General features: G+C 71.9%; 52 protein-coding genes. 27 read left to right on the top strand and 25 right to left on the bottom strand.

Annotated elements, in window-relative coordinates; all coding sequences use genetic code 11:
- Positions 1–178 precede the first annotated feature (178 nt).
- From rpsF to rplI, 4 genes are all read left to right on the top strand, one after another.
- Complete coding sequence (rpsF, locus tag J0911_RS12265) at positions 179–469, top strand: 30S ribosomal protein S6 (RefSeq protein ID WP_207275716.1); 291 nt, start codon at positions 179–181, stop codon at positions 467–469.
- Between the two features lie 110 nt (positions 470–579).
- Complete coding sequence (locus J0911_RS12260) at positions 580–1,128, top strand: single-stranded DNA-binding protein (RefSeq protein WP_207275715.1); 549 nt, start codon at positions 580–582, stop codon at positions 1,126–1,128.
- Positions 1,129–1,235: 107 nt separating this feature from the next.
- Positions 1,236–1,472: a 30S ribosomal protein S18 gene (rpsR, locus tag J0911_RS12255; RefSeq protein WP_123816122.1), complete on the top strand. Its 237-nt coding sequence runs from the start codon at positions 1,236–1,238 to the stop codon at positions 1,470–1,472.
- Between the two features lie 17 nt (positions 1,473–1,489).
- Entirely contained in the window at positions 1,490–1,939 is a 450-nt protein-coding gene (rplI, locus tag J0911_RS12250) for a 50S ribosomal protein L9 (RefSeq protein WP_207275714.1), read from the top strand.
- A gap of 102 nt (positions 1,940–2,041) precedes the next feature.
- On the opposite strand, the gene J0911_RS12245 is transcribed toward rplI, so the two are convergent.
- The 5 genes from J0911_RS12245 to J0911_RS12225 form a co-directional block, all read right to left on the bottom strand.
- A complete protein-coding gene (locus J0911_RS12245; RefSeq protein ID WP_207275713.1) occupies positions 2,042–2,848 on the bottom strand; it encodes a response regulator transcription factor in 807 nt (268 codons plus the stop codon).
- The gene (locus tag J0911_RS21130) at positions 2,845–4,254 is read right to left on the bottom strand and encodes a sensor histidine kinase (RefSeq protein WP_307865058.1); all 1,410 of its coding nucleotides are present in this window, start codon (positions 4,252–4,254) and stop codon (positions 2,845–2,847) included. The genes J0911_RS12245 and J0911_RS21130 overlap by 4 nt, the downstream gene beginning before the upstream one ends.
- 75 nt (positions 4,255–4,329) lie before the next feature.
- On the bottom strand, positions 4,330–5,442 hold the full coding sequence (locus J0911_RS12235) for an ArsA family ATPase (protein ID WP_207275711.1): 1,113 nt from the start codon (positions 5,440–5,442) through the stop codon (positions 4,330–4,332).
- A 13-nt stretch (positions 5,443–5,455) separates the two neighbouring features.
- Positions 5,456–5,722: a cory-CC-star protein gene (locus J0911_RS12230; RefSeq protein WP_207275710.1), complete on the bottom strand. Its 267-nt coding sequence runs from the start codon at positions 5,720–5,722 to the stop codon at positions 5,456–5,458.
- Between the two features lie 4 nt (positions 5,723–5,726).
- Positions 5,727–7,430, bottom strand: a complete 1,704-nt coding sequence (locus tag J0911_RS12225) for a carbon starvation CstA family protein (protein ID WP_207275709.1) — start codon at positions 7,428–7,430, stop codon at positions 5,727–5,729.
- 215 nt (positions 7,431–7,645) lie between these two features.
- Here J0911_RS12225 and J0911_RS12220 point away from each other — a divergent pair, with 215 nt between their 5' ends.
- Positions 7,646–8,443, top strand: coding sequence for a CPBP family glutamic-type intramembrane protease (locus J0911_RS12220; protein ID WP_207275784.1), 798 nt, complete (start codon positions 7,646–7,648; stop codon positions 8,441–8,443).
- Between the two features lie 92 nt (positions 8,444–8,535).
- Here J0911_RS12220 and J0911_RS21125 read toward each other — a convergent pair whose 3' ends face one another.
- Positions 8,536–9,315 carry a DUF305 domain-containing protein gene (locus J0911_RS21125; protein ID WP_207275708.1) on the bottom strand — a complete coding sequence of 260 codons (780 nt, stop codon included), beginning with the start codon at positions 9,313–9,315 and terminating at the stop codon, positions 8,536–8,538.
- A gap of 117 nt (positions 9,316–9,432) precedes the next feature.
- Between J0911_RS21125 and J0911_RS12210 the strand changes: the two genes are divergently transcribed.
- On the top strand, positions 9,433–10,911 hold the full coding sequence (locus J0911_RS12210; protein ID WP_307865057.1) for an LVIVD repeat-containing protein: 1,479 nt from the start codon (positions 9,433–9,435) through the stop codon (positions 10,909–10,911).
- Positions 10,912–10,982: 71 nt separating this feature from the next.
- Positions 10,983–11,783 (top strand): DUF305 domain-containing protein, encoded by an 801-nt coding sequence (locus tag J0911_RS12205; protein ID WP_207275707.1) that lies wholly within the window; start codon positions 10,983–10,985, stop codon positions 11,781–11,783.
- Positions 11,784–11,815: 32 nt separating this feature from the next.
- Here the strand turns inward: J0911_RS12205 and J0911_RS12200 are convergent, their stop codons facing one another.
- Positions 11,816–12,631, bottom strand: coding sequence for an MBL fold metallo-hydrolase (locus tag J0911_RS12200; protein ID WP_207275706.1), 816 nt, complete (start codon positions 12,629–12,631; stop codon positions 11,816–11,818).
- A 135-nt stretch (positions 12,632–12,766) separates the two neighbouring features.
- On the opposite strand from J0911_RS12200, the gene J0911_RS12195 reads away from it, so the two are divergent.
- From J0911_RS12195 to J0911_RS12170, 6 genes are all read left to right on the top strand, one after another.
- Positions 12,767–13,684, top strand: coding sequence for an ABC transporter ATP-binding protein (locus tag J0911_RS12195; protein ID WP_207275705.1), 918 nt, complete (start codon positions 12,767–12,769; stop codon positions 13,682–13,684).
- Complete coding sequence (locus J0911_RS12190) at positions 13,684–14,859, top strand: ABC transporter permease (RefSeq protein ID WP_207275704.1); 1,176 nt, start codon at positions 13,684–13,686, stop codon at positions 14,857–14,859. Before J0911_RS12195 ends, J0911_RS12190 begins: the two co-directional genes overlap by 1 nt.
- Positions 14,860–14,982: 123 nt before the next feature.
- Positions 14,983–15,189, top strand: coding sequence for a hypothetical protein (locus J0911_RS12185; protein ID WP_207275703.1), 207 nt, complete (start codon positions 14,983–14,985; stop codon positions 15,187–15,189).
- Between the two features lie 147 nt (positions 15,190–15,336).
- A complete protein-coding gene (locus J0911_RS12180; RefSeq protein ID WP_207275702.1) occupies positions 15,337–16,932 on the top strand; it encodes an outer membrane protein assembly factor BamB family protein in 1,596 nt (531 codons plus the stop codon).
- A gap of 105 nt (positions 16,933–17,037) precedes the next feature.
- Positions 17,038–17,640, top strand: a complete 603-nt coding sequence (locus J0911_RS12175) for a sigma-70 family RNA polymerase sigma factor (protein ID WP_207275701.1) — start codon at positions 17,038–17,040, stop codon at positions 17,638–17,640.
- Positions 17,637–18,917 (top strand): hypothetical protein, encoded by a 1,281-nt coding sequence (locus J0911_RS12170; protein ID WP_207275700.1) that lies wholly within the window; start codon positions 17,637–17,639, stop codon positions 18,915–18,917. Before J0911_RS12175 ends, J0911_RS12170 begins: the two co-directional genes overlap by 4 nt.
- Before the next feature lie 75 nt (positions 18,918–18,992).
- Here J0911_RS12170 and J0911_RS12165 read toward each other — a convergent pair whose 3' ends face one another.
- The 3 genes from J0911_RS12165 to J0911_RS12155 all read right to left on the bottom strand — a co-directional run bounded on the left by J0911_RS12165 (position 18,993) and on the right by J0911_RS12155 (position 23,155).
- Entirely contained in the window at positions 18,993–20,726 is a 1,734-nt protein-coding gene (locus J0911_RS12165; RefSeq protein ID WP_207275699.1) for a PQQ-binding-like beta-propeller repeat protein, read from the bottom strand.
- An 88-nt stretch (positions 20,727–20,814) separates the two neighbouring features.
- Positions 20,815–22,260: a hypothetical protein gene (locus tag J0911_RS12160; protein WP_207275698.1), complete on the bottom strand. Its 1,446-nt coding sequence runs from the start codon at positions 22,258–22,260 to the stop codon at positions 20,815–20,817.
- Positions 22,261–22,363: 103 nt separating this feature from the next.
- Positions 22,364–23,155, bottom strand: a complete 792-nt coding sequence (locus J0911_RS12155; protein WP_207275697.1) for a deoxyribonuclease IV — start codon at positions 23,153–23,155, stop codon at positions 22,364–22,366.
- A gap of 209 nt (positions 23,156–23,364) precedes the next feature.
- On the opposite strand from J0911_RS12155, the gene J0911_RS12150 reads away from it, so the two are divergent.
- The 3 genes from J0911_RS12150 to J0911_RS12140 all read left to right on the top strand — a co-directional run bounded on the left by J0911_RS12150 (position 23,365) and on the right by J0911_RS12140 (position 27,913).
- The gene (locus J0911_RS12150; protein ID WP_372434873.1) at positions 23,365–24,258 is read left to right on the top strand and encodes a DNA/RNA non-specific endonuclease; all 894 of its coding nucleotides are present in this window, start codon (positions 23,365–23,367) and stop codon (positions 24,256–24,258) included.
- Between the two features lie 59 nt (positions 24,259–24,317).
- A complete protein-coding gene (locus J0911_RS12145; protein WP_207275695.1) occupies positions 24,318–27,014 on the top strand; it encodes a phosphoenolpyruvate carboxylase in 2,697 nt (898 codons plus the stop codon).
- Positions 27,015–27,166: 152 nt separating this feature from the next.
- The gene (locus tag J0911_RS12140; protein WP_207275694.1) at positions 27,167–27,913 is read left to right on the top strand and encodes a sirohydrochlorin chelatase; all 747 of its coding nucleotides are present in this window, start codon (positions 27,167–27,169) and stop codon (positions 27,911–27,913) included.
- 150 nt (positions 27,914–28,063) lie between these two features.
- On the opposite strand, the gene J0911_RS12135 is transcribed toward J0911_RS12140, so the two are convergent.
- The gene (locus J0911_RS12135) at positions 28,064–29,023 is read right to left on the bottom strand and encodes a 5'-3' exonuclease (RefSeq protein ID WP_207275693.1); all 960 of its coding nucleotides are present in this window, start codon (positions 29,021–29,023) and stop codon (positions 28,064–28,066) included.
- 225 nt (positions 29,024–29,248) lie between these two features.
- Here J0911_RS12135 and J0911_RS20810 point away from each other — a divergent pair, with 225 nt between their 5' ends.
- On the top strand, positions 29,249–30,379 hold the full coding sequence (locus J0911_RS20810; RefSeq protein WP_207275692.1) for a glycoside hydrolase family 11 protein: 1,131 nt from the start codon (positions 29,249–29,251) through the stop codon (positions 30,377–30,379).
- An 86-nt stretch (positions 30,380–30,465) separates the two neighbouring features.
- Here J0911_RS20810 and crcB (J0911_RS12125) read toward each other — a convergent pair whose 3' ends face one another.
- From crcB (J0911_RS12125) to J0911_RS12105, 5 genes are all read right to left on the bottom strand, one after another.
- A complete protein-coding gene (gene crcB, locus J0911_RS12125) occupies positions 30,466–30,849 on the bottom strand; it encodes a fluoride efflux transporter CrcB (RefSeq protein WP_207275691.1) in 384 nt (127 codons plus the stop codon).
- Positions 30,849–31,415, bottom strand: a complete 567-nt coding sequence (crcB, locus tag J0911_RS12120) for a fluoride efflux transporter CrcB (protein ID WP_307865056.1) — start codon at positions 31,413–31,415, stop codon at positions 30,849–30,851. The genes crcB (J0911_RS12125) and crcB (J0911_RS12120) overlap by 1 nt, the downstream gene beginning before the upstream one ends.
- Positions 31,412–31,879 carry a universal stress protein gene (locus tag J0911_RS12115; RefSeq protein WP_242636667.1) on the bottom strand — a complete coding sequence of 156 codons (468 nt, stop codon included), beginning with the start codon at positions 31,877–31,879 and terminating at the stop codon, positions 31,412–31,414. The genes crcB (J0911_RS12120) and J0911_RS12115 overlap by 4 nt, the downstream gene beginning before the upstream one ends.
- A 94-nt stretch (positions 31,880–31,973) precedes the next feature.
- Complete coding sequence (locus J0911_RS12110) at positions 31,974–32,990, bottom strand: sigma-70 family RNA polymerase sigma factor (RefSeq protein ID WP_207275689.1); 1,017 nt, start codon at positions 32,988–32,990, stop codon at positions 31,974–31,976.
- A 51-nt stretch (positions 32,991–33,041) separates the two neighbouring features.
- On the bottom strand, positions 33,042–35,297 hold the full coding sequence (locus J0911_RS12105) for a SpoIIE family protein phosphatase (protein WP_207275688.1): 2,256 nt from the start codon (positions 35,295–35,297) through the stop codon (positions 33,042–33,044).
- 207 nt (positions 35,298–35,504) lie between these two features.
- Between J0911_RS12105 and J0911_RS12100 the strand changes: the two genes are divergently transcribed.
- Complete coding sequence (locus J0911_RS12100) at positions 35,505–36,173, top strand: hypothetical protein (RefSeq protein WP_242636623.1); 669 nt, start codon at positions 35,505–35,507, stop codon at positions 36,171–36,173.
- 84 nt (positions 36,174–36,257) lie between these two features.
- Positions 36,258–38,294, top strand: coding sequence for a penicillin-binding transpeptidase domain-containing protein (locus tag J0911_RS12095; RefSeq protein WP_307865055.1), 2,037 nt, complete (start codon positions 36,258–36,260; stop codon positions 38,292–38,294).
- Between the two features lie 52 nt (positions 38,295–38,346).
- Here J0911_RS12095 and J0911_RS12090 read toward each other — a convergent pair whose 3' ends face one another.
- The 5 genes from J0911_RS12090 to J0911_RS12070 form a co-directional block, all read right to left on the bottom strand.
- The gene (locus J0911_RS12090) at positions 38,347–38,832 is read right to left on the bottom strand and encodes a hypothetical protein (RefSeq protein ID WP_207275687.1); all 486 of its coding nucleotides are present in this window, start codon (positions 38,830–38,832) and stop codon (positions 38,347–38,349) included.
- A gap of 93 nt (positions 38,833–38,925) precedes the next feature.
- Positions 38,926–39,225: an SHOCT domain-containing protein gene (locus tag J0911_RS12085; protein WP_242636622.1), complete on the bottom strand. Its 300-nt coding sequence runs from the start codon at positions 39,223–39,225 to the stop codon at positions 38,926–38,928.
- A 153-nt stretch (positions 39,226–39,378) separates the two neighbouring features.
- Positions 39,379–40,050, bottom strand: coding sequence for a response regulator (locus tag J0911_RS12080; RefSeq protein WP_207275686.1), 672 nt, complete (start codon positions 40,048–40,050; stop codon positions 39,379–39,381).
- A gap of 27 nt (positions 40,051–40,077) precedes the next feature.
- Positions 40,078–41,448, bottom strand: a complete 1,371-nt coding sequence (locus J0911_RS12075) for a sensor histidine kinase (RefSeq protein WP_207275685.1) — start codon at positions 41,446–41,448, stop codon at positions 40,078–40,080.
- A gap of 114 nt (positions 41,449–41,562) precedes the next feature.
- Positions 41,563–42,798 carry an amidohydrolase gene (locus J0911_RS12070; RefSeq protein WP_207275684.1) on the bottom strand — a complete coding sequence of 412 codons (1,236 nt, stop codon included), beginning with the start codon at positions 42,796–42,798 and terminating at the stop codon, positions 41,563–41,565.
- A 143-nt stretch (positions 42,799–42,941) separates the two neighbouring features.
- Between J0911_RS12070 and J0911_RS12065 the strand changes: the two genes are divergently transcribed.
- Positions 42,942–43,508 carry a hypothetical protein gene (locus J0911_RS12065; RefSeq protein ID WP_207275683.1) on the top strand — a complete coding sequence of 189 codons (567 nt, stop codon included), beginning with the start codon at positions 42,942–42,944 and terminating at the stop codon, positions 43,506–43,508.
- A gap of 54 nt (positions 43,509–43,562) precedes the next feature.
- Positions 43,563–45,704, top strand: coding sequence for an NAD(+) synthase (locus J0911_RS12060; protein ID WP_207275682.1), 2,142 nt, complete (start codon positions 43,563–43,565; stop codon positions 45,702–45,704).
- 56 nt (positions 45,705–45,760) lie between these two features.
- Here J0911_RS12060 and J0911_RS12055 read toward each other — a convergent pair whose 3' ends face one another.
- Positions 45,761–47,203: an MFS transporter gene (locus J0911_RS12055; RefSeq protein ID WP_207275681.1), complete on the bottom strand. Its 1,443-nt coding sequence runs from the start codon at positions 47,201–47,203 to the stop codon at positions 45,761–45,763.
- Between the two features lie 242 nt (positions 47,204–47,445).
- On the opposite strand from J0911_RS12055, the gene J0911_RS20805 reads away from it, so the two are divergent.
- Positions 47,446–48,237: a copper resistance CopC family protein gene (locus tag J0911_RS20805; RefSeq protein WP_207275680.1), complete on the top strand. Its 792-nt coding sequence runs from the start codon at positions 47,446–47,448 to the stop codon at positions 48,235–48,237.
- 194 nt (positions 48,238–48,431) lie between these two features.
- Complete coding sequence (locus J0911_RS12045) at positions 48,432–48,713, top strand: HU family DNA-binding protein (RefSeq protein WP_123816084.1); 282 nt, start codon at positions 48,432–48,434, stop codon at positions 48,711–48,713.
- Between the two features lie 111 nt (positions 48,714–48,824).
- Here J0911_RS12045 and J0911_RS12040 read toward each other — a convergent pair whose 3' ends face one another.
- From J0911_RS12040 to J0911_RS12030, 3 genes are read right to left on the bottom strand one after another with little or no spacing between them, the layout of a single operon-like run.
- A complete protein-coding gene (locus J0911_RS12040; protein ID WP_207275679.1) occupies positions 48,825–51,407 on the bottom strand; it encodes a lysylphosphatidylglycerol synthase transmembrane domain-containing protein in 2,583 nt (860 codons plus the stop codon).
- A gap of 46 nt (positions 51,408–51,453) precedes the next feature.
- On the bottom strand, positions 51,454–52,242 hold the full coding sequence (locus J0911_RS12035) for a CPBP family intramembrane glutamic endopeptidase (RefSeq protein ID WP_207275678.1): 789 nt from the start codon (positions 52,240–52,242) through the stop codon (positions 51,454–51,456).
- A 48-nt stretch (positions 52,243–52,290) separates the two neighbouring features.
- Entirely contained in the window at positions 52,291–53,814 is a 1,524-nt protein-coding gene (locus J0911_RS12030) for a S10 family peptidase (RefSeq protein WP_207275677.1), read from the bottom strand.
- 171 nt (positions 53,815–53,985) lie between these two features.
- Here J0911_RS12030 and J0911_RS12025 point away from each other — a divergent pair, with 171 nt between their 5' ends.
- From J0911_RS12025 to J0911_RS12010, 4 genes are read left to right on the top strand one after another with little or no spacing between them, the layout of a single operon-like run.
- Entirely contained in the window at positions 53,986–54,654 is a 669-nt protein-coding gene (locus tag J0911_RS12025) for a hypothetical protein (RefSeq protein ID WP_207275676.1), read from the top strand.
- Complete coding sequence (locus J0911_RS12020) at positions 54,647–54,952, top strand: transcriptional regulator (RefSeq protein WP_207275675.1); 306 nt, start codon at positions 54,647–54,649, stop codon at positions 54,950–54,952. Before J0911_RS12025 ends, J0911_RS12020 begins: the two co-directional genes overlap by 8 nt.
- Positions 54,949–55,887, top strand: coding sequence for an ABC transporter ATP-binding protein (locus tag J0911_RS12015; RefSeq protein WP_207275674.1), 939 nt, complete (start codon positions 54,949–54,951; stop codon positions 55,885–55,887). The genes J0911_RS12020 and J0911_RS12015 overlap by 4 nt, the downstream gene beginning before the upstream one ends.
- Positions 55,884–56,678 carry an ABC transporter permease gene (locus J0911_RS12010; protein ID WP_207275673.1) on the top strand — a complete coding sequence of 265 codons (795 nt, stop codon included), beginning with the start codon at positions 55,884–55,886 and terminating at the stop codon, positions 56,676–56,678. The genes J0911_RS12015 and J0911_RS12010 overlap by 4 nt, the downstream gene beginning before the upstream one ends.
- The last annotated feature ends 49 nt before the right edge of the window (positions 56,679–56,727 follow it).

Genomic DNA, 56,727 nt, shown 5'->3' with positions numbered 1-56,727 from the left:
GCCCGTCGTCACCGATCCTGCCTGGTGACTCGTGCCACCCCGTTCGGCTTCGGCCGGAGCGGGGTGGCACGGTAGACTCGGCCCCTGCTGTGCTCGGTGCTGCCGGGCACGGCGACGTGAGAACCCTCCTGTCACGGAACGACCGTGACCGCTGAGACCAGAGGAGGTGGGTATCGACATGCGTCAGTACGAACTGATGGTGATCCTGGACCCGGAGGTCGAGGAGCGCACCGTTCAGCCGTCGCTCGAGAAGCTGCTCACGGTCGTGAAGACCGACGGCGGCACCGTCGACAAGATGGACATCTGGGGTCGTCGCCGCCTGGCGTTCGACATCTTGAAGAAGTCCGAGGGCATCTACGCCGTCGTCGACTTCACGTCGACGCCGGACACCGCGAAGGAGCTGGACCGCCAGCTCGGCCTGAACGAGGCCGTGCTGCGGACCAAGATCCTGCGCACGGACGCCCGCTGAAGTATCTGCTGAGCTGAGGTCCCCTGGGACACTGCCGCCGAACGGCGCGTGTCAGTGTCTCGTGATGGGATGCGACGAAACGGCGTCGAGACGAATCGAGGAACTTGGTAATGGCTGGCGAGACCGTCATCACAGTGGTGGGAAACCTGACCGGTGACCCGGAGCTGCGCTTCACCCCGTCGGGTGCGGCAGTAGCCAACTTCACGATCGCTTCCACGCCGCGCATCTTCGACCGCCAGAGCAACGAGTGGAAGGACGGGGAGACCCTGTTCATGCGCTGCTCGCTGTGGCGGGAGGCCGCGGAGAACGTCGCCGAGTCGCTGACCAAGGGCGTGCGCGTGATCGCGCAGGGCCGCCTGGTGCAGCGCTCGTACGAGACCCGCGAGGGGGAGAAGCGCACCGTCGTCGAGCTGCAGGTGGACGAGATCGGTCCGTCCCTGCGGCGCGCCACGGCCAAGGTCACCCGGGCCCAGCGGTCCGGTGGCGGAGGCTTCGGAGGCGGTGGGGACTTCGGGGGAGGCGGCCAGAACTCTGGCGGCTTCAACGGAGGTTCCGGCGGAGGCTTCAGCTCGTCCGGTGGCGGTCAGCAGGCCGACCCGTGGGCCACGGCAGGCCCCGCGTCGTCCGGTGGCGGGTTCTCGGAGGACCCGCCGTTCTGATCGGCACCCAACCCAGACACCATCTTGTCGTGCCCGATGGCACGGCCCGTGCGCGGTGCGCACCGGTCGGCCGGGGCGCGGCCCGCACCTGAAGAAGGAGCAACACCATGGCGAAGCCTGTGGTGCGCAAGCCCAAGAAGAAGGCCAACCCGCTCAAGTCCGCGAAGATCGACAACATCGACTACAAGGACACCGCCCTGCTGCGTAAGTTCATCTCGGACCGCGGCAAGATCCGTGCCCGTCGCGTCACCGGCGTGACCGTGCAGGAGCAGCGTCAGATCGCGAAGGCCGTGAAGAACGCCCGCGAGATGGCTCTGCTGCCGTACACGTCGACGGCTCGCTGAGGAAGGGATCGAGAATCATGGCAAAGCTGATCCTGACCCACGAGGTGACCGGCCTGGGTGAGCCCGGCGACGTGGTCGAGGTGAAGGACGGGTACGCCCGGAACTTCCTCATCCCCCGTTCGCTGGCCACGCCGTGGACCAAGGGTGCCGAGAAGGACGTGACCGCGATCCGCCGTGCCCGCAAGGCGCGCGAGATCGCCACGCGCGACGAGGCGAAGGCCCTGGCCGACTCGATCGCCGCCAAGCCGGTGACGGTCACGGCGAAGGCCGGCCCGGGTGGCCGCCTGTTCGGCGCGATCACGACCGCGGAGATCGCCTCCGCCGTGGCCGCCGAGGGTGGCAAGTCCGTGGACAAGCGCAAGATCGAGATCGGTCAGCCGATCAAGTCCACCGGGGACCACACCGTGTCGATCCGCCTGCACCCCGAGGTGTCGGCCAAGATCGCCGTCAAGGTCGTCGCGGGCTGACAAGCCGGACACCGAACGGGCCCTGGATCCCAGCGGGATCCGGGGACCGTTGGCTTGCACGGGTCTCCCGTCACAGAGGGCGGCCCCGGTGCGCGGTACGGGTCACACCAGCCCGTGCCGATGCGCCAGCACCACGGCCTGGACGCGGTCGCGCAGGTGGAGCTTGGACAACAGGTTGGACACGTGCGTCTTCACCGTCGCCTCGCCCAGCCAGAGGCGCTCGGCGATCTCGCCGTTCGACAGACCGGTGCCCACCAGTTCCAGGACCTCCCGCTCCCGCGGGGTGAGGGTGGCGAGCGCCCCGTCGTCGACGGCGTTCGGCGCGGGCGCCCTGTCGGATGCCGCTCCGTTCGAGGCCGCGGTCCCGGACGCCGGCGTCCAGCCGGACGTCGCAGTCCCGCCGGCGACGGACGTCCTGCCCGGCCCCCGCGTTCCGCTCCGCGTCGCCGCCCCGTTCGCCGCCGGCAGCTCGCCGGGACCCGCACCGGCCCCGCCGTCGACCATCTGCCGGATCACCCGCCGGGTGATCTCCGGCGCGAGCAGCGCGTGGCCCGCCGCGACGGTGCGGACCGCCTCGACCATCCGCTCGGCGTCGGAGTTCTTCAGCAGGAAGCCGCTCGCCCCGGCCGACAGCGCCTGGAACACGTACTCGTCGTTGTCGAAGGTCGTCAGGACGAGCACCTTCGCGAGGTCGTCCGCGACGACGCGCCGGGTCGCCTCGATCCCGTCCATGACGGGCATCTGGACGTCCATGAGCACGACGTCCGGCCGTAGTTCGCGAGCGAGGCCCACGGCTTCGGCCCCGTCGGCGGCCTCCCCGACCACCTCGATGTCGTCCTCCACCGAGAGGATGAGGGAGAAGCCGGAACGCACCAGCTGCTGGTCGTCCACGAGCAGGACCTTGATCATGACCGGCCTCCCTCGGCCTCGACGAGTTCGGCGGAGCGGTCCGCCAGTCCTCCGTCGGGCAGCGGGAACCGGACCCGGACACGGAATCCCACGGTGGCACGGGGGCCGGCCTCGACCACGCCGTCGTGGGCGGCGGCGCGCTCGCGGATACCCACCAGCCCGAGCCTGCTTCCCGACGTGCCCGGCCGTGGGTGTCCGTCGTCGAGCACCTCGACCTCCGCCCAGCCGTGCGGCATCGCCGAGTCACCACGGCCGTCGACGCGCAGCGTGACCGAAGCGCCGCGCGCCGTGGAGTGCTTCCGCACGTTGTTCAGCGCCTCCTGGGTGGTGCGGTACAGCGCCGCGCCGATCGGCCCCGGGACGGCCCCGCTCGCCCCGCTCGGCTCCTCGACCAGCTGATACGTACAGGTCAGCCCATCCGTGGCATCGCCGGCAAGCATGGCGATCCCCGCGAGGTTGGCCGTGCTGGCCGAGTTCGCCGGCGCGGTGTCGCCCTCCCGCGTCCCGTCCACCTGCCGCAGCGTTCCGACGAGACCGCGCATCTGTTCGACGCCCTCCCGGGACGACTTCTCGATGACGCTCAGCGCCTCGGCCGCTCTCTCCGGGTCCTTGGTGAGCACGCGCCGTGCCGCGGCAGCCTGCACGCCGATCACGGAGACATGATGCGCGACGACGTCGTGCAGCTCGCGTGCGATCCGCAGACGCTCCTCCAGCACCGCGTGGTCGCGGAGCTCGCGTCCCTGCCGCTCGATCGTCGCCGTCTGTTCCGCCACCTGCTTGCGGCGTCGGGCGCCGTGCCAGGCGAGCTGGCCCAGGATGATCGCACCGCCGAAGTACGCGACGTTCACGAGAAGCTGGTAGAGCGTCATGGACACCCAGGGCGAGATCAGCCCCGGATCCACACCGCCGAGATGCTCGAGGAACTCGTCACGCACGGCGGCGTCGGTGAGCTGGACCGCGATCCAGCCGAACATCGTCAGGAGCACGACACCGACGGCGATCAGCATCGCGCGCCGGTCCCGCGCCCAGGCGACACCCGAGTACAGCGCCATGAAGTAGGTCACCTGCAGCGTCGCGACCTGGGTCACCGCGCCGTTGAACAGTCCCGTCCCGAGGAACAGCGCGTACACGGTGAGCATCGCGACGATCGGGAAGCGGCGGCGCCATGCCAGCGGGAGCGCCGTCACCCCGGCGAGAAGGTGGGGCAGCCACTCGGGGCTCTCCGGCGCGCCGCCCATCCGGAACATTCCCGCGCTGCGTCCCAGTTCGGTCGCGGCGATGGTGAGCACGACGATGCAGGCCCCGACGACGAGGTCGTTGTGGAAGGCGCGCCGCGGGTCATCGGGAACGTGTTCCCAGTCGGCGTCGACGCCGAACCATCGTGCGAGTCGGGCAAGGGTGTTCACGACCCTCACCCTAGATGTCCGACGGCGACGGCGGCTTCCCCCTGCGGTCGGAGCCGCGTCGCACGGGCGGCGGCGTCAGAGTCCGGCGAAGCGTGCCAGCGCCTCCTCGCCGACGACGTCGTGCGGAAGCAGGTCGGCCTCCGCGCGGGGGACGGCCGCGAGCGCGTCGTCCAGGGTGCGCAGGTGGTCCTCCTCCCGAGCGCGCCGCGCCCGCAGCAGGGAACCCGCGGCTTCCGGGGAGCGCTTGTTGACGACCAGAGCGCCGACGTCGACCCCCAGTGTCACCAGTTGCTCGTGCAGTGCGATCGTCTCCAGCACGGGGAGCCGCTCGGCGGCCAGGACCAGCACGAACGACGTCGTCGCCGGGTCGGTCAGTACCTCGCGCAGGCGTTCGAACCGGGTCCGGCGACGCAGCAGGACCCGCCGGATCTCCCCGTCCCGCTCGGCGCGTGGATCGCGCCGGCCGACGAGCCCGCCGGCGCCGTCGTCGTCGGTGTCGTCCTGCGCCAGGCCGCGTAGTGCGGCCCCGAACCTGGCGGACCGCTCCTGCCTGCGCAGGAGGCCCTCGGTCCAGGCGGACATGGTCTCGGGCAGCGCCATGAGGCGGGCCGTGTGGCCGGAGGGCGCGGTGTCGAAGACGACGAGGTCGTACTCGGCGAGGCCGGTCTCGACGGCGTCGGCGATCCGCTCCAGGACGGCGGCCTCGTGGGTGCCGGGCGCGTCACGAGCCAGTTCCAGGTGGCGCGTGACCTCGCCCGAAAGGCGCTCGGGCATCAGTCGTCGCAATGTCCGCCCGACCTCGTCGAGGTGTCGTTCGACGGTTCGTCCCGGATCGATCTCGACCCCGTCGACGTGCCCGGCCCCACCGGGCGTGGTGAGGCGGGTGGGGGTGTCGCCGACGGCGCGGTCCCAGAGGTGGCCCAGGTTGTGGGCCGGGTCGGTCGAGACCAGGAGCACGCGGCGGCCCGTTCGGGCCTGGGCGAGTGCCAGGGTCGAGGCCACCGTCGTCTTCCCGACGCCACCCTTGCCGCCCGCGAACAGCACCCGTGCCCGCGAGGCGACGTCGTGCAGGGCATCGCCGCCGGGCCCGCGCAGCAGCCCGCCGGCGCCGCCGCCGTCGGGCACCGGGCTCGACGTCGGAGCCGAGCCGGCCGGGCCGCCGGTGCCGCCGTCGGACGGTCGGATCATGCTCCGGCTCCCCTCAGCAGCATGCGACGTTCTCCAGCGGCGAGCGGTCCATCCCCATGCGGGTGTGCCACTCGTGCACCCTCTCGTGGATGAGCGGCAGGAGCTCGATCGTGTAGTACGACGCCGGGTTGGGCACCCCGAGCGCCTCGGACAGCACGATGAGGGTGAACAGGTCGTCCTCCTCGCGCTGCGCACGCGCGAAGGTGCGGCGGTAGGGCGCGACATAGAACTCCCGGAGGCCGTCCGAGAGGTCGCGCCACCACCGCCGCACCGTGCTCATCCCGTCAGCCGTCCGTCCCGCCCGCGGACGACGGCGCCGCCGCGGTCTCGGCGTCCTCCACGACCTCGGGTCCACGCCACGCCCGGACCATGGCGACGGCGGCCTCGAACGCGACCCACAGGGACGCGACGAGGATGATCACGTCGAGCACGAGCTGCAGCCACTGACCGTTCGTGGCGAACGTGCCCAGCTGCACGATGAGCGCGTACACGGACATGATCAGTACGAACACCAACGGCACCAGTGCGGGCAGGGGGTTGCGCTTGCGCTGCAGCAGGATCACGGCGATCACCGCGAGGGTGAGGGACGCGAGCAGCTGGTTCGTGGTGCCGAACAGCGGCCAGATGACCTGCAGGCCACCTTCACCGCCGGCGCCCATGCTGAAGGTGATGCCCATCGCGACGCCCACGGCGATGACTGTGCCGACGATCTTGTTGACGCGCAGGCCCATCAGATCGCCCGCCTCCTGCACCACGAAGCGGGACAGGCGCACGCCGGTGTCCATCGTGGTCGCGGCGAACAGGATCGCGGTCGTGGCGAGGATCGTCGCGGACAGCCCGTCCGGAATGCCCAGGCCTGCGTTGACGATCGAGGCGCCGCCGGAGACGAACGCGCCGACGCCGCCGTTGCCGAACTCGGCGTAGGTCTCCTCCCAGTTGGCGAGCGTCGCGAAGCCGGCGGTCGCGGCGATGATCGCGCCGAGCGCGAGCAGGCCCTCACCGACGGCGCCGAAGTAGCCGACGAAGCGGGCGTCGGTCTCCTTGTCGAGCTGCTTGGACGACGTGCCCGACGAGACCATGCCGTGGAAGCCGGAGATCGCACCGCAGGCGATGGTGACGAACAGCAGTGGGACGAGGCTCGGGGTGCCCTCCGGCACGTTCTGGTTCACCGCCGGTGCGACGACGGCAGGGCTGGCGATCAGTACCGCGCCGTAGAGGATGCCGAGTGCGATGAAGAGCTGGACGCCGTTGATGTAGTCGCGCGGCTGCAGCAGCACGTGCACCGGCAGCAGCGAGGCCACTCCCGCGTACAGGAACAGCATCGTCAGCCAGAACGGTGCCGCCGAGTTCTCCGGCAGTTCGATCGGGACGGCGTCGCCCAGCAGGATCAGCGCGTACAACGCGACGACGCCGAGCACGGTGGTCAGGACGAGGTTCATGCGCCAGCGGTAGATCATCTGGCCCACGACGATCGCGACGACGATCGCGCCCCAGGTCGGGATGACGGCCGTGGGGGTGGCGATGAGCAGGTTCTTGATGACCGTCGCGAACGCGGCATTCACCATGAGCAGCAGCAGGAAGATGACCACCAGGAACAGCGAGCGGCCACGGGCGCCGATGTAGCGGCCCGACAGCATGCCCATCGACTGGCCGCGGTTGCGTGCCGACGCCCACAGGGCGCCCATGTCGTGCATGCCCGCGAAGAAGACGGTTCCGATGGTGACCCACAGGAACGCGGGCAGCCAGCCCCAGATCACGGCCACGGCGGGGCCCACGATCGGTGCCGCGCCCGCGACGGAGGTGAAGTGGTGGCCCCACAGCACGAACTTGTTGGTCGGGACGTAGTCCACCCCGTCGTTCATGGTGTGCGCGGGGGTCGCGTATTCCGGGTCCAGCCGGTACACGCGGCTCGCGAGGTACTTCGAGTACAGGAAGTACCCCCCGAGCACCATGGCGATGCCGATCACCGCCAGGAGGAGGGAGTTCACTGGTGCTCCGATCTGTCGTCGTTGACATCCTCGGCCTGGCCGCGACGCTGCGCCCAGGCTTGGATCAAACGTTACCGATCACGAACTCTACGACGACACGACGTGTTCCCGGTTCACGGCTTCCCACCGGGCGGACGGCCTTCGGTCTGTCGGGCACCGGGGACTCTCGCGGTAGTTTGCTGACCGTGACGACCGACGCCGCTCCCACCCGGACCATGACCTCCACCGTGCTGCGCTATGCCTCGGCGTTGCTGGTGTGTTCCTCCGCGATCCTGCTGTTCGCCGTACACATCCGGCCCCTCGCGTACGTGCCGCTCGTGCTCGGCGTCGCGCTGGGCCTGTGGATCGACCGGGAGCTCGGGAAGGACCTGGGACTGATCGCCGTCGGGCTCGGCATCATCTCGACGATCTCCCTGGCCGCGGAGCTGTCGAACGCCAGGATGCTGCAGTTCACGCTCGCACTGGGCGGTGCGGTGCTCGTGCCGTGGCTGCTCGCCCGGTACGTCGTGGGGCACGACGCCGTGAAGTTCCCCGTCGCGACCGGGCAACGCTGGGGCCGAGGACAGTGGGCGTATCTGGCGATCGTCGTCGTGGTCGGGTACCTGGTCCTCCCGGTCTACTTCCTGGGTTCCGGGGCCTACCTGAACTGGCCCGACCTCGAGGGAGACCAGGACATCTGGCGTCTGTTCATCGGGGTGAACGCCGTCGGGATCTGGGACGAACTGTTCTTCATCTGCGTCTGCTTCGCCCTGCTGTGCCGGCACTTCCCTGTCGCGCACGCGAACGTGCTCCAGTCGATGATCTTCGTGTCGTTCCTGTGGGAGCTGGGCTACCGGGAGTGGGGGCCGCTGCTGACCATCCCGTTCGCCCTGGTCCAGGGATGGATCTTCGCGCGGTTCAAGTCCCTGCCGTACGTCGTGACGGTGCACCTGCTGTTCGACGCCGTCGTCTTCGCCGTGCTGGTCCACGGGCACCACCCGCACCTCTTCGACATCTTCGTGACGGCGCCGTAGGGGCCGGGCTCGCGCACTCCGCGACCGGCTTCCTGTCGGCGACAGCCGCAGGACCTGCACGCGCCATGCGGCGCGAGCGGTGGCAGAGGCCCTCACAGCTCCGTCAGCATGTCCTCCATCCGGTCGATCTCCGCCGCCTGGTCGACGCCGATGTCGGCGGCCAGCTTCTGGATCGACTGGTCGATACCCGCGCCGGCCACGTCCGAGCACATGGAGATCGCGCCCTGGTGGTGCTTGATCATGCCTTCGAGGAACAGGCGGTCGAAATCCTCGCCGGATGCGGCCTCCAGCTCGGCCATCTCGGCGTCGGTCAGCATCCCGGGCTGGAGGACCGCTTCGTGGTCGTGCGCGCCCTCGGGGGCTCGCGGCCCGGTGCCGTCGTCGCTCTGCGCCAGAACGGGCACGGGCTGGTCGCGTTCCGCCAACCACTCCGACATCAGCGCGATCTCGGCACGCTGGGTGTTGAACATCCGATCGGCGAACGTCTTCAACTGCTCCGACGCCGCCCGCTCCGGGACCCAGGACGTCATCGCCACCGCCTGGTCGTGGTGGTAGATCATCCCGGTCATGAACTCGGCGTCCGCGTCGTTCCACTGGTCCTCGGCCGGGACGCCGTCGAAGTCCTCGGGTGCCACCGTCTCGGCCGGTTCGCCCGGCTTCCCCGGCTTGAGCACCACCGACGACGGAGTCGACACCGTCCCCGGGTCGTCCGTCGTGGGGGTGCAGGCCGCCGGCAGCACTCCCAGCGCGACCACGAGCACACCGGCCCGGACCGCCCGGAGCGGCCACGGCCGTCGTCGTCCGGGAACGGCGTGGGCCGGCTCGGTCGCCGGGGCCGGAGCCGGGGAACTCTTCACGCTGCCTCGTGTCACGGGTAGATCATCTCGCTAACTCTGTCACCGGCGTGTAAAAAATGTCCCAGAATGCTGGACGAAACCTCGATAGAACGCAAGACTCGCAAACGACCCTAGCAAGGAGGTGTGACGCGCGTGCGTCGATCAACCCTGAAGAGATCCCACCTGAGGGGCGCCGCCGGAGCTGCTTTGTCGCTCACCCTGGCGGCCGCAGCGGTGGCGACGGTGGCACCGCTGGCGTCGGCCGAACCCGGTGATGGAGCCGGTGCGGCGGACATGTCCACGACGGCCGAGGCGACTGCCGACCCCGACGTGGCGCCGGGCGAGGTCGCCGGCTTCAACATGGAGCACACGAGCAACGTCCCGAAGAACGGTTCGCTGCAGAGCACGGGCTCCGACATCGCGTTCCAGGGCGAGTACGCCTACGCCGGCAACTACGACGGCTTCACGGTCTACGACCTGTCGAACCCGGCGGAGCCGGTCCAGGCGCTCCAGGTGTACTGCCCGGGCGGCCAGAACGACATCTCGGTCTACAAGGACATCCTGGTGCTGTCCACGGACTCGCGCCGGACGGACGACTCGTGCAACAGCCAGGCCACGTCCGACCCGGAGAACTACTGGGAGGGCATCAAGATCTGGGACATCTCGGATCCGCTGAACCCCGAGTACGTGAAGTCGGTGGCGACGGACTGCGGCTCGCACACCCACTCCCTCGCGCCGACCAAGCGCGGCAAGGACCTGTACGTCTACGTCTCGTCGTACTTCCCGAGCGACCAGCTCGCCCACTGCCAGCCGCCGCACGACCTGATCTCGGTCGTCAAGATCCCGACCCGCGACCTGGAGGCGGCCGAGGTCGTCGCGGAGCCGGTGCTGTTCCCGGACGGTGGCTACGAGTCCCCGTCGGGCCCGGACAGCTACTACTCGACGTCGGGCTGCCACGACATCACCACGTACGTGCAGCTCGATCTCGCGGCCGGCGCCTGCATGGGTGACGGCATCCTCCTGGACATCTCCGACCGGGAGGAGCCCAAGGTCATCAGCAGCGTGCGCGACACGGAGAACTTCGCGTTCTGGCACTCCGCCACGTTCAACAACGACGGCACCAAGGTCGTCTTCACGGACGAGCTCGGCGGTGGCGGCCTCGCGACGTGCACCGACGAGTTCCGGCCCGAGCAGGGTGCGAACGGTATCTACGACATCGAGCGCACCTGGCACCACGGCAAGAAGGGCAAGGGCAAGTGGGGCGGCAAGGAGCTCGTCTTCAAGTCGTACTACAAGATCCCGCGCGTCAACACCGAGGACGAGAACTGTGTGGCGCACAACGGGTCGCTGATCCCGGTCAAGGGCAAGGACCTCATGGTCCAGTCCTGGTACCAGGGCGGCACCTCGGTGTTCGACTTCACCGACTCCGAGAACCCGACGGAGATCGCCTGGTTCGACCGGGGCGCCGGTCTCAGCGGCGGCGGCACGTGGTCGTCGTACTACTACAACGGCTACGTGTACTCCAACGACCTGTCGGTCGGCTTCGACACGTTCAAGCTGGACAGGTCGATCGACTGGAGGGCGAAGAAGCATCTGAAGTCGCTCAACCCGCAGGCGCAGCAGCGGTTCTGACCCCTGCGCGCGGGGCCGTCATCACCTCCGGGTGATGGCGGCCCCGCCGTGTTGTGTGGGATTCTCCCGGTATGAGTACCGTGCCGCCTTCCGAAGCTCGGCCCGACGACGTGCCCGACGGCGACGTACCCGACGACGGTGTCCACGACGACGACGTACCGGGCGGCGAGGCTCCTGCCGCGCCCCCATCGGGCGGCTACGGTCTGGGCAGGCGGCTGCGCGTCATGGGTGCGGTCCTGGCCGGCGGCATCGCGGCCGCCCTCGCCCTCGTGTACTGGCTGGGTGTCGCGGTCCCGGCGCAGCAGGCCGCGGAGGGCTACAACGACGCCGACCGCGTGTACGCGCAGGTCATGGCCGAGCACAACGCGCAGGCCGTGGAACTCGCGTCGCTGGCACCCAACCGCAGCGAGAACAGGCTGGTGCTGGAGACGGCGCACGGCGTCGGAACGGCGTCGGCCGAGCAGACCGACGCGCTGGCCGCCTGGCTGCGTGACCGGCGGGTGCCCGTGCCGGCGTCCGCGACGACGGCACTCGCCCTGGTCGAGTCCGGCGGGCTGGATGGCACGGCGGACGACGACGGCGACGGCTCGGGACCCCGGGCGCCGGCCGGGCTCGCCCACGTGCACGGTACGGAGACCGACCACGGCATGCTCACGCCGGAGCAGATCACCCAGCTGGCACGGCTCGACGGCGCGGAGTTCGACGCGGCGCTCATGGGCGCGCTCGTCGAGCACCACTACGGAGGCCTCCAGCCCGTGGACGAGGTGATCGCCGACGGGATGGACCCCGACGCGAAGGCGCTCGCGGAGGCGGAGAGGCAACGCATCCGCGCCGAGGTGGAGCAGCTGGTGGCCCTGCTCGCGCAACTCTGACGGAGGACCGGTCGGCAGGAGAAGGCCGACCCTCACGTCAGGTGGTCGAAGTCCCCGCGCGTCCAGGCCGCGTGTCGCTCGGCCGAGCGCTGCACGACGGCGCGGGCGTCCGTCGCGATGACCGCGTCGAAGTTGTTGTAGAGGCGGTCGAAGTCGAACCGGCTGACGTGCTCCGCGATCCGCAGCACCACGTTCCCCGACAGCGGAAGGCGGTTCGGGTAGCTGCGCATGAACGAGACCGTCCTGCGGTCCGGGTTCGCGAAGATGGTGTCGCCGGTGAGCAGCACGCCGCGGCCCTCGGCGCCGTCCGCCCAGAACGCCACGGCGTTGCCGGGGAAGTGCCCACCGGGCTGCGTGATCGTGACGCCGGGAAGGATCTCCCGATCCTCCTTCCACGTCTCGACGGCGGCGTCCGGCCGGGCCACCCACTCGGCGTCCGCCTCGCTCACCAGTACGGGCACGCCGCCGAACCGCCGGCTCCACTCCACCTGCACGCCGTACATGTGCGGATGGCTCGCCACGATGAACGCCAGTCCGCCGAGCTCCTCGACCCGCGCGACGGCGTCGTCGTCGATGTAGCCGGGGACGTCGAACATGAGGTTGCCACCGGGTGTGCGCACGATCTTCGGTGTGGGGCCGATGCCGACGTCGGGCACGGTGTGCAGCCCGAACAGGTTCGGCTCGAACTCGAAGAACTCGATGCGCCGGCCGGAGGCGGACAGCTCGTCCAGGGTGGTCCAGTGCTGCCCGTCGGCGGGCACCCACTGGCGTTCGTCGTCGCAGATCGCGCAGACATCGGGGCGCTCGGCGTGCTCGACGCCGCAGGTACCGCAGATCCAGAAGGTCATGCTCGCCACGTTACGACCTCGACCTCACTTGAGGTCAACGACGGTCCCCGGGGCCGTGGGAACCCGTCGGCAGGGGGAGACGACTCCATCTCGGGGACGATCCCCTCCGCCACGACGCCGCCCTAACGTGATCCCATGAGCACAGCACACCAGGAGGGCGACCTCGAGGTCAGGTCCCTCGTCCGGGTCTTCGGGACGGGCGACGGCGCCGTGCGCGCCGTCGACGACGTCTCGTTCCGCGCACCCGCGGGCCGGCTGACCGGGTTCGTCGGCGGCAACGGAGCCGGCAAGACGTCGACCATGCGGATGATCATGGGGGTCCTGGCCCCGACGTCGGGCGAGACCCTGGTCGACGGCCGGCCGATCACGGCCACGGACCGTCGCGCGTTCGGCTACATGCCCGAGGAGCGGGGCCTCTACCCGAAACAGGCCGTGCTCGACCAGCTCGTCTACCTGGGCCGCCTGCGCGGCATCCCGGCGCCGGCCGCCCGTGCCGAGATCCTCGGCCACCTGGAGCGACTCGGCCTGGCCGACCGCGCGAAGGATCACGTCGAGAAGCTGTCGCTCGGCAACCAGCAACGCGTCCAGATCATCGCGGCACTGATGGGGGCGCCTCGCGCACTGATCCTCGACGAACCGTTCAGCGGCCTGGACCCGGCCGCGGTCGACGGCATGGCCGACCTGTTGCGGGAGCACACGGCCCGAGGCGTGCCGGTGCTGTTCTCCTCCCACCAGCTCGACCTCGTGGAGCGGTTGTGCGAGCGGCTCGTGATCCTCCGGCGCGGACAGGTCGTCGCCGACGGCGCGCCCGCGGAGCTGGCGGCGCGCGGCACCGTGCGGCACCGGCTGGTCCTGTCCGGGGACGCCGGCTGGGTACGGGGCATGCCGGGCGTCCGCGCGGTCGACGTCGACGGTCCGGTCGCACTCGTCGAGCTCTCCGACGACGGCGCCGGCCGCGCGCTGCTGCACTCCGCCCTGGAACGCGGCGACGTGCGCGAGTTCTCGCCCGTGCGCCCGAGCCTGACCGAGATCTACCGAGAGGTGGCTGCCTGATGCGCGGCTCGAACGACTCACCCGCCTGGCTGATCGTCACGCAGCGCGAGATCGTCGCGCGCGTGATGAACAAGGCCTACCTGTTCGGACTGCTGATCACCGTGCTGCTCATCGCCGGTATCGCCGGGTTCTTCGCCTGGCAGAGTCAGCAGACCGACTCCTACGACGTCGCCGTCACGGCCGGCGACGAACTGGCGGTCACCGCCGCCGAGCAGGCCGCGGCGCAGCTCCGGGACGGCGGCGAGCTCACCGTGCACGAGGTCGCCGACGCCTACGCGGCCCGTACGGCGCTCGAGGACGAGACCGCCGACGTCTGGCTGCGCAGCGGGGCGGACGGCTGGACCCTGTCCGGCTGGCGCGAACCGAGCGGAAGCCTGACGCAGCTGCTGACGCCCGTCGTGGAACGGGTGACCGTGGCAGAACGTGCCGAGGTGCTGGGGACCAGCTTCGACGAGCTCGCCGCCGGCGGGGACCTGGACACGGAACGGCTCGACGGCGGGGACGTCGACCCGGGTGTCGTGCAGTTCGCCAGCTTCGCGCTGGCCTTCCTGTTCTTCATGGGCGCCATCGGATCGGGGCAGATGATCGCCGCGAGCGTCGTCGAGGAGAAGCAGTCGCGGCTCGTGGAGATCATCGCGTCGGCCGTGCCCCTGCGGCAGGTGCTGGCGGGCAAGGTGCTCGGCAACTCGGTGATCGCCCTGGCGCAGAACGTGCTGTTCGCGTCGGTCGGCCTTGTGGGGCTGGCCCTGACGGACTTCAAGGCCGCGGTACCGGCCATGACGGCGTCGCTCGGCTGGTTCGTCATCTTCTTCACCGTCGGCTTCGTGGCGGTCGCCGCCCTGTACGCGATGGCCGGCGCCCTGGCGTCCCGGCTCGAGGACCTGCAGGGCACCACGGCTCCCATGAGCGTCGTGCTCATGGCCGTCTACCTGACCACGTTCGGCGCCGACGGGACCTTGGAACGAGTGCTCTCGTTCGTCCCGGTGACCTCGATCGTCTCGATGCCGGTCCGGGTGCTCTCGGGCGCCGCGGACTGGTGGGAACCGGTCGTGGCGCTGCTGTTGCTCGCCGCGTTCGCGGTCGGCGTGGTACTCGTCTCCGAGCGGGCCTACCGCCGGGCGCTGCTGCAGACCGGCGGACGTGTGGGCTGGCGGCAGGCGTTGCGTGCGAGGTGAGTCCGGAGCGGGGTGAAGGGCGGTCACCAGACTGTGCCGTCGTGGCAACACGAGCGAAACTCCCGGCCTCCAGCATGGGGACGTGGGCCGACAACCCGGTCCTGTTGCCTGAGGAGGCCGACCATGGATGCCGCAACCCGGATGACGTCAATCGTCCCAGCCCCCGAGCGTTCCCGGACACGGGCGCCCGAGCGGGACCACGACAGGGGCACGCGGGACCGGCGGAACGCCGGCGACGCGCTGACCTGCGACCCGCAGGACCGTAGGCGCCGCGCCAACGCCGCCCTGCTGGACCTCGTCGTCGAGACCGCGGCGAAGCGGGGCATCTGAGCAGCGCTCCCGCCCCCTGCGCTCCGGGACGCCGGGAACCGGGCCGACGCACTCCGGCGGCGGCTCGGGTCTCGCCCGCTCCGCGAGGGACGGCAGGGCAGCACACCCCATGGCCCGTGGGGCCACCCGTATGGAAAACTCCGGGCCATGCCCAAGCAGGAGGACACCGCGCACGACGGTGACGGTGTGCTGCTCGACAGCGTGCCGGACCACATCAAGAACCCGTCCGAGCCGGGACCGGATCGCTCCGGGTCCGACACGCCGGACGAGTCCGGTCCTGGTCCGCTGGGCAGGATGCGCCGCCGCGCCGGCTCCGGCGCCCGTCGCACGGGTGCGGCGGTCCGGCGTACCGCGTCTCGTGGCGCCGGTGCCCTCGGTACGGCCGTCCGGGGCGCCCGTTCCGCGTTCCCCGCGGGCAGGAAGGCGCGGGCACTCCTCCTGGGCGGGACGGCTGTCGTCGCCGCCGGGGCGGTCGCGGGCGGGCTCCTGGTGCAGGCGCACCTGCGTGACGAGCGGCTGCGAGCCGCACCCGGCGGCGTTCTCACCCTGGCGTCGGCGCCCAGGCAGGCATGGGATCTCGATCTCGGTGACGCCGTGCCGTCGCAGATCCTCCCGGTCGGGGATCTCGTGGCGGTCACCACGGGTGGCCGTGTGCTGGGGCTCGATCCCGCCACGGGCGAGGAGCTGTGGGCCGTGGAGGTCCTGGAACCGGAGGCCGCGGCCGACGGTGCGGGCGTGCGCTGCGGCCCGTCACGACGTGCCGTCGGCTCGGTCGCGGTGCGGACGGCCGCGCCGTCGGACCCGCTGGTCTGTGTCACGGAGGGGCCGGCGCCCGAGGTCGTCGTGATCGGCGCGTCCGGGGCCGTCGAGCGCCGTGCACTCGAGACAGGGGGTGCGGAGGCCGCCGACGACGGGACGGCGCCCGTGTACGCCCCGCTGACGGACGGCGGTCTCGCGGTGCTCGCGCGTGACGAGACCCCCGTCGATCCCGGTGACGTCCGCGTCGTCGAGGGCGACGACGGTGTCGCCTCGCTGAAGGGCACGATCGAGTCCGCCCCGGGCCTCACGGTGCGCGTCGAGGACGCCGCGACGGGAGACGTCCGCTGGGGGCCGCGTACCGTCCCGTTCGATCCGGACCTGGAGAGCGCGTCGTGCCTGATGTGGGGTGAGGACGGGCCGGAGCTGGACGTCGTCGGTGACCTCAGGTGGTCGGCCGACGAACGCCGCATCGCTGCTTCCGCGTGCGGGATCTCCGCACGCTTCCGGACCGCCGACGGCGCGCCGGCCCCCGCCGACCCGGGCGCGGAGGTGCTCGTGCCGTGGGCGACCGACGACCCGGAGCTCGGTCCGGTACCCGTTCCGGAGCGGATGGCCGCCAGGGACGTCCTGGTGCGAACGGCCGGCCTGGCCGTGGCACTCACCGAGGACGGCCAGGTCATGGCCTTCGACGTCGGCACCGGTGAACGTCGCTGGACCGCCGATCCGCTCGGCGAGGATGCCGCCGCCGTCGCCGGCAGCGCGGTCTTCGGCGCGTACACCGACGGCCGTTCGGCGATGCTGGTGCTCGACGGCCCGTCGACCGGTGGTGAAGGCCAGCTCCGGCTCGTCGGTCTGAACCTGAGCACGGGGAGGGTGGTCTGGGACGTGGACCAGGACGCGCCGTACGCGCAGATCGCGAGTATCGACGGGCGCCTGGTTCAGGTGACGGACACCGGAGTCGCGGGTCTCACGACCGAGTCCTAGCTCGGCCCGTCCACGGTCTCCCGCCGCCGTCCCGGCCCGGTCCGCACAACCCTTTCCGGGGCGGGTTCGTCGGGAGGGTCATGAAGCCAGGGATGGGAGCCCGCGATGGGGTGGCATGACGAACTGGAAACGCTCGCGCGGGACCGCGGCAGCGCGCTGACCGGTTACGCGTACACGCTCTGCGGCGACGTGCGGCAGGCCGAGGACCTCGTCCAGGAGGCACTCGTGCGGTACTGCTCGCGACTCGTCAAGCCGCGCGCCGTGCGCGGCGGACAGGCGTCCGGTGACCCGCGGATGCGCACCGTCCCGTTGGACGGCACGGCCGCCGAGTTCTCCGAACCACCGGCCCGGATCGAGAAGACCGAGGCGTTCGTGCGGCGGACGATCCTCAACCTCTACCTGGACGGCTGGCGGCGGAAGAAGCGCTGGACCGCGCTGGAACCGCGGATCGCGGATCCCACGCACGTGCGCTTCCCCGACTCGGGCATCACCGCCCGTGCCGACGTGGTGCAGGCACTGAACGAGCTCACGCCCCGGCAGCGTTCCGCCGTCGTCCTGCGCTACTTCGAGGACATGACGATCTCCCAGGTCGCGGAGACGCTCGGCACGGCGCCGGGAACGGTGAAGCGTTACCTGCACGACAGCATGCGCGTCCTGCGGGGCGTGCTGGAACCGACGACGAGCGCGGCCGAAGGAGGCCACCGATGAGCCACGAGAGCGACCGGACCCCCGACCACGGCTGGATCGACCCGGACGGGAGCCGAGTCCTGGCCGAGACCCTCACCGCCATGGCGCAGGGCGTCGATCCCTGCTCCCCGAGCGGACCCGCCGCCACGCTCGGCCTCATGGCAGGCCGCGTGCGGCGCCGCCGGACCGTGAAGGTGGGCGCCGCCGGCGGCGGGGCGCTGGCCGTCGCCGGCGTGCTGGCCTTCGGCGTGCCGCAGCTCGCGCCGCTGAACGACGCGTCGCCGGTGCTGCCGGGGAACCCGTCGGTGTCGGCGTCGCAACCGGCGGCGCCCGAACCCGAGCCGACCGTGCGGGCCCCGGAACTCGTGCTCGACGAGGGCCACCAGCCCGACCTGCTCGCCGGCACGACCCTGAGCTGCGGCGTTTCCTGGTCGGAGGTCGACGTCGCCCGCGACCTCGCTCTGCGCTCGGACGGCCCGCTCCGTACGACGGCGGCGCACGGCGACGGGACGTGGACGTACACCCAGTCGGTGGCGGTCAGCGCGGTCGGCGCCGACGGCCGTGACGCGGCGGCGGACGACCTGAACTGGCCGACGCTCGTCTGGACGGACGCCGACGGCACGGTCGTCGACGTCGGCGGGTGGGACCCGTGGGCGTTCGGGAACGCGGAGAGCGCCTCGGCCGTCACCGAGGCATCCGCCACCGGCACCAGCGCGTGCGCCGCGGAGGGCACGGACGGCAGGCTTCCGGACGGCTCCTACGAGGTGCGCGCGATGACCATCCGGTACGCCGACAGCGCCTTGATCGCCGGCGACACCCAGCAGGTGGTGATCTCCGACGGTGAGCCGAGCACTGCCGACGGCGGGGCCGAGGTGGCCGAGCCGATCGATCTCCCGGCGGGGCCGGACGAGGACATCGCCGCGCAGCGCGGAGTCAACAGCGTGGTCCTGGACCGTACCGGCGAGCGGCAGCGCTGGGTCTCCTACCTGGGGGCCCTGGACACGGCGGAACGGCTTGCGACCGGAGGGACGCCCTTCGAGGTGCGGGGCCGCTGCACCGCGACGGGCGCGCCGCAGGACGGCACGGACCGGGTCGTGACCACGGTGCGCGGGGTGTGGAACGGGCAGACCGGACCGTCCGCGCCGCTCGTCTGTGACGGGGAGGAGCGTGTCGTCCTCGCCGACCTCGTTCACGGTGCCGACCCGTTCTCCGTGGACGGAGAGGTCGGCGTCGAGCTGACGGACGTGCCCGACGGCATCGCCCAGGTGGATGTCCGTCTGGTCCCTGTGACGGGGTGACCCGGCGGCGCGGGCCAGCCGGCCTCGGCCGGCCCGCGCCGTCCGCGGTGGCGTGCGGCACCTCGGCCGTGCGGCTCAGCCGTGGCCGACCAGAGCGCCGTCGTCCGCCACGGACAGCAGGCGGCCGTCGGCGGAGAACCAGGTGGTGTCCTCGTGCTCCAGGGTCCAGCGTGTCCGGCCGCTGCCGACGTCGATCGTGACGAGCTGGGCTCGGCCGGTGTCCCGGGACACCACGGTGCCGTCGTCGTCGACCACCGTCGTGAGACCCGTCGGCACCGTGACGAGCGTCAGGGCCGATCCGTCCGTGAACGCCGTTCTCGCACCACCGGGGCCGTCGGCCGTACCGTCCCGCTCCCAGAGGTCGCGCCCTGTGCGCAGGTCGATCCCGAGCCACGTCAGGGAAGGCCGCTCGAAGACGCCGATGCTTCCGGCGCGGGCGATGAACTGGCCCGGGTCCTGCGACTCCCAGACCAGGGTCCCGTCCTGACGATAGGCCCGCGTCCAGCCGTTCTGGCCGGCTCCGATCACGATCAGGTCCGACGGCGTGCCGTCGGTGGCCCGGTTCTCCATGACCCACCCGTCCGTTGTCAGCACCTCCTGCCCGTCGGTGGTCCGCACCGTCGTGGAGATCTCGCCGGTCTCGGGATCGTAGGACTGCTCGCCGACGAGGCGGTCACCCGAGGCCACGTGCCCGCCGATCACCAGGTCGCCCCCGGCGAACATCGTCCCGTCCGCCAGGAAGGCGGCTGCGATGCCGCAGGTGCGCACCGTGACCACGGACGCCCAGACCGTCACCGCCGGCAGGTCCGGCTCGGTGAGGCGCCGGGCGAGGTCCCCGGTGCCCTCGTCGCCGGCCACCTGTTCGTGGCAGTCGCCGAGGTCGCCGTTCCAGGGCACCGCCTTCCGCCAGGCCACCTCGCCTGTGCTCGCGGCCTCCGCACGCACGACGAGTTCGCGGTCGGGCGGACCACCCGACACCCGGCAGCCGTGCGGAACGACCTCCGCCCCGGAACAGTCGAGATCGGGTACGTCTCCGGTGACCCGAGCCCGGAGGATCAGTCCGCCCCCCACGGGCAGCAGCGTGTCGCGTGCGTCGTCCACGGGAGCCAGCCGCCGCGGTCCGGTGGCGTCGCCGTCGCCCGTCACGGTCACCGCGTGGCGTTCGCCGGCCGGCCCCACCAAGCAGGTGATCTCGTTCAGCACACGGGACGTCCCGCCGGCCTCCGGAGGCGTGCACTCCGGATCGGTACCGAGGGGCACCCGCCAGGCTTCGGCGCCGGAGCGCGGGTCCACGGCGACCAGGTCGGCGTCGCTCCAGCGCACGCGCTCGTCCGGAGCGTCGAGGCGGGAGCGGTTCATGCCGCTCTGCTCGCCGTCGAGGAACACGACGTTGCGGCCCAGGACGACGCTCCCCGTGCCGAGTCCGTAACGGTCGACGAGGTTGGTGTCGCCCCGGGGCGCGTACCGCCAGGTCTCGAGCGGAGGCTCGGCCAGCGACTCCACACCCCCGGGCGCCGTCCGCAGCAGGTCGACCCGTTCGTGTTCCCGGACGGTGTCGAGTGCCGCCGCCGCGAGCACGACGGCGGCGGCGACGCCCGTCACGACGAGACTCACCACTCGATGCCGCGACACCCAGCCGCGGGCCGCCACCACGCCGGCGAGGACCGACGACCCGAGGTCACGCAGGAGCTCACCGCCCGCCGACCGCCGGGGGCTCCCCTGCTCACGGCCGTCGTGGCCGGTCCCGTCGATCTCGTGCTCGCCCTCGACCAGGTCGAAGACGATCTGTTCCGGCCGCCGTCTCTCCACGTGGGGCTCCCTCGCCGTGAACGTTTCACGTGAACCATCACTGCCGGAGAATCTATCCGGCGAAAGTGACAGCACGCTGGGAGAACGGTCAGCTCATCCCGACCAGACCGTCGTTCGTCTCCGCGACCAGTCTGCCCCCGACGGCCCGCAGCTCCCACCCGGCAGGTACGTCCCATGTCCATCGTTCCTCGCCCGACCGTACGTCGAGGGTGACGGCGCGGGTACCGCCCTCCGGCTTCTCGACCAGGATCATCACCCGCCTCCCGTCGGTGAACGACACCTCGTGCTCGTAGCCGTTCCACGCCCCGCCGGCCGGCGTACCGACCTCGGTCCGCCACACCGCCGCACCCGAGGCCAGCTCGATCCCGGTCGCCACGCCGTCGCCGCCGAGCAGCACCCCCTCCCGTTGCGTCCGCGCCAGGAACAGTTCCGCGGTCTGCTCGACATCCCAGAGGATCCGGCCCTCCTCTCCCACGCGCAGCAACCGTGCACCCCGCTGGACCAGGGTGACCGCCCCGCCGGACCCGTCCGTGGCGACAGGATCCAGTACCGCCCCGGACGCGTCGCGCCGTCCTTCCCCGTCCGGCGCGAACATCAACGTCAGACCGGTGCCGATGGCGCCCGCACGGGCCCAGGCGCGATAGCCGCCGTCGGGGCGCGCCAGGACCTCGACGTCGCCGCGCACCGATCGCGCGCGCTCCAGCACGCGCCCGTTCGCGGCCACCCAGGCGTCGATCCCGCATCCCTCCACCAGCACGGTGTGCGCGGTCGTGGCGAGCGTGACGGACTCCAGGTCGAGCGCGTCGCCGTCGGCGCAGCGCTCCGCACGGCCCACCGTCCGGAACTCGATGGTGCGCCGCCACCGCACGGTGCCGGTGGCGGCGTCCGCGGCCTCCACCCGCACGTCACGCGCGTCCGTGATCGCACCGAACCACTGGCACACGCCGCCCTCGCACGACGAGCTGACCGGCGAGTCACCCGGCTCCGGCCCGATCCGCTCCGCCGTCAGGTACGTGCCGCCCGGCCCCGGGACCCGCTCCGGGTCGTCCTCGGGGGGCACGCACACCGGGGTCTTCGGGCGGCCCACCTCCGGACCGCAGCGGGTGGTCACGGCGGGCCCGAAGTCCGCGACCACCTCACCCGACCGGGGATCCAGGCCGACGACGTCGCCGCGCACCGTCGCGACCACCAGTTCCGCCGACGGCCACGGCCCGGTCGCGGCCGGAACACGCCAGCGCTCCCTCGGCGGGTTCTCCAGAGAGAGGACACCACCGGGTGCGGCCGCCAGACGGACGGTCCGTTCCCGGTGTTCGTGCGCCTCGTCGACCGCTACGACCACCGCGAGCCCGAGCACCACCGCTGCCACCAGCAACCACCGTCGCCGCGGCCACCGCGGCCGGTACGGTGCGGAAGGCCGCGCCGGGCCCGTCCCGTCCTGCTCCTCGCTCACCACGCCGGGGCGGTCGGCCGGCGCGGACGAGCCGTCGTCCTCCAGCTCGAAGACGACGCGGTCCGTGCTCCCGGGCCGGCCCATGTCCCCATCATCGCGGGCCGGGACCCGCGTGGGTAGGTGCGGCCCGGTGCAGCCGCCGGGAACATCGATGGAGCGTGACGTGCCGGCCCGGGGGCCGGAGCCCTCAGCCGGGCAACCGCTCGCGAAGCCAGGCGATGTCCGGGGCCATGTCCCCCTTGGTCTCGCAGATCACCGGCGCTCCGGCCGCCGCGATCACGGCCACGAGCTCCTGCTCCGGGATGCTGCCGTGCCCGAGGTTGGTGTGCCGGTCCGCACCCGAGCCGGCCTGGTCGCGGGAGTCGTTGGCATGCACCAGGTCGATCCGTCCCGTGATCGCGCGGATCTGGCCGGCGGCCTCGGCCAGATCGAGCCCACCCGCCCAGGCATGGCAGGTGTCGAGGCAGAAGCCGACCACCTCGGATCCGTCGGCCTGCTGGATCGCCGCCCAGAGCTGCTCGATGCGCTCGAGCCGGCGAGCCATGGAGTTCTCCCCTCCGGCGGTGTTCTCCACCAGCACGGGGACGTCGGTCTCGAGCGCGTCGACCGCCTTGCGCCAGTTGTCGAAGCCCTTGGCAGGGTCGTCGCCGGCCGCGATGTTCCCGCCGTGCACGACGACGCCGCGGGCCCCGACCTCGGCCGCACGGTCCATCGTGGTCTGCAGCAGCTTGCGACTCGGGATCCGGATGCGGTTGTTCGTGCTCGCGACGTTGACGATGTACGGGGCGTGCACGTACACGTCCAGCCCGGCCGACTCGACATCGGCCCGGAACGCCTCGGGGCCGCCCTCGTACCCGAGGTCAGGGGCGATCTTCCACTGCTGCGGGTTGCTCAGGAACACCTGGACCTGGTCCGCCCCGAGCTTCTTCGCCTCGGACACGGCTTCGGTCAGGGGCACGTGCGCGCCGATCTTCACCATGTGCCCACCCTAGGAGGTGAGACCGACACGCGCCGGGACCCAGCGGCCGTCCGCTTCGTCGCACGGCCCGCCGCTCGTCGTCGCACGGCCCGCCGCTCCCGCATCGTGCCGACCGCAGCTCGCCGCGGCCGGTGGTCGTTGCGGACGCGCGGGAGCACGGACCGACGTGACCACGGAACCCTCCGGGACGACCTCCTACGATGTCGCCCGTGACCGGATACGACGCCGAGTTCCTCGGCCCCGGGGGCCTCACCGTCCCGCTTCCCGTACCCGCCCAGGAGACCCGGCGGCTCGACTACACGCACTTCACCGTGCTGCTGGATCCCGTGCGTCGCCTCGCGTCGGTGACCGCCTGCGTCGTCGACGGCGGCAAGCTGGTGGATCTGCCGCGCACGGGCGGCTGGCGGCTCGACACGCGTGTCCCGGCCGCTGAGCAGGCGGGCAAGAGACTGTACGAGAACAACGCGCTGGACCGTGGACATCTCGTGCGCAGGCTCGACCCGGTCTGGGGTGACATGGCGTCCGCGGAACAGGCCAACAGGGACACGTTCACCTTCACCAACGCGGCACCGCAGGTGGACGCGTTCAACCAGTCGAAGGACCTGTGGAACGGGCTCGAGGACCACGTCCTGGAGTACGCGGACTCCCATGACCACCGGATCGTGGTGTTCACCGGCCCCGTTCTCGACGACGACGACCCGGTCTACCGTGGCGTGGCGATCCCCCGGATGTTCTGGAAGGTGGTCGCCTGGGCCTCGGCGGGCGACGGCGAGGACGCACGTCTCTACGCCGCCGGTTTCGTGCTCGACCAGACCCCGCACCTGGACGGCGCCGACCTCGAGGCGATCACCGCCCAGGCGCTCGCCCGGGACCAGGTGCCGCCGCTCGGCCCGTTCCGCACCTACCAGGTCCCCGTGGTGGACGTGGGATCCCTCACATCGGTCGACCTGGGCCCGCTGCTCACCGCCGATGTCCTCGGGATCGAGCCGCAGCCGCCGTCGGGCGCGGAACCGGGCGAGATCCTCATACAACGGGTACCGCAGGCGCGACGGTGGTCCGAACTCACCCTGCGGGAGCAGATCCACCTGCGGAGCGGTTCGTGACCGTTCGGGGTTCGGACGCAAAGTTCGTCTCAACGCCTGTTACCAATAGTCTCTAGATCGTGAGTGACACAACGACTGCCCGCGGCTCGGCACGTCACGAGATTCCCGACCCGCTGCGCGACGACGTCCGACTGCTCGGTGGCCTCCTCGGCGACATCCTCCGCGAGGCCGGCGGGCAGGAGCTGCTCGACGACGTGGAACGCCTGCGCGAGCTGACCATCGACGCCTACGGGAACGGTCACGACGGCGCGCTCGCCGAGGCGGCCGCGCTGGTCGACGGTTTCACGCTGGAACGCGCCGAACAGGTCGCCCGAGCCTTCACCTGCTACTTCCACCTCGCGAACCTCGCCGAGGAGTTCCACCGGGTGCGGGTGCTGCGCACCCGTGAGGCGCAGACCGCCAGCGGTCCCGCCGTCCTGGAGGGGACGCTTCCGGAAGCGTTCGCTCAGCTCACCGAGGAGGTCGGACGGGACGAGGCCCTGCGCCGCCTCGACGAGCTCGAGTTCCGTCCGGTTCTGACGGCTCACCCGACGGAGGCCCGCCGCCGCGCCATCAGCGGCACGATCCGGCGCATCGGCGGCCTGCTCGCCGAGCGGGACGAACAGCGCCTCGGAGGAGTGTCCCGCGCCGAGAACGAGCGGAAGCTTCTCGCCGAGATCGACACGATGTGGCGCACCTCCCCGATCCGGCAGTCCAAGCCCTCGGTGCTGGACGAGGTCAAGACGATCATGGGCGTCTTCGACGCCGTCATGGTGGACGTCTTCCCGGACGTGTACCGACGCCTCGACGACTGGCTCCTCGCCGAGGACGCCGGACGGGTGGCGCCGGTCGCGAAGCCGTTCGTGCGGCTGGGGTCCTGGATCGGCGGTGACCGCGACGGGAACCCCAACGTCACCGCGGAGGTGACCCGCAAGGCGGCCACGCTCGCCTCCGAGCACGCCCTCGGCGCGCTGGAACGTGTCGCCGTCGAGGCCGGCCGGCGCCTCACCCTCGACGAGGGCGACACCGCGCCGTCGTCCGAGCTGAACGGCCTGCTGCTACGCCAGAAGCAGCTGTCCGACGAACTGGCCGAGAGGGCCGCGGCCGCCTCGCCCCGCGAGCCGCACCGTGCGGCGATGCTCGCCATCGCGGAGCGGATCGCGGCGACGCGCACCCGCGACGCCGATCTCGCCTACGCCGACGTCGACGAGCTGGAGCAGGACCTGCGCGTCGTGCAGGACTCCCTCGTCGCGGCGGGCGCGCCCCGTGCGGCCTACGGTGACCTGCAGCGGCTCGTGTGGCAGGTGCAGACGTTCGGCTTCCACCTCGCGGAACTCGAGGTACGGCAGCACTCCCAGGTGCACGCCGCGGCGCTCGAGGAGATCCGCGAGAAGGGCGTCCACGGCGAGCTGAGCGAGCGCACCACCGAGGTGCTCGACACCTTCCGCGCGCTCGGTGCCGTCCAGAAGCGGTTCGGCAAGCAGGCCGCCCGGCGCTACATCGTCTCCTTCACGCAGGAGCCGGAGCACCTGGCGGCCGTGTACGAGCTGGCGGCTCTCGCGTTCGCCGAATCGGACGACATCCCCGTGATCGACGCGATCCCGCTGTTCGAGACCTTTGCCGACCTGCGCAACTCCGTGGACATCCTGGAGTCGATGCTGACGCTGCCCGCCGTGCAGAAGCGCCTGGCGGACAACGGCCGCCGGGTCGAGGTGATGCTCGGGTACTCCGACTCGTCGAAGGACGTCGGCCCCGTCTCCGCCACTCTCGCGACCGACCAGGCACAGTCGCGGATCGCGGAATGGGCGCAGCGGCACAACATCACGCTCACGTTGTTCCACGGCCGTGGCGGTGCGCTCGGCCGTGGTGGCGGCCCCGCCAACCGTGCCGTCCTGGCGCAGCCGCCGCACTCGGTGGACGGCCGGTTCAAGCTGACCGAGCAGGGTGAGGTCATCCTGGCGCGCTACGGCGACCCGGTCATCGCGGCCCGGCACATCGAACAGGTCGCGGCGGCGACGCTGCTGGCGTCGGCCCCGTCGGTGGAGAAGCGGAACGCGGACGCGGGGGCCGAGTTCACCGGCCTCGCCGAGCGTCTCGACGCCGCGTCCCGGACGAGGTTCCACGAGCTCGTGAGGTCCGACGGCTTCCCGCAGTGGTTCGCACAGGTCACGCCGCTGGAGGAGGTCGGGATGCTGCCGATCGGATCCCGACCCGCGAAGCGTGGCCTGTCCGTCAACAGCCTCGACGACCTGCGCGCCATCCCGTGGGTCTTCTCCTGGTCGCAGGCGCGGATCAACCTCGCCGGCTGGTACGGACTGGGGACGGCCCTGAAGGAGTACGGCGAGGCGCCCGACGGCGGGCTCGAGCGGCTCCGCGAGGCCCGCTCCCGCTGGCCACTGTTCGCGACGCTGCTGGACAACGTCGAGATGTCGCTCGCCAAGACGGACGAGCGCATCGCGGAGATGCACCTCGCCCTCGGCGACCGGGACGACCTCGCGCGGATGGTGCTCGACGAGCTCCGCCTCACGCGCGAGTGGGTGCTGAAGATCTCGGGCAACGCGTACCCGCTGGCGGACCGCCGGGTACTGGGCCGCGCCGTGCAGGTGCGGTCGCCGTACGTGGATGCCCTGTCCTTGCTGCAGGTCCGTGCGCTGCGGGGCCTGCGGACGGGAGCCGACGGCGACTCGACGGTCGACGGGGCCTACCGTGGCCGGCTGCAGCACCTGCTGCTCCTGACGGTCAACGGTGTCTCGGCGGGTCTGCAGAACACCGGCTGACCGGAATAGGTGAAGGGCGCCGTCGGTCCCGCCGACGGCCGGCCCGGTGCCGAGCGGTCGCCGGCCGCTCGGCACCCGGCCGGCCGCATCGGCGTGGGCGGTGCAGGCAGTGCGGGCGGCGGACGTAGCGGAGGACGAAGGGGACGATCGACATGGCGCCAGTACTGGTGGGAACCTCCCACGGGACGGACGACGCCGCGGGGCGCGCCGCCGTGCGCGCACTGCTGGACGGCGTGCGTGCGGCGCGCCCGGACCTCGATGTTCGCGAGGCGTTCGTCGACGTGCAGACGCCCGAGGTCGAGGACGTGCTGGGCGGAGCGGTGACCGACGCCGGCGCCGGTGTCGTCGTCCCCCTGCTGCTGTCGACGGGCTACCACGTGCGGCACGACATCGCGCGGGCGGTCGCCGTACACGGTGACGCGGCGCTGGCCGCCGAGCCGCTCGGCCCTGATCCCCGACTCGTCGATCTGCTGGCGGACCGGCTCGCGCAGCTCGACGGTGGTGCGGGCCTGCGCCCGGACGACGCCGTGGTGCTGGCCGCAGCCGGTTCCTCCGTCCCCGCGGCGGCCCTCGCGGTCGAGGAGGTCGCGGCAGGGCTGGCGGCGCGACTCGGGCGGCCGGTGACGCCGTCGTACGGTGCGGGCTCCCAGCCGCGCGTCCCGGCCGCGGTCGCCGCGGAGCGTGCCGGCCCGGTCGGCACCGCAGGGCGTGTGGTCGTCGCGTCCTATCTGCTCGCGCCGGGATACTTCCACGACCGTGTCCTGGAGGCGGGGGCCGATGCCGTGACGGCCCCGCTGGCGCTCCCGGAGGTGTCCGACGACCGCCTCGTCGGGATCGTCATCGATCGCTACGAGTCAGCCGCCGAGCGGCTCCGGTCCGGGGCGCACGCCCGCCGATGACGAGGCCGCGTCTCTCCTGACGGGAGCGGCGGGGCCGTCGGATGGCGAGGCCGCACCCTCCCGGACCACGGGAGCGGCGGGGCCGCACCCGCCCCTTCCGCGACGGGAAGGCGGATGCCCGCGGCGCCGGCGTGCGCCCGTGAGCCGCCGCTACGTGGCAGGGACGCGCCCGGCGAGGGCCTCGCGGACCCGGTTGACGCTCGACCGGAGGCCCCAGCGCTCGGTGAGGGACTGGAGCCGCCCGTCGTCGGCCGGGGCGGCGGGCAGGGCGTCGTCGAACACCGGGAGCGGGGCGTCGCGAGCCACCCGGACCACCGTGGGGGCGACCGCCAGGTAGTCGGCGGCCTCCACGAGCCGCCTGCGCTGGGTGGCGGTGAGGCCCTTGTCGGACTCGTCGTCGCGGGCGCGCAGGATTCCGGACAGGTCGCCGTACCGGGAGAGCAGCTTGGCGGCGGTCTTCTCGCCGATACCGGCCACGCCCGGCAGGCCGTCGGACGGGTCCCCGCGGAGCGTCGCCAGGTCCGCGTAGGCCTGCCCGGTGGGCACCCCGTACTTCTCGGCGAGCTTCGCCTGGTCGACCGCATCGGGGTCGCGCACCCCGCGTGCGGGGTAGAGCACACGGACGCCCGCGTCGTCGTCGACGAGCTGGAAGAGATCACGGTCGCCGGTGACGATGTCGACGCGGGACGGCGAGGAACCGGGCGTGGTGCGCGCACGGTGCACCTCGCGGTCGGTCAGGGTGCCGATCACGTCGTCGGCCTCGTAGCCGGGTGCACCGACCCGGGCGATCCCGAGTGCCGCGAGCACCTCCGCGATCACCGGGACCTGCGGGGCCAGTGCCTCGGGTACCACTTCGCTGCCCACCGCCTCGTCCGCGACGCGGTGGGCCTTGTACGACGGGATCGCCTCCACCCGGAACGCGGGGCGCCAGTCGTCGTCCCAGCAGGCCACCATTCGCTCCGGCCGGTGTTCCGTGATCAGCCACGCGATCGTGTCGAGCAGCCCGCGGACGGCGTTGACGGGCTCACCCTCCGGTGACCGCAGTGAATCGGGCACGCCGAAGAAGGCGCGGAAGTACAGGGAGGCCGTGTCGAGCAGCATCAGGCTCATGGACACAGCCTGCCACTCCAGGCTGACAGAAGGGCCCGGCGTACCGATCGGACGTCAGCCCGTGGATCCGGCACTCCGCGTGCCCATCGCGAAAGTAGGCGAAACTATCGAAAAGATTTGCTTAAACGTTTGAAACGTTGACATCGCCATCAAGCCACTTCAAGAATGCCGTTCGCGGGCGCCGCCCCGCCGATTCACCATCGACCGCACGAGGGAGTGCAGACTATGTCGAAATCGTTTACCAAAACACGATCCGGGCCACGACGGCACCGTCGTCTGGCCCAGGTCCTCGCGAGCGCGGCCGCCGCGCTCACGCTCGTCGTGACCGCCGGCAACCCCGCCGCGGCGATCGACACCAACCAGGAGGGCAACCACGGCGGGTACTTCTACTCCTTCTGGACCGACACCCAGGGCAGCGTCACCATGAACCTGGGATCCGGGGGCAACTACTCGACGCAGTGGAGCGGTACCAACAACTTCGTGGCCGGCAAGGGCTGGAACCCGGGCACCAACAACCGCGTGGTGAACTACTCGGCCCAGTACAACCCGAGCGGGAACTCGTACCTCACGCTGTACGGATGGACGCGGAGCCCGCTCGTCGAGTACTACGTCATCGAGTCGTGGGGCTCGTGGCGGCCGCCGGGCGACGCCAACTACTACGGCACCGTCAACAGCGACGGCGGCACCTACGACATCTACCGCACCCAGCGGGTCAACCAGCCCTCGATCGACGGCACCGCGACGTTCTACCAGTACTGGAGCGTCCGGACGTCCAAGCGCACGAGCGGCACGATCACGTTCCAGAACCATGTGAACGCCTGGGCTCAGAACGGCCTCAACCTGGGCAACCACTACTACCAGATCATGGCGACCGAGGGCTATCAGTCAAGCGGCAGCTCGAACGTGACGGTCGGCGAGGGTTCCGGCGGCAACCCGGGCGGTGGCGACGGCGGCGGTGACGGCGGTGGCGGTGGCGGCGGTGGAGACGTCACCCGCCTGCAGAACGCCGAGACCGGCAAGTGCCTGGATCTGCCGGGAGGCAATACCGCCGACGGGACAGAACTGCAGACCTACTCCTGCTACCAGGGGGAGAACCAGCGGTTCTCCTTCACCTCGTCCGGTGAGATCACCGTCCGCGGAAAGTGCCTCGACGCCCCGTCGGGTTCGAACGGGACACGGTTGCAGGTCTATTCGTGCAGCGGCAGCCAGAACCAGAAGTGGACCCGCGAGTCCAACGGTGTGATCCGCAACCGTCAGCACAACGTGTGCCTCGACGTGTGGAGCAGCGAGAACGGTTCGCCGGTGCAGCTCTATAGCTGCCACGGCGGGAGCAACCAGCGCTGGAACCGCATCTGAGGCCCGTGACCGACCACTGACCGATCGACCCGCCCGGTGCGTGTCGACGAGGGGTGGGGTGCCCGCCGGCACCCCACCCCTCGTCGTCAGGTGACCAGACCGACGACGGCGATACCGGCGGCCACCGCGGTCACCGTCGCTCCGAGCGTGCCGAGCACGCCCGCCAGGGCCCACCGCGTGCGGCCCGACCGAGCGAGGCGTACCGCCTCGACCATGGCGGTGGAGAACGTCGTGAAGCCCCCGCACAGGCCGGTGGCGAGGGCGAGCCGCCAGGGCGCGACGTCGCCGGGCTCGTGGCCGGCGAACAGGATGAACCCGGCGACGAGGCCGATCACCAGGGATCCGGCGACGTTCACCACGAACGTGCCCCAGGGGAACGGCCCGTGACTTCGCGAACGGATCGTGCCGTCGACGACGAAGCGCGCGACCGCGCCGACCGCGCCGCCCCCGGCGACGAGCAGCAGGTTCATCAGGAAGACCCTTCTGTCGCGGCGGCCCGCGACCGGCGCGGGTGGGCGCCGCCTGCGCGCTCGCCGAGGAGAACGCCCGCGAGGCAGCACGACAGGCCCAGGACGAGCGTGACCAGCACGTACGCGATCGCTGTACCTGCCTGCCCGTCCGAGAGGAGCCGCTGGGTCTCCAGGGCGAAGGCAGAATACGTCGTGAACCCGCCGAGGAATCCCGTTCCGCCGACGAGGCGCACGTTGCGGCGGCGCGGGGTCTCCCGTCCCGGGCGCGCCAGGGCCTCGAGACCGAAGCCGAGGGCGAACGCGCCGAGGAGGTTGACGCAAAGGGTCGCCAACGGCCAGCCGCCCGTCAGCTCGGGGGCAGGCAGGAGGACCTCCGTGCCGTAACGCGCCGCGGAACCCACGGCGCCACCGAGCGCCACCAGCCCGATCAGCGTGGGGCGCAGATGGGCGGGCAGGCCTCGGCGGCCGTCCGGGCCGGGCGACCGCACCGTCGGCAGTTCGCTCCTCGACGCGTTCATCGAGTTCCACGATGCCGCATGCGGGCCGGCGGAGGCGGTCGTGTTCACGCCGGGTCCTCGTCGCCGGGCGTGCGTTCGGGCAGGACGACCACAGGGCGGCGCTGGTCGTGGACCAGGCGGCCCGCCACCGTGCCACCCACCATGCTCGTCGCCCAGCCTCGCAGACCGGTGCGCCGGGCACCGATCACGATCATCGCCGCACCCACGTCGTCGGCGACGCGGGTCAGTTCTCGCGCCGGATCACCCGCGCCACGTACCGCGCACCAGGGCAGGCCGACATCGGCCATCGAGCGGTTGAGGCCGTTGAGCACGTCGGCCGCGTACCGGTCGTCGGACATCACGATGTCGGGGTCGACCGACACCGTGAAGCCGTTCGGCTCCGTCATCGCGCTCTCGTCCACCCACAGGCAGACGATCTCGACGAGCGATCCCCCCAGGCTCTGCACGAGCGACGCGGCACGGCGAGGAAGGTCCGGTTGTCTGTGGTCCACGCCGACCACGACGGATCTCATCGTCACGCCCCGAGGTTATCGGCATGTGTGAGCCACGTCACGAGGCCTCCGAGCCTCGTGTGTCGTGGCGCGCCCAGGGTTCCCCGAGACGCCCTCAGTCGAGGTGGTCGGCCAGGCCGAACAACGGGAACAGCCGTTCCGGGGACCGGAAGGTCGTGATGCCCGTGATCCTCTCCCCGTCGTTCTCCAGCACGGCCAGACCCCAGGGGAACCAGCCACCCGCCGGATCCGGACGGTACTGCCCGTAGGCCGCCGAGCCGTTGGCGCGCACGGGCACGCAACGAGAGCCTCGGCAGCCCGACCCGACACCGAGCATCCATGCCCTGATGTCCTCCACGCCCTGGAGCCACATCGCGTACGGCGGCATGTTCATGACGGCGTCCTCGCGGAGGAGTTCGCTCAGGCCGTCCATGTCGTACCGCTCGAACGCGTCGATGTAGCGCTCGAGGAGTGCGCTCTCCTTCTCGGACGGCTCGGTTCGCGGCGTGGCGGTGGCCGTGTCGAGCTGCAGCGCGCGTTCGGACAGTGTGGCGCGGGCCCGCTGCAGAGCGCTGTTCACCGAGGCAACCGAGGTCTCCAGCAGTTCCGCCACCTCCTGGGCCGGCCAGCGCAGCACCTCGCGGAGCACCAGGACCGCACGCTGCTTCGCCGGGAGGACCTGCAGGGCCGCGACGAACGCCAGGCGCACCGACTCGCGTGCGACCGCCGTGTTCGCGGGGTCACCCGGCCCGGGAAGCACGCGGTCGTCGGGCACCGGCTCGATCCATCTCTCCTCCGGCAGTTCGGCCGCGAGGCTCTCGACGACCGGGGCGGAAGCGGCGCCCAGGCCCATCGGACGCTCGCGCTTGGCGCGGCTCGAACCGAGCATGTCGAGGCAGACGTTGCCCGCGATGCGGTACAGCCACGTGCGGAGCGACGAACGCCCCTCGAAGCGGTCGTAGGAGCGCCATGCGCGCAGCAGCGTCTCCTGGACCGCGTCCTCGGCGTCGAAAGCCCCGCCGAGCATGCGATAGCAGTATCCGGTCAACTCACGGCGATGCCGTTCGAGCGTGGCGATGAGTTCCGGATCGATCTTTTCGGGGTCTGGCCCGACGCGTGTGGATTGCGCCATGGGTCTGACGCTACGCCGGGTGACTGACACTGACGACGGAGCGGCCGGTTCTCACGACTCCCGGTCGATCTCGAACCACACGGTCTTGCCCTGCCGCCGGGTGCGGGGACCTCCTCGGGTGACCTCGTCGAGCCCGCCGTCGTCGTCGTCCACGTGCCGTTCCACGCCCCAGCGCGACGCCAGCCGCTCGAGGAGCTGGATGCCCCGGCCGCCGAACTCGCGCACGTCCGGGTCCCTGAGACGCGGCTGCACCGACGAGCCGTCACGCACCCCGACGCGGACGCGGTCGGGGTCGACGTCGAGCTCCGCGCTGATCGGCGCCCGGCCGTGGTCCAGGGCGTTCGTCAGGATCTCCGACGCCAGCAGTGTGATCGTCCGGCGCTGGGCGAGCGGGACCCCGCACGTCTCGAGCATGTCGTCGATCCACAGCCGAGCCGGGGCGAGGTCGGACAGGTCGTCCGCGACCCGGCGCTCCACGCGCGCGGTCCCGGGCTCCGAACGGTTGCTCGGCATGGCGGCCATGCGCACCCGCACCGCGAGCACGGCGACGTCGTCGTGCTGGTCCTGACCGATCAGCCGACGGACCAGGGTGACCGGGAGGGCGGCCGTGGCGGTGTCGGCGAGGCTCGCGAGCGTCTTCTCGAGTCCGGAGAGTGCTTCGTCGTCGGAGGCGGAGTGCTGCTCGGTGAGTCCGTCGGTGTACAGCAACAGCGTCTCGCCGGGACGTAGCAGTGTCGCGTGGTCGGTCCGGCGAATGCTGGGCACGACGCCGAGCATCATGTCGCTGCGCGCGTCGAGCCGGTCGACGCTGCCGTCCCGGCGGAGCACGAGGGGTGGCGGGTGCCCGGCGCTCGACCATGTCACCTCGTACGTTCCGCCGCCGCGCTTGACACGGTCCAGCCGCACCAGCACGGCCGTGCCGGACGCGCGCAGCCCGAGCCCGTCGTTCGCCTTGTCGAGCAGCCGCAGCAGCTCGGACGGCGCCGCGTCGTGACTCCACGCGAGTGCCCGGAGCAGCGAACGCAGCTGGCCCATCGTGGCCGCGGCGTGCATGTCGTGCCCGGTGACGTCGCCGACCATGAAGATCGACGCCTCGTCGTCCAGCCGGACCGCGTCGTACCAGTCTCCCCCCACCTGGTCCGACCGGGTGGCCGGCGAGTACGTGCAGGCGAGATCCAGGTGAGCGATCTGCGGCAGCCGGCTGAGCATCGAGCGCTGCAGCGTCGTCGCCGCCCGGCGGCGCTCGTCCAGCAGCCACGCACGTTCCAGCGCGTCGCCGGCGTACTGCGCCAGGGCCGCGCCGAGCGCGAACATGTCCTGGTCGTTGCGCCCCTCCTGCTCCCAGACGAAGATCACGACCCCGACCACGCCCCCCGGCCGGATGCCGAACGCGGTGCCGCTCGGTGAGAGCACCGGGAGGAACGCGCGTGCTCCCAGACCGTGGTTGCTGTAGGGCGCGACCTCGGGGAACGCGGCGATCAGTTCCTCGTCCGACGCGTAGAAGAGCGGCTTCCCGGTGCGGACGACCTCGCAGACCGGTCGGGCATCGGTGAGCCGGGCGTGCCGGAACGACGCCGGGAAGCCCGGCTCGACATGGGCCAGCGACGTGTACGTGATTCCGCGCCGATCCGTGTCCACGAGCGCGAGACCGCAGTAGCGCGCCCCGATGCCCGTGGTACCGATGTCCGCGATGACGGCGTCGACATCGTTCACCGACTGGGCGCCGGCGAACGCCTCGCTGAGCGACAGGAGGAACCGGCTGCGCCGGTTGGCACGGACCGCGGCATGCTGCACGCGGCGAGCCCTTTCGCGTTCGGACTGGAGACGGGACTCCGCGCTGCAGGCGGCGGCGAGGTCCTCGAGCGTCGCGAGTGCCTCCGGCGACCAGCGCCGCGGTCGGTCGTCCACGGCGACGAGCGCACCGATGGGCCGACCGCGCAGGTCGTGGACGGGAAAGCCCGCGTAGGCGACGACGCCCAGGTCCCGTACGACATGGCCCGCACCGAACGCCTCGTGGTCGCGGACGTCCTCGACCACGAGGGGGCCGTCCGCGTCGACGACCGGCAGGGCCAGCCCGGTTCGCACGCGGAGTGACTCGTCACCCGTCGTGGCTCTCGCGACGGCCCGCTCGTGCCCGTCCCGCTCCGGGGGCGTCACGGCGTCGTCGGCCAGGATCACCACGGCAGCCGCGGGCACGGCGAGGTGGCGGCGCACCAGTCGGGCGAACCGCTCGAAGGCTTCGTCGGCGGCCTGGGTCCCGAGGCCGACGTGCGCCAGGTCGTTCAGGGCCTGGAGGTCCGTCGGCATCTTCCCAGTATCACGGGAAACGTCCGGCCACGCCCGCCGACGGCGGATATCGGCGGGATGACGGGCCGGAGCCGCCCGCCGACGGGCCTTCCGGCGGCCCGGGCTCCGTGTAGGTATTGCGATCCACGTCACACCGCGCGCACACTGGACGAAGCATCGAACCCACACTGGGGGTGGATCGTGACTGCAAGCGCTGGAACTTTCGACATGTTGCCGATGCTCGGACGCGGCAAGCACCGGAACCCCAAGAAGGGCGCGTGCTTCATGGAGCTCGCCTCGTTCCTCGCGGGTGAGAGATGGAGCGACCACCCGTCGTGCACGCACCCGTTGGTGGCCATGCTCGCCCGTGCCGTCAACGACCTGACCTCGGATCACGCCCGTCCGCAGCTCGCACCGCTGATCCCGTCCGTGATCGGCCTGACCAGCGACGACCAGCGCTGGGACGTCCGGATCGCGTTGCGCGCGGCCCAGGCCGCGCTGCCCATCTCGCCGGCCGACCGGCAGCAGACCCTCGCCGTGGCGATCTACGGCGCGGAGCGCATGCTCGACGTGCTGGACGAGCGGCCCTCCGGGACCCTCGCGCCCGAATCGGTCGCGGCGCTCGCCTCCGTGCCCAAGACCGCCGCCTGGGCGGAGCGGTTCTGCGCCGGGACCACGGTGCGCCCCAAGCGGTTCGTGCGGGACGCCGCACCGAGCGTCGTGTCGACCGCCGTCCAGGGGATCTCCGAGGCGTTCGTGCCCGACGTCGATGCCCGTCTGCGTGCCTTGCTCGCGGACACCATCGACGACGCCCGACGGTGGGCCGGCCGGGAGGACAGCGCGGTGCTCGATCCTGTCGCGTGGCGCGAGGTCGTCAAGGAGGCCCCGGTCGGGTGACGCCGCATGCGTCACACGGATTCACCCGGGAATCTGCGGTATTAGTGCATGACCTGAGCGGAGGGCTCCACTAGCCTCGCAAGGGTGCAGCCCGAACCCGGACCGAACACACCGCCGCCCGCCGAGCAGATCCCGCCCGTCGCCGGGCCTCCGGCAGCGGAGGCCCCGAGGCGTCGTCGCACGGGAGCGGTGCTCGGCATCGTCGCCGCCGTGGCGGTCGCCGTGGCCGGCGCGGCGCTGGCCTGGTTCCTGCTGCGCGAGCCACCGATCCCCGCCCACGAACCCGTGGCGGAGGACTTCGGCACCGCCCTGGGCACGGGAGAACTCGCTGACTTCCCGGTCACGACGGAGACGTCGGTGGTCCCGGAGAAGCAGTACGACGCGGTGTTCGCGGATCTCCTCGAGTCCACCGAGTTCGAGGTGTCCCTGGCGGAGACGACCCCTGTCGTGGAGGCCGACGACGGGACGGCGTCGTTCACGGCCACCTACGCCTGGGCCTGGCCCTTCACGGAGGACGAGGCCTGGGAGTACACGACCGACGTCGAGTTCACCTACCCGGGCGCCGACGGGCGGGAGCCCGGCGTCTGGCAGGCGGCCTGGAGCCCGGCCGTGCTCGCGCCCGAGCTCGAGTCCGGGGAACGCCTGGCGGTCGAGCGGGTGGATCCGCGGCGGGCGGACATCGTCGGAGCGGGCGGGAAGACGATCGTGACCGAGCGCGACGTCCTCACGGTGGGCGTCGACAAGTCCCGCGTCGACGCCTCCCGGTGGAGCGCGACCGCACGCACCCTGGCCGAGCTGCTCGACTTCGGCGACGAGGCGACCGACGACCTCGTGGCGCGCACCGAGGCGGCGGGCGAACGAGCCTTCGTGCAGGCGATCGTCATCCGCGTGAGCGACCCCGACTACGACAGGCAGGCGCTGGAGGAGACGCCCGGTGTGCTGCTGATCCCGGGGACACGTGCGCTGGCGCCCACCGCCGACTTCGCGCGCCCGATCCTGGGCACCACGGGAGAGGCCACCGCGGAGATCATCGAGGAGTCCGACGGGCGCGTGGAGGCAGGCGACGTCGTCGGCCTCTCAGGCCTGCAGGCCGCCTACGACGAACAGCTCGCCGGCACGCCGGGAATCCGCGTGACGGCGGCGAAGGAGGACGGCGACGACGAGCCGCGCGAGCTCTGGGCGAAGGAGGCGAAGGACGGCGAACCCGTCGAACTGACCCTGGACGTCGCGATGCAGCAGCACGCGGAGCAGGTCCTCGCCGATGCGGGCGAGGACTCACCGAGCGCGATCGTCGCGGTCGACGCCACGACCGGTGGCGTCCTGGCCGCGGCGTCCGGCGAAGGCAGCCAGGGATACAACACGGCGATGCTCGGTCAGTACCCGCCCGGCTCCACCTTCAAGATCGCCAGTGCCCTGGGAATGCTGCGCAACGGCCTCACGCCGGACAGCACCGTCTCGTGCCCCGAGCAGATCGTGGTGGGCAAGGAGTTCGACAACGTCGACGGCTATCCGGCCGACGCGCTCGGTGACGTGCCGTTCCGGACCGCCTTCGCGCACTCGTGCAACACCGCGATGGTGGGACAGCACGAGCTCGTCTCGCAGCAGGACCTGCACGACGCCGCCGCGTCGCTGGGCCTCGGTCTGGAGGCGTCGCGTCTCGGGGCGGCCGGCTACCTCGGGGAGGTGCCCGCCGACGACATCAGCGAGGCGGACCACGCGGCCTCGTTCATCGGGCAGGCACGGGTCCTCGCGTCACCGCTGGCGATGGCGACGGTGGCCGCGAGCGTCGCGGGCGGCAGCACGGTGAGCCCCGTGCTCGTGGTCACGGACGAGACCGAGGACGGCGAGGCGCCGTCGGGCACGCTGGAGGAGGACGAGGCCGCCACGCTCCGCGAGCTCATGGGAGGCGTCGTCGAGGAGGGGTCGGCACAGGAGGCGCTCGCCGGGGTCACCGGCGTGGTCGGTGCGAAGACCGGCAGCGCCGAGGGCAACGACGGCAGGACGAACGTGTGGATGGTCGCGATCAAGGGTGACATCGGGGTCGCGGTGTTCGTCGAGGACGGAGACTTCGGCTCGACGACCGCCGGACCGATCATGCGGGACTTCCTGACGGGAGGCTGACGGGGCGGGCCCGCCGCGACCGCGGTCGCGGCAGGCCGCCGACCCGGCAGACCTAGACGCCCTTGACCCAGCCTTCCTGGACACACGTGGCCTTGAACGACTCGATGCCGGTCACCACGTCCTGCGGGCGGGCGGGACTGCCCTGCTTGGCCTGGTCGAACGGGGCGCGGATGCGTTCGAGGTGCGTGGTGAGCCGCTTCGGCGACAGGCCGACCAGGGACGAGATCTGATTGCTCATCTTCGAGACCTGGGCCTGGGTGCTCGAGGGGTCGAGCGGCTGGGCGATCACCGGCGCGAGTGCCCGCACCTTGCCGGCGAGCGGGCGGTGGCCACCGAAGAAGGCGTCACAGGCGCCGACGACGTCGTACTCCTGGCTGAGCCCGACCTGGGTGTCCGGCGCCGACAGGTCGATCCGGCTCTCGCCGGAAGGGCTGGCCGCGGGGGTCACGACCGACTCGCCGGCTTGGGCGCCGGCCACGGAGCAGCCGCTCAGCAGGAGTACGCCTGCGACGGCGGCAGCGATGATGGGGGTACGCATGTGAAGGATCCTTGTCGCTTCACATGACGTTTCCAAACTCGTGATATGGCGGGTTTATGCCATCTGTATGACACAAACCCGCCATGGGTGGGGTCAGCTCCTGCCGTCGCCCGTCTCCGTGGCACTGCGAAGCACCGCGAGCCGGCTGCGGTACTCCGACTCGTCGATCTCGCCGCGGGCGTAGCGCTCGCCGAGGATGGCGACCGGGTTGGCACCGGTCTGACGCGCCCATGGCGCGCCCTGACGGAACCCTCGCCGGGCCGACCGGGCGATCAGCACCACGATCGCCACGACGAGCAGGAACCACAGGATCGGGAAGATGATGAACCAGCCGGGGCCGCCGCCCCAGCCGTCGTGCGGCATGTGGGTGGCGATCTGCGCCAGGGTGTTCATGGTCGACTCCTCCGGTGTGCGGCCTCGACGGGCCGCGGACGTCGGCGCGGTCCGCGCCGGCGACCGGATCTCCGGCCGCGGCACGAGTCTTCTCCGGGAGGACGGCGCCGTCGTCGGCCCCGCGTACCGTTCTGGATACCTCGCGCGTACCGGTCAGAGTTCTCCGTCCCAGCCCGGCCGGACCAGGCCCGACTCGTACGCCACCACGACGAGCTGCGCGCGGTCCCGCGCCCGGAGCTTCGTGAGGACACGTGACACATGGGTCTTGACCGTGGACTCCGACAGGTACAGCTTGCGGGCGATCTCGTCGTTCGCGAGCCCGCCGGCCACCTCCACCAGCACCTGGCGTTCGCGCGGTGTGAGGTCGTCCAGGCCGGGTGGTGCGGGCACGTCCCGCGCCGCCCCGGCGACACGCGCCAGCAGCCGGCGCGTCACGCTCGGTGACAGCAGGGCCTCGCCCGACGCCGCGACCCGTACGGCGCGGACCAGATCGGCCGGTTCGGTGTCCTTCACGAGGAACCCCGCGGCGCCCGCGCGAATCGCCTCGGTCACGTACTCGTCGAGCTCGAACGTCGTCACGACCACGACGTGCACGCCGGCCGCCCGTGGGTCCGCGGCGATCCGGCGGGTCGCGGCCAAGCCGTCGGTGCCGGGCATCCGGATGTCCATGAGGACGACGTCGGGCAGGTGCTCCAGCGCCAGCTCGACCGCGGCGTCGCCGGTCGCCGCCTCCGCGACGACACGCATGTCGGGCTCGGAGTCCACGAGCGCACGGAATCCGCCGCGGACCAGGGCCTGGTCGTCGGCGAGCAGGACGTCGATCATGTGAGTTCTCCTCGGGCGGGCACGGATCTAGTCATCGCCGGACAGCGGGAACGACGCGCGCACCAGCCAGCCGATCTCGTCCGGGCCGGCCGTGAGCGTGCCGCCGAGCGCCTCGACCCGTTCCCGCATGCCCCTCAGCCCGTACCCGCCGTCGTCGCCCGGCGTACCGGCACCGTCGTCCGACACGACGACGAGGCACGACGCGCCGCTCCGCCGGACCGAGACGGCGACGCGCGTGGCGCCGGTGGCATGTCGTCGCACGTTGGTCAGCGCCTCCTGCACCACTCGGCGAACCGCGCCGGCGACGCGGTCGGGAAGCCGGGGCGCGTCGACCTCCAGGGTGACCGCGAGTCCGTCGGCACGGGACTGCGCGACGAGCCGTTCCAGGCCCGACAGGTCCCAGGTCGGCGAGAGCGAGGTGCCGTCGAGGCCGGTGTCCGACGGCGGTTCGGGGGGCCCGTGCGACATGCCGCGGTTCCGGCCCGGGCTCGCTCCGGAAGGCTCCTCGCCCGCCTCCCTCCGGACGATCCCGAGGACCGTACGGACCTCGGCGAGTGCTTCGCGGCTCGTGTCGCGGATCGACGTCAGGGCGCTTCGCGCCTGGCCGGGGTCGCGGTCGAGCAGATGCAGGCCGACACCTGCCTGCACGTTGATGCCGGACAACGAGTGGGCGAGGACGTCGTGCAGCTCACGGGCGATTCGCAGCCGTTCGGCGGTGACCGCGGTGCGCTCGCGCTCGGCGGCGGTCTCGCGGGCCGCGGCGCGATCGGCGGCCCTGCGGGCGGCACGGTCCCGGATCGCGCCCGCCGCCAGCAGGGCGACGACGGTCCAGGCCGTGCCGGCGACGAGGCCGGCCGGTGAGAGGCCGGCGGTCAGCTCCCGGGGGCCGTCTCCCCGGTGGCCGCCGTGCGGGGCCCACGTTCCCGGCCGTCCCGGCGGCCCGTCCCAGACGGCTTCCTGGAAGACCGGCGGGGCGAGCGTCGAGGCCGCGACGACCGTGCCGAGCAGCAGTGCCGCACCCGACCAGGCGATGATCCGTCCACGGCGTGCCGGACCGCAGAGGACGATCGCCGCGAGCAGCACCACCGGCTCCAGGATCGCCGGTCCCCAGGGGTAGCCCGCGAGGAGGTAGGCACCGGTGGCACCGATCGAGACGGCTACCGCGCCCGCGGGCCGCCGGGGCAGGAGGAAGACCATCGCCAGGGGCGTGGCCAGGAGCAGGGCGAGCGCGCCGACGTCGAACGACCGCGCCTCGGGCTGCGAGAGCCCGGCCCCGAGGCTCCCGAGCACGGCGACGGCCAGGATGGCGACCGCGACGAAGATCCGTGCGCGCCGGCGTTCCAGCGGTCCGCGGTCCGGGGCTGCCGGGAGCGGGCGGCCCCGCTGCTCGAGCGACATGCTCGCCACGCTAGCGGGGCCGGACGCCGGACGCGTCACACCACGGTGCCGTCCGGCCTGGTACGGCGGACGGACGCGCGCGGCGGGCGGATCGTGTGGCCGGGCACGGACCCGTCAGGCGAAGCGATCCGCGCGCTCCGCGACCCGGCGTGCACCGCGGCCCCCGTCGGCCTCGTAGTCCCAGCTGTAGACCTGGGTGCCCGTGATGAACACCCGCTCGGCACGCTGGGTGGCGTCGAAGGGATCGCCGGACCACAGCACGACGTCGCCGTCGAGACCCGGTCTGATGGCACCGACCCGGTCGTCGAGCCCCAGGAAGGAGGCCGGGTTCGTGGTGATCGCCGCGAGCGCGGTCTCGCGCGGGAGCCCGTCGCGGACCGCGAACGCCGCCTGGTGCACCAGGAAGTCGATCGGGATGACGGGGTGGTCGGTGGTGATCGCGACCCGGACGCCGGCCGCCGCCATCTTCGCGATGTTCACGTTGGCACGCCGGCGCACCTCGACCTTGGAGCGGGAGACGAACATCGGGCCGTAGATCACGGGAATGTCCTTCTCCGCGAGCACGTCGGCGATCAGGTGGCCCTCCGTGCCGTGATTGACGACGAGGCGGTAGCCGAACTCCTCCGACAGCCGGATGGCGGTCGCGATGTCGTCCGCCCGGTGGGTGTGCTGGTCCCAGGCGAGCTCACCGGCGAGCACGCGGGCGAGTGCCTCCTTGCCGAGGTCGCGCTCGAACGGTTCGCCCTTGGCCTCGGCGGCGTCCCGCCTCGCCACGTAGTTCTGGGCGTCCACGAACGCCTTGCGGATCACGTGCGCCGTGCCGAGACGGGTGGACGGCAGCTTCTTCTGGTCGCCGTAGACCCGCTTGGGGTTCTCGCCGAGCGCCGACTTCACCGAGACGGAGTCGCTGATCACCTGCTCGTCGATGACCCGGCCGCCCCAGGTCTTGATCGCGATGGTCTGGCCGCCGATCGGGTTTCCGGAGCCGGGCTTCAGGACGGCGCTCGTCACACCGCCCGCGAGGGCGTCGTGGAATCCCTCGTCCTCGATGTTCACGGCGTCGAGCGCACGCAGCGCGGAACCGTCCGGGTCGGTCATCTCGTTGGTGTCGTTCCCGGCCCAGCCCTCGCCCTCCTCGTGGGTGCCGATGTGCCCGTGCGCCTCGACGAACCCGGGCAGCAGCCACTTGCCCGAACCGTCGACCACGGGCGTGCCGCGGGGGATCGGGACGTCCTGTCCGACGGCGGTGATCACGCCGTCCTCGATCAGAACGGTGCCGTTCGGCACGGGTCGCGAGGCGACGGGGACGACGTATGCGCCGGTGACGGCGACGCTGGAGCGGGTTGTCATGGGCAACATCATCGCGTAGGCGCGCGGGGCGCCTCGTCCGGCCCGCGCCCGAGACCGACGGTGCGCCGCAGCGGGCCTCCGTGGGCGGCCGCGGGGGAACACAGTAGGATCCGGACGGACGTTTTACGCGAAGGAGACTCAACGTGGCATCCCGCAACCTCAGCAGGTTCCTCGGCGACACCTGGGGAACGCGCATCATCCGGCTGCTCTTCACGATCGGGGCCGTGCTGACCGTCGTGTCCCTCGCGCTCATTCCCGCTGCCATGGGCCAGGCGTCCGACGCGGCGAGCCTCCTTGCCGACGGTGACCGCGCCACCGCGACCGGCGCCGAGGGCCGCGCCGAGGTGCGGGAGAAGCGCCGCGACGGCGTGGACCGGCGGGAGATCATGGACCCGGAGGTGCGCGCGACGGTCGCCCTTCCGGACGGGTCGCAGCAGCTCGCCCTCAACGACCCGCAGAGTGCGCCCGAGACCGCCTACCAGGAGCAGTGGGCGCCGGCCCCCGCTCCCTACGAGGGCTCGTTCGAGGTCGTCTACGACCCGGCCGACCCGGCAGGCACCGTGACGGCCGTGGCCGACGCCGAGGAACGGGCCGACTACACGCCTGCCGGCAACGTCGCGATCGCGGTGTTCTTCGTCGTGTGGACGCTGGCCTTCGCCTACCCCTTCTACCGCAGCTTCACGAAGAAGCCGGAACCGGCGCGGGCGTAGGTCTCCCGGTGACGAAGCGCCCTCCCCGAGGAGCGCGAACCTAGACTCGGAGGCGTGGACTTCTACAACGCGTACGCCCAGGGGTTCGCCCGCGTCGCGGCCTGCACCATCCCGATCACGCCCGCGGACCCGGCAGCGAACGCCGCGGCGGTCCTGGAGCAGGCCCGAGCCTGCCACGACGAGGGCGTCGCCGTTGCCGTCTTTCCCGAGCTGTGCCTGTCCGGCTACGCGATCGACGACCTGCTCCTGCAGGACAGCCTGCTCGACGGCGTGCTGGACGCCCTGCGTCGCCTGCTCGCCGAGGGCGCCGAGCTGTCGCCGGTGATCGTCGTCGGCGCGCCGCTGCGACATGGTAACCGGCTGCTGAACTGCGCCGTCGTCGTGCATCGCGGGCGGGTGCTCGGCGTCGCGCCGAAGTCCTTCCTGCCCAACTACCGCGAGTTCTACGAGAAGCGGCACTTCGCCCAGGGAGCTGGTCTCGACGGCGCGACCACGCGCCTCCTCGGCGTGGACGTCCCGCTCGGCACCGACCTCGTCTTCCGTGCCGAGGACGTGCCCGGGCTCGCCGTCCACGTCGAGGTCTGCGAGGACATGTGGGTTCCGGTGCCGCCGTCGGCCCGGGCCGCTCTGGCCGGGGCGACCGTGCTGCTCAACCTCAGCGCCAGCCCGATCACCGTGGCCCGCGCCGAGGATCGCCGGCTCCTGGTGCGCAGCGCCAGCTCCCGCTGCTGTGCCGCCTACGTCTACACGGCCGCCGGCCAGGGGGAGTCCACGACGGACCTGTCCTGGGACGGCCAGACGATGGTCTACGAGTGCGGCGAGCTCCTCGGTGAGACGGAGCGCTTTCCGGACGGCCCGCGCCGTACGGTCGTGGACGTCGACCTGGACCGGATCCTCCAGGAGCGCCGGCGTCAGGGCAGCTTCGACGACAACGCGCGGGCGCTCGCGATCGGGTACGACGGCGGTCGGCGCGTAGCAGTCGCGGGAGGTGCGTCCGGTGCCGGTGGTACGGGTGGTGCGGCCTGGGCGCCGGGCTCGACCGCGCCGGGCGCCTTCCGCGAGATCGGGTTCACGGCCGCACCGCCGTCGGGCGACGTCGGCCTGCGGCGCGAGGTCGACCGCTTCCCGTTCGTGCCCGACGACGCCGACCGCCTCGCGCAGGACTGCTACGAGGCGTACAACATCCAGGTCGGCGGGCTGGAGCGGCGGCTGACGGCGATCGGCTCCCCCAAGGTGGTCATCGGGGTGTCCGGAGGGCTGGACTCGACGCACGCGTTGGTCGTGGCCGCGAAGGCGATGGACCGGCTCGGCCGGCCGCGCACCGACATCCACGCGTTCACGCTGCCCGGCTTCGCGACGTCGCCCGAGACGAAGGCACGTGCCACCCGGTTGTCGCGCTCGCTGGGCGTGACGTTCGAGGAGCTCGACATCAAGCCGGCTGCCGAGCAGATGCTCAAGGACCTCGGTCACCCGTACTCGGCGGGCACCCGGCAGTACGACGTCACCTTCGAGAACGTCCAGGCCGGCCTGCGTACGGACTACCTGTTCCGGCTCGCGAACCACCGTGGCGGCATCGTGCTCGGCACGGGCGACCTGTCGGAGCTGGCGCTCGGCTGGGCGACGTACGGCGTCGGCGACCAGATGTCGCACTACGCCGTCAACACGGGGGTGCCCAAGACTCTGATCCAGCACCTGATCCGCTGGGCGATCGACACCGAGCAGCTCGGGGACGCGGCCTGCGAGGCGAACGTGGTCCTCGCCGAGATCCTGGAGCAGGAAATCACGCCGGAGCTGATCCCGGCGGACGAGGGGGAGGCACCGCAGTCCACGGAGGCCTCGGTGGGGCCGTACGCGCTGCAGGACTTCTCGCTGTTCTGGACGCTGCGGTACGGGATGCGGCCCAGCCGGATCGCGTTCCTCGCCTGGCACGCGTGGCGTGACGCGAGCAGCGGCGCCTGGCCACCTGGCTACCGTGACGCCGACCGCACGGCCTACGACCTCGCGACGATCAGGCACTGGCTGGAGCTCTTCCTGCGCCGCTTCTTCGCGAACCAGTTCAAGCGGTCGGCGATCCCGAACGGTCCCAAGGTCCTGGCCGGCGGCACGTTGTCGCCGCGCGGGGACTGGCGGATGCCGTCGGATGCCCGGGCGACGACGTGGCTGGCGGAGCTGGAACGCAACGTCCCCGCGGATTGAAGGCCCCGGCGTGCGTCACGGCGGCCGTCGTGCGCCAGGTGCACATCGGCCGACGGTCAGCGGGCGCCCGGGCCGCTCCGGACACGGCCTCGGGCGGCGAGTGCGAGCGCGGCGGGGACCAGCAGAACGGCTCCCGCGACGTTGACCGCCTGGAAGCCGCCGAGAGCCAGGACCGGGCCGGCCAGTGCGGCGGCGCCGGCACCCGCGTAGTTCATCAGGGCGTCGCAGGCGCCCTGGAGCGGCACCCTGACACGTGTCTCGCCGACCCCTGCCAGCAGGGCCGACGTCGCGATGACGGATGCCGACCAGCCGAGCCCCAGCAGCAGCAGAGCGGCCGCGGTCGCGACGCTCGCCGCAGGATCCGGCCCCGCGGTCGCGTGGCCGGCCGCAGCCGCGTGGTCGGCAGCGGCACCGTCGGCCATGACGGCAGCGACGAACCCCATGACCACGGACAGCGCCTGCACCACCAGACCGGCGGCAGCGGTCCGCACGGCGCCCCAGCGGTCGGCGAGCCAGCCGAACACCGGGCTGAACGCGAACATGCCCAGCACGTGCAGGCTGATCACGATCCCGACCAGTTCGAGCGACATCCCGCCGTGCTGCATGTGCAGGGGTGTCATCACCATCACCATGATCATCACGGCGTGTGCGACCGCCATCGTCACCACGGCGAACCGGGCGCGGCCATGGCCCCAGGCCCAGCGGAGGGCCCCGAGCGCGGTGACCGGGCGGTCGCTCGGGCCCGCGTGCCCAGGGGGGCCCGCGTGCCCAGGGGGGCCCGCGTGCCCAGGGTCTGGGCTCCCGGAGCGCGCGTCCGCCGGGTCCTGCTCGGCGGTCGTCGTGACCGGCGGTGAGGACGGGGCGTGTGCCGTGGCCGGTGCCCGGGAGGCGGCCGGTGCTCGGGGATCGCGGTAGAGCAGCCCGACGACGAGGCCCGCCAGGACGTATCCCACGACCGCGAACAGGTACGGCCCGGACAGGTCGGGCACGCCGAACACGCGGCCCAGGACCGCTCCGGGAGCCGCCAGGTTCGGGCCCACCACCGAACCGATCGTCGTCGCCCAGACGACGATCGCCATGGTTCGGGCACGGGTCGTCGTGCTCGCGTTGTCCGCGGCGGCGTACCGGGACTGCAGGTTGGCGGCGTTGGCCACCCCGTACAACGCCATCGCGGCCAGGAACAGCAGCGCCAGGTGGAACACCGCCGCCGTGACGATGAGCACCGCGCCGACGGTTGCCAGAGCGTATCCCCAGCTCAACGCGAGCCGCCTGCCGCGCCGGGCGGCGGTGCCCGCGAGCGGCACCGCGGCCACGGCGGCGCCGAGCACGCTGGAGGCCTGGGCCAGGCCGCCCATCGACGTGCCGCCGAGATCTTCCGCCAGCAGGGCACCGACCGCGGCCCCGGACGCGACGCCGACCCCGCCCAGGAGGTTGCTCGCGACGAGGACCGCCGTGTTGCGGTGGCCGTGCGGTGGCACGGCCGAGGTGTGGTCGGTCATCTGCTCGCTCCCGGTCGGTCTCCGGACACCCTAGGCGTCGACACCGACATCGCCGGCCGCCACCGGTACCCGCGTCGACATCGCCGGCCGCCACCGGTACCGGCGTCGCGGGCCGGAGCCACCGCGGGGCAGGTCCTGAGGGCGGGCAGGTCTTGCGGACCGCCGGCACGTCCGGCGACGTGGCGAAGCGCACGGCCCGAAAGGCTGTAGAAGTGTCGGCGTGCCGGAGTAGGGTGCGAGACATGCCTGAAGTTGTCTCCTCGGCGGACTCGCGCGCCGTCACCGTGCCGCGCGCCGGCGTCCGGATCGCCGTCCTGCTCGTCGCGGCGTGCGTCGCGTGCCTGAGCGTCGCCGGGATCTTCCTGATCGCCTCGCCCCCGGCGTCCGCGCACGATCAGCTCCTGTCCAGCGACCCGGCCGACGGCGACGAGCTGGACGTCATGCCCGGGGCCATCACCCTCACGTTCTCGGGGGAGCCGCTGGAGACCGGCGCCGAGGTGGTGCTCACGGGCGAGGACGGCACGCCCGTCGGTCTCGAGGATCTCGCCGTCGACGGCACCGTGCTCACCGCGTCGCTCCCGTCCACCCTTCCCGGGGGCGAGTACGACGTGGCCTGGCACATCGTGTCCGGTGACGGGCACCCGCTGGAAGGCGCCTTCTCCTTCACGGTCGACACGCCCTCCGAGCCCTCGGCGACGGCCGAGGACGGCGCCTCGTCGCCGGACACGGAGTCCGCGGCCCCGGCCGACGTCCCGGAGCCGACCGAGACGGCCGGGGCGGCCGAGGACGGCGGCACCGCCGCGTCGGACACGCCGACCGGGATCCCGAGCGGTGCGGCGGCGCTCGCGGTCATCGGGGCGGTCCTCGTGGTCCTGATCATGCTGATCGCCATGCGGCGCAGGATGAAGGAGACCGAGGCGATGCGCGCGCGCCGCCAGGACGGCGAATCCGCAGGTGAAGGCTCCGAGGGCGGCGACAGGCCGGGCTCCTCCGGCGGCGACGGCGGCACCGCGGGCTCCTCCGGCGGCTCCTGAACGGAGCGTCACGAACGCATGTTCGGAGTCTCATGTGCGTGTCCGAGGCCCGTCAGAGAAGCGTTGGTGAGGTCTTCGTCACGTGACGACTCGCGGCAGAAATGCGGTTCTTCGCGATTTTCTGCCGATCTGCTGGCATGATCGGACATCGACGTCGGCGTGACGGCCGACTCGTGTCCGAAGAAGGGAACCGCATGTCGCTCAACAAGACCGAGCTCGTCTCGGCCATCGCGTCCAAGTCCGGCCTCACGAAGGCTGACGCTGACAAGGCGCTCGACGCCTTCCAGGAGGTGCTGATCGAGTCGCTCGGCAAGGGCGAGGCCGTCAAGGTGACGGGCCTGTTCTCGGCCGAGCGCGTCGAGCGCGCTGCCCGGACCGGCCGCAACCCGCGGACGGGCGAGGAGATCCAGATCCCCGCCAACTTCGGTGTGAAGATCAGCGCGGGCTCGCTCCTGAAGAAGGCTGTCGCGAAGTGACGCGACGCTGACCTGCTCGGCGAAACGCTGAGCCGATCGGCGCAAGGAGGCCCGGCACACCTCGAGGGTGCCGGGCCTCCGGCCTGTCCGGCGCCGGTCACCGCTCGCGACTCACAGGTCGCCCCGCCGCTCCAGGTATCGCATGGCCACCCAGCCCAGCGGGATGCGCCCCCAGTAGGTGACCACGCGGTAGAGCAACGCTCCCGACACGGCCAGCGCGGGGGACAGCCCCGCCGCCGCGAGCCCCGCGGTCATCGCGCCCTCCACGCCGCCGAGGCCGCCGGGAGTGGGCAGCAACGCGCCGAGCGCGTTCCCGATCAGGTAGACGAGTGCGACGTCGACCAGTGGCAGCGACTCTCCCAGCGCGCGCAGACACGCGTCGAACGTGAGCGCGTACCCCAGGGTCATCACGAGGTTCCCGGCGATGCCGACGGCCAGTCGCCCGGGATGGGACAGCATCGACGCGAGCCGTGGCCACACCTGGCGCGCCCGCGGCCGGATGTGGTCGAGTGCCCAGCGCCGCACCCGCGGCACCAGCAGCACCGCCACGACCGCGACGGCCACACCGCCGAGGGTGATGAGGACGGAGGCGGAGGGCAGTTCGACCAGCACGCCCTCCCCGGTGAACACCGACATCACGATCAGCAGCAGTACCGTCACGACGAACTGCGACACCTGAACCAGCGCCACCGTGGTGACCGCCATCGACATCGCGACACCACGCTGGGTGAGCAGGCGCAGGTTCAGCGCCGCGGGCCCGATCCCGGCAGGCGCCGCCAGCGCGACGAACGAGCCGGCGGCCTGCGTCAGCGTCGCCCGGAACAGCGACACCCTGGTCGGTGAGAACGCCACGAGCGTCAGCGCGGCACCGAACCAGGTCGCGAGCCCGAACGCGTACGCGACCGCCACCCACCAGGGATTCGCCCCGCGGACGGAGTCGGCGATCTGCTCGAAGCTGATGGTGCCGACCACCACCGCCACGGCCACGATCGTCAGCGTGAGCATGACCACGGTGCGGGCGCCGAACCGGGTGATCCGCTGCGGCTGGATGTCCGCCTCGGGGAGATGTTCCACGATGGCGTCCCGCAGCTCGCCGATGAGTCCCTTCTGCGCCCGCAGGGCCTCCCGGGTGGGTCGCGGCAGCGCGATGCTCTGGATGAGGGGGCCGATGGCGGCGATGTCCTCCTCGGGCAGGGCCCGGACGGCCGAGGCGACGGCCGGCCGTGCGCCCACCTTGGCCGACAGCAGGGCGAGCATCTGCACGAGGTCGAGGCGCCGGGAGAGCGGGCTGGAGACGATGTCACCCTGTTCCCACCCGCTGAGCCACACGTGCGGCTCGCCGTCGTCGTCCCGGTGCACCAGCAGCGTGTCGGGGGCCAGCGCGCGGTGGGTGAGCCCGGCGTTGTGCGCACGGCCGAGCTGGTCCCAGGCCTCGGCGAGCACGTCGGAGTCGAGGTCTTCCCCGGGCACCTGGGTGAGCGGCAGGGCTCCTTGCGGATGTTCCAGCACGAGAGCGATGGAGTCGCCCGCCTCGCCGACGCCGTGCAGCCGTGGTGTGCGGACCCCGGCCGCCATCGCCGCGTACGACAGGAGCGCGTGCCGCTCGGCCACCGCCTTGAGCGAGATGGCCGCACGGCCTTCGATGCCGCGCAGGCGTAGCGCGCGCCAGAGCCGGGTCACCGTGCCGACCACCTGACGGTCCCCGTCGAGCACCACGACGTCGCGGCGCACGTCGTCGTCCGTGAACAGCGCGTACACGCGCGTGTCGCGGGTCCGGGCGAGCGCGAGGGTGGCGGGGTCCGACGGCGGCTCCGGCCGGGTGGAGGACCGGCCGTTGCGGTCCGGTGCGCGCAGCACGCTGACGGGCAGACGCGTGACGGCAGCACCCGACCCGTCCACCTCGGTCACCGGCTCGGCGTCGGGAGCGGCGCCCTCGGCGTCGTCGGACACGGCTCGGACGCGGACGAGGGCCTGCGGGCGGAACCCGGCGCGCCGGACGGCCGCGACGAGATCCGGGCCATAGGCCCGCTCGCTCCGCACACCCGAGACGTACTGCACGGCCTGGCCCACGGTCCGGCCGAGGAAGAGCGCGACGAGCACGCCGGGCAGGGACACCTGCCCCGTGATGAGGACGATGAGCAGGGCGAGGAACAGCAGGTTCCACGACCACCGCACGGTACGACGGCGGGTCGCGGGCCCCGCCACGGTGAGCAGGGCGGTCAGCGCCACCGCGTAGGTGGGAATGATGAGCTGGTAGCCCTCACCGAGCACCCAGACCGACATTCCGCGGACGAGTTCGTCGCTGCCCAGGTACCGCACGCCGAGTCCGAACAGGATCCCGATGACGAGGCCACCGGCACCGGCGACGATGGACTCGACGACCTGGCGCCCCAGCCGCCGCAGGCCGAGCTCCGTGAGCACCGCCACGGGGCCGAGGATGGCCACCACGCCCTGCAGCACCACGACGGGGATGAACAGGATGTCCGCGACGAGGTCGTTGAAGTTCCGGACGTCCTCCGTCACGCCCTCGGTGGTGCCGTGCGCGGCGACCGACATCACCAGGACGAGGACGACGCCGAGCGCACTGATCACCAGGCCGAGCAGGTCGCGCGGGTGCCGGACGCGAACCTCCGGTGTGTCCACGACGCGGACCACGCTCACGGGGTCGGCGGCCCGGTCGGTCGCGTGGGACATACTCGCGAGTCTATGGCTGTGGTGCGCCGAGCGAGGGAGAACCGGGCTACGCGGCGCCCAGAGCCGCCAGCCATTCCGGGGGAACCAGTGCATACCCGACGAACGCGACCACGTCGAGAAGGGTGTGCGCGACGATCAGCGGGACGATGCGACGGCGGCCACCCTCCCGGAATCGCGGCGACGTGTAGAACCACGAGAACACGATGCCCATCACGACGTTCCCCAGGAACGGGCCGATGCCCTGGTAGAGGTGGTACGAGCCCCGGAGCAGCGAGCTCGCCACGACGAACCGGACCCGCCCCCAGCCCAGGTCCCGCGTGCGCTCGTACAGGTACGCGACGGCGATGACCTCCTCCAGCAACCCGTTGTAGAGCGCGGACAGCAACAGCACCGGCACCGTCCACCAGTGGTCGTTCAGAGCGCTGGCCTGCACCTGGACCGTGATGCCCAGCATGCGCCCGAGCGAGTAGAACGCGAGCCCCGGGATGCCGATCAACGCCGCCAGGCCGACGCCCCAGGCGAGGTCGCGGCCCGGCCGTGCACGGTCCAGCCCGATCCGGGCCAGCGAGCCCCGGCCGCGCGCACTCAGGAGATAGAGCGCCAGCGCGACCGGGACCAGACCGAACCCGATGCCGAGCAGCTGGTACGTCAGGTCCAGCCAGGGCCGCTCGGACTGGCTGGCGTTGAGGGTGGCGGTCTGCTCCGCGAGGGGGGTGCCGTCCGTGAGCCGGGCCGTGATGCTCACGACCGAGTACAGGGCCGCCTTGCCCAGGCTCAGGCCCAGCACGATCCAGATCTCGGCGCCGATCCGGCGCCGGCTCTCCACGGTGCTCACCCGCCGATCCTCACCCGCCGGCCTGAGTGCCCGCTGGGACACACCGGGTCACCGGTGGGACGCCCGCTCGACGAACGCCGCGAGGTCCGCCGACTGCCGGACCCGTGCCTCCGGGTGCACGTACATCATGTGCCCGGCCGGATACGTCCTCGTCTCGATGCGCTCGCGGGCCTCACGGGGAACCGGCATCTGGTCCAGGCTGTACTCGATCGCCTCGACCGGGACGCCGCCGTCGTACCGGCCCATGGCGACGTGCACCCGCAGGTGCGGGTTGACGATCATCGCCTCGGCGAGCTTGTCCGCGACGTCGACCGCGCGTCCCTCGAACTCCTTGTACGACCACGGGTGCACCGCGCCGGTCATGACCTCGTACACCGCGTCGTGGGTGTACTCCAGCTCGCCGCGCAGGTAGTGGTGCAGCGCCGCCGAGTAGGGGCCCAGGATCGCGGTGAGGAAGGGATCGTTCGGCATCTTCTCGTGCACGTAGTGGTCGGCTGGGCCGGTGAACCGCGTGTCCAGCCGGCCGGTCACGAGCCGGCGCGACCGCAGCAGCTCCGCGTAGGCGCGCAGGTGCTCCGGGCGGAGGTTCGCGCGGTCGACGTAGTCCTCGCTCAGTCCGGTGATCGCGGCGACGCGGGCGACGGCGGCCGCGCGGGCGTCGTCGTCCAGGGCCTGGCCGCGGGCCAGTACGGCACGGTACTCGTCGGCGTAGTCGCGGGCGTCGGCGACGACCTCGTCGAGCGACCGGCCCGGGTGCAGCCCGTGGTAGTGCGCCGTGGCGGCGTAGACCGGCAGGAAGAGGGGGTTCGGGAGATCCGAGCCGTCGGCGTGGTAGAGGGTCTCCAGGTTGAGCGCGGGTGCGATGAGCATGACGCCGTTGAGGAACATGCCGAACCGTCGCTGCAGGTACTCCGCGAGCGACGCACCACGGGTACCGCCGTACGACTCACCGATGAGGAACTTCGGGCTCATCCACCGGTCGTGACGGGACGTCCACAGGCGGATGACCTCGCCCACGGACTCCAGGTCACCGGTGAAGCCGTGGTAGGGCCTGGCCTTCTCCCCCTCGGCGGCGCGGGACCAGCCGGTGGAGACCGGGTCGATGAACACGAGGTCGCTGACGCGCAGCAGGGTCTCGTGGTTGTCGAGCAGCCCGTAGGGCGGCGGGGTCAGGTTGCCGACGTCGCCGGCGTCCACCCGGCGCGGTCCCAGCAGTCCGAGGTGGAGCCAGACCGACGACGAGCCCGGCCCGCCGTTGAACGCGAACGTCACCGGCCGCCGCGTCACGTCGGCGCCGTCGAGCGTGTAGTAGGTCAGGGACATCTCGGCCTTGGCCTTGCGGCCGTCGTACTTGTCGTCCGTGGTCACCTCCTCGTGCAGCACGATCCGCCCGGTCGTGGCCGTGTAGGCGAGGTCGCCGTCCGGGGTGTGCAGCGTGTGATGAGTGGTGACCAGGTCGTCCCGCGGAGCCGGCCGGGCACCCGCGGCGTCGCGGCTCGGCTGCGGCCCGGGGGTACCCGTCGTCGAGGGCGTCGTGGGGGCGGGGGACTCGGGGGTGGGAGTGTCGCTCACGCGCCGAACCTATCCCACCGGTCGGCGCCGGCTGAGCCGCGATCGGTACGGGATCGCCTCCCACGCCACGTGCGCCCGGCGCCTCGCGACGCGGGGGGAGTTGTGTCGAACGGTCCCCGTAGGGCAAACTGGTTTGCGATGCAAACCAGTCGGAACCGGGAAGGCGGGATCATGTCAGCGGACCACGGGGCCTCTCCGGGCACGGAGCCGGAAGGGGGCGAGGCGATGGACGCCGCCGCCCGGCTCAAGATGATCGACGAGCAGCAGAAACGCGCGCGCACCGGCCTGGAGCCCGACGCGCGGCTGCTCTATCTCGTCTGGGGTGCCGCCTGGCTGGTCGGCTACCTCGCGATGTGGTTCACGTCGAAGGACGGGAGCTCGCCCACGATCTGGGCGGGCTGGACGCTGGCCGTGGCGATCATCGCCGCCATCACGTTCACGATGGTGCACTCCATCCGGCGCACCGCCGGGACCCGTGGTACCTCGGCGCGCGTCGGCGCGATGTACGGCTGGGGCTGGATGCTCGGTTTCCTGACGATGTGGGCCATCCTCACCGGGCTCGTCAACGCGGGCGCCGACGGCGAGGTGGTCGCCGTCGCCGCGAACGGGACCGCCTGCCTCATCGTGGGGCTCATGTACCTCGCGTGCGGAATGGTGTTCCAGGACAACGGCGTCTACGCCCTCGGCGTGTGGATGCTGCTCACCGCCGCCGTCGCGACACTCGTCGGCCTGCCCGGGACCAATCTCGTCATGGCACTGCTGGGCGGAGGCGGGTTCCTCGCGATGGGGGTGGTGACCTCTGTCGTCGACGCCCGACGGCGAGGAAACCGCGATGACTGAGACCGATCTCGACGCCGTCATCCACGCGCCCGCACGGCTGCGCATCGTCGCCACCCTCGCGACCCTCGGCCCCGGCGACGAGCTCGGCTTCCCCAAGTTGCGCGCCCTGCTCGACATGACCGCCGGCAACCTGTCCACCCATCTCCGCAAACTCGAGGACGCCGGGTACGTCGAGGTCACCAAGACCCACGAAGGACGCACCCCGGCGACCTACCTCAAGCTCACCGACCGTGGCCGTACCGCGTTCCGGGACTACCGCACCGCACTGGCCGGTCTTCTGAAGGGAACTGGAGCATGAACCTGCATCACGACGGCGGGCCCGTCGTCTCGGTCGACGAGGTGACCCGCACCTTCGGCGACGTCGTCGCACTCGACCACGTGTCCCTGGAGGTCGGGCCGGGCGAGCTCGTCGGGCTGCTCGGGCCGAACGGCGCCGGGAAGTCCACGCTGCTCTCCCTCGTCAGCGGCCTCCGGCGACCGGACTCCGGCACCGTGCGCCTGCTCGGCCAGGACCCGACCCATCCCGTGGCACGAACCACCCTTGGCATGACGCCGCAGGAGACCGGCCTGCCCGCGACCCTGCGGGTGGGTGAGGTCGTGGACTTCGTGGGCGGGCACTACCCCGATCCCGTGCCGACCCCGGAACTGCTGGAGCAGTTCGGTATCACCGAGCTGGCCCGGCGGCAGACCGGGTCGCTGTCCGGCGGGCAGAAACGACGCCTCGCGGTGGCGCTCGCGATGGCGGGACGGCCGCAGATCGTGCTTCTCGACGAGCCCACCACGGGCCTCGACGTCGCCGGCCGCACGGCGCTCTGGGACGCGATCCGGGCCTGCCACCAGGCCGGGGTGACCGTCCTGCTCACGTCCCACTACCTGGAGGAGATCCAGGCGCTCGCGGAGCGCGTCGTCGTCGTCGACCACGGCCGTGTCCTCGCCGACGACACCCTCGCGGCGATCCTCGAACGGGTCGGCGCCAGCCGGGTCTCGTACTCGGGCCCCGACGGCGCGCGGCAGGAGCACGTCGTCTCCGACTCCGACCAGTTCGTGCGCGACCTGGTGCGCTCCGGAACGGAGTTCACCGGCCTGGAGATCCGGCACGCCTCCCTGGAAGAGGCGTTCACCGCACTGACCGCCGGCGCCGCGGACGGCGAGGGCAGGGAGACGAGGCACGCGCCGGGTGCGGAGTCCGGCCGCGCTCGCGCCGGCCTCACGACCGAAGGAGTGAACCGATGACCACGTCGACACCGCCCCGATCCGCTGTCCAGGCCATGCGGCCCTTCTGGGAGCTGTCCTGGCTGCACCTCAAGTATCAGTTCCTGGAGACCGTGCGGATTCCCATCGCCGTCTTCGGCAACATGTTCTTCCCCGCGCTGTCGATGGCGTTCTTCGTGGTGCCGCAGGCCGAGGTGGCGGGCAATCCGCAGTGGGCGACGATGGCGGTGGCCGGGCTGGGCCTGTTCGCGGTCTGCTCCGCGAGCCTCTTCACCTACGGGCTCGGCGTGGCCGAGGACCGGCAGCTGCCGTTCTATCCCTACCTGCGCTCGCTGCCGACGGGTCCCGGGCCGCAGATGGTCGGGCGGGTGCTCAACGGCGGGATCTTCGCGTTGTTCGGACTGATCCCGCTGATCCTGGTCGCCGTTCTGTTCACCGAGGCCACGGCGACGCTCCCGCAGCTGGTGGCGGGTATCGGCACGATCCTCGCGGTGTCGGTACCGTTCGTGCTGCTCGGGCTCGGCGTCGGCTACGCCCTGCCGGCGAAGGCCGCCCTGCCCGTGGTGCAGCTCATCCTGTTCCCGCTCGCGTTCGCCGGCGGGCTGTTCCTGCCGCCCCAGATGTTCCCGGGCTGGCTGGACGCCCTGTCGATGGCGACCCCCACGCGTGCCGGGCGCGACCTCCTGGTCCAGGCCCTCACCGGCGTGGAGGCGTACTCGCTGGCGCTGCCGCTCCTGGTGGGCTGGACGGCTCTGTTCGCCGCCCTGACCGCCTGGTCCTACCGTCGTGACGAGGGCCGGCGCTTCCGCTGACCCGGGCCGGCCCGACGACCGCCACCACCGACGGTGGTGCCGTGACCGT

The sequence above is a fragment of the Myceligenerans salitolerans genome (assembly GCF_017349295.1).
GTDB lineage: Bacteria > Actinomycetota > Actinomycetes > Actinomycetales > Cellulomonadaceae > Myceligenerans > Myceligenerans salitolerans.
The sequence above is the reverse complement of the archived record's forward strand: the minus strand, read 5'-3'. Positions and strand labels throughout refer to the sequence as shown.

Coding starts and splice junctions, on each gene's coding strand:
- J0911_RS12015 (WP_207275674.1), top strand. CDS start 54,949: ATGAACCTGCATCACGACGGCGGGCCCGTCGTCTCGGTCGACGAGGTG.
- J0911_RS12190 (WP_207275704.1), top strand. CDS start 13,684: ATGCGCGGCTCGAACGACTCACCCGCCTGGCTGATCGTCACGCAGCGC.
- rpsF (WP_207275716.1), top strand. CDS start 179: ATGCGTCAGTACGAACTGATGGTGATCCTGGACCCGGAGGTCGAGGAG.
- J0911_RS12090 (WP_207275687.1), bottom strand. CDS start 38,832: ATGCGTACCCCCATCATCGCTGCCGCCGTCGCAGGCGTACTCCTGCTG.
- J0911_RS12155 (WP_207275697.1), bottom strand. CDS start 23,155: ATGGTGAAGATCGGCGCGCACGTGCCCCTGACCGAAGCCGTGTCCGAG.
- J0911_RS12020 (WP_207275675.1), top strand. CDS start 54,647: ATGACTGAGACCGATCTCGACGCCGTCATCCACGCGCCCGCACGGCTG.
- J0911_RS12200 (WP_207275706.1), bottom strand. CDS start 12,631: ATGACCTTCTGGATCTGCGGTACCTGCGGCGTCGAGCACGCCGAGCGC.
- J0911_RS12160 (WP_207275698.1), bottom strand. CDS start 22,260: ATGGGCCGGCCCGGGAGCACGGACCGCGTCGTCTTCGAGCTGGAGGAC.
- J0911_RS12140 (WP_207275694.1), top strand. CDS start 27,167: ATGGCGCCAGTACTGGTGGGAACCTCCCACGGGACGGACGACGCCGCG.
- J0911_RS12010 (WP_207275673.1), top strand. CDS start 55,884: ATGACCACGTCGACACCGCCCCGATCCGCTGTCCAGGCCATGCGGCCC.
- J0911_RS12195 (WP_207275705.1), top strand. CDS start 12,767: ATGAGCACAGCACACCAGGAGGGCGACCTCGAGGTCAGGTCCCTCGTC.
- J0911_RS12040 (WP_207275679.1), bottom strand. CDS start 51,407: ATGTCCCACGCGACCGACCGGGCCGCCGACCCCGTGAGCGTGGTCCGC.
- J0911_RS20810 (WP_207275692.1), top strand. CDS start 29,249: ATGTCGAAATCGTTTACCAAAACACGATCCGGGCCACGACGGCACCGT.
- J0911_RS12185 (WP_207275703.1), top strand. CDS start 14,983: ATGGATGCCGCAACCCGGATGACGTCAATCGTCCCAGCCCCCGAGCGT.
- rplI (WP_207275714.1), top strand. CDS start 1,490: ATGGCAAAGCTGATCCTGACCCACGAGGTGACCGGCCTGGGTGAGCCC.
- J0911_RS12055 (WP_207275681.1), bottom strand. CDS start 47,203: ATGACCGACCACACCTCGGCCGTGCCACCGCACGGCCACCGCAACACG.
- J0911_RS12220 (WP_207275784.1), top strand. CDS start 7,646: ATGACCTCCACCGTGCTGCGCTATGCCTCGGCGTTGCTGGTGTGTTCC.
- J0911_RS20805 (WP_207275680.1), top strand. CDS start 47,446: ATGCCTGAAGTTGTCTCCTCGGCGGACTCGCGCGCCGTCACCGTGCCG.
- J0911_RS12205 (WP_207275707.1), top strand. CDS start 10,983: ATGAGTACCGTGCCGCCTTCCGAAGCTCGGCCCGACGACGTGCCCGAC.
- J0911_RS12070 (WP_207275684.1), bottom strand. CDS start 42,798: ATGACAACCCGCTCCAGCGTCGCCGTCACCGGCGCATACGTCGTCCCC.
- J0911_RS12235 (WP_207275711.1), bottom strand. CDS start 5,442: ATGATCCGACCGTCCGACGGCGGCACCGGCGGCCCGGCCGGCTCGGCT.
- J0911_RS12100 (WP_242636623.1), top strand. CDS start 35,505: ATGTTGCCGATGCTCGGACGCGGCAAGCACCGGAACCCCAAGAAGGGC.
- rpsR (WP_123816122.1), top strand. CDS start 1,236: ATGGCGAAGCCTGTGGTGCGCAAGCCCAAGAAGAAGGCCAACCCGCTC.
- J0911_RS12080 (WP_207275686.1), bottom strand. CDS start 40,050: ATGATCGACGTCCTGCTCGCCGACGACCAGGCCCTGGTCCGCGGCGGA.
- crcB (WP_207275691.1), bottom strand. CDS start 30,849: ATGAACCTGCTGCTCGTCGCCGGGGGCGGCGCGGTCGGCGCGGTCGCG.
- J0911_RS12110 (WP_207275689.1), bottom strand. CDS start 32,990: ATGGCGCAATCCACACGCGTCGGGCCAGACCCCGAAAAGATCGATCCG.
- J0911_RS12075 (WP_207275685.1), bottom strand. CDS start 41,448: ATGTCGCTCGAGCAGCGGGGCCGCCCGCTCCCGGCAGCCCCGGACCGC.
- J0911_RS12025 (WP_207275676.1), top strand. CDS start 53,986: ATGTCAGCGGACCACGGGGCCTCTCCGGGCACGGAGCCGGAAGGGGGC.
- J0911_RS12260 (WP_207275715.1), top strand. CDS start 580: ATGGCTGGCGAGACCGTCATCACAGTGGTGGGAAACCTGACCGGTGAC.
- J0911_RS12085 (WP_242636622.1), bottom strand. CDS start 39,225: ATGAACACCCTGGCGCAGATCGCCACCCACATGCCGCACGACGGCTGG.
- J0911_RS12175 (WP_207275701.1), top strand. CDS start 17,038: ATGGGGTGGCATGACGAACTGGAAACGCTCGCGCGGGACCGCGGCAGC.
- J0911_RS12170 (WP_207275700.1), top strand. CDS start 17,637: ATGAGCCACGAGAGCGACCGGACCCCCGACCACGGCTGGATCGACCCG.
- J0911_RS12105 (WP_207275688.1), bottom strand. CDS start 35,297: ATGCCGACGGACCTCCAGGCCCTGAACGACCTGGCGCACGTCGGCCTC.
- J0911_RS12135 (WP_207275693.1), bottom strand. CDS start 29,023: ATGAGCCTGATGCTGCTCGACACGGCCTCCCTGTACTTCCGCGCCTTC.
- J0911_RS12180 (WP_207275702.1), top strand. CDS start 15,337: ATGCCCAAGCAGGAGGACACCGCGCACGACGGTGACGGTGTGCTGCTC.
- J0911_RS12245 (WP_207275713.1), bottom strand. CDS start 2,848: ATGATCAAGGTCCTGCTCGTGGACGACCAGCAGCTGGTGCGTTCCGGC.
- J0911_RS12045 (WP_123816084.1), top strand. CDS start 48,432: ATGTCGCTCAACAAGACCGAGCTCGTCTCGGCCATCGCGTCCAAGTCC.
- J0911_RS12115 (WP_242636667.1), bottom strand. CDS start 31,879: ATGAGATCCGTCGTGGTCGGCGTGGACCACAGACAACCGGACCTTCCT.
- J0911_RS12230 (WP_207275710.1), bottom strand. CDS start 5,722: ATGAGCACGGTGCGGCGGTGGTGGCGCGACCTCTCGGACGGCCTCCGG.